The 57,671-nt window shown below is 34.2% G+C and carries 48 protein-coding genes and 2 pseudogenes (2 of these 50 running past the window's edge); 17 read left to right on the plus strand and 33 right to left on the minus strand.

Annotated features, from left to right (window positions below):
- Positions 1–236, plus strand: the 3' end of a protein-coding gene (gene pdxK / locus AC1Q8M_RS23385) for a pyridoxine/pyridoxal/pyridoxamine kinase (protein WP_000174252.1). The gene continues 589 nt to the left of window position 1, outside the view; the window shows 236 of its 825 coding nt (coding positions 590–825); its start codon lies off the left edge, out of view; the stop codon is at positions 234–236.
- 86 nt (positions 237–322) lie between these two features.
- Here pdxK and AC1Q8M_RS23390 read toward each other — a convergent pair whose 3' ends face one another.
- The 8 genes from AC1Q8M_RS23390 to AC1Q8M_RS23425 form a co-directional block, all read right to left on the minus strand.
- Positions 323–1,378 carry a GGDEF domain-containing protein gene (locus AC1Q8M_RS23390; protein WP_098365849.1) on the minus strand — a complete coding sequence of 352 codons (1,056 nt, stop codon included), beginning with the start codon at positions 1,376–1,378 and terminating at the stop codon, positions 323–325.
- 150 nt (positions 1,379–1,528) lie between these two features.
- Positions 1,529–1,732 carry a YbdD/YjiX family protein gene (locus AC1Q8M_RS23395; RefSeq protein ID WP_000914502.1) on the minus strand — a complete coding sequence of 68 codons (204 nt, stop codon included), beginning with the start codon at positions 1,730–1,732 and terminating at the stop codon, positions 1,529–1,531.
- Positions 1,725–3,800 carry a carbon starvation protein CstA gene (gene cstA / locus AC1Q8M_RS23400; RefSeq protein WP_492334198.1) on the minus strand — a complete coding sequence of 692 codons (2,076 nt, stop codon included), beginning with the start codon at positions 3,798–3,800 and terminating at the stop codon, positions 1,725–1,727. Before cstA ends, AC1Q8M_RS23395 begins: the two co-directional genes overlap by 8 nt.
- 122 nt (positions 3,801–3,922) lie before the next feature.
- Entirely contained in the window at positions 3,923–4,639 is a 717-nt protein-coding gene (locus AC1Q8M_RS23405; RefSeq protein WP_000698259.1) for a LytR/AlgR family response regulator transcription factor, read from the minus strand.
- Positions 4,640–4,857: 218 nt separating this feature from the next.
- Positions 4,858–6,057, minus strand: a complete 1,200-nt coding sequence (locus AC1Q8M_RS23410) for an MFS transporter (protein WP_000521106.1) — start codon at positions 6,055–6,057, stop codon at positions 4,858–4,860.
- A 215-nt stretch (positions 6,058–6,272) separates the two neighbouring features.
- The gene (locus AC1Q8M_RS23415; RefSeq protein ID WP_000290751.1) at positions 6,273–7,013 is read right to left on the minus strand and encodes a WecB/TagA/CpsF family glycosyltransferase; all 741 of its coding nucleotides are present in this window, start codon (positions 7,011–7,013) and stop codon (positions 6,273–6,275) included.
- A gap of 21 nt (positions 7,014–7,034) precedes the next feature.
- Positions 7,035–8,144, minus strand: a complete 1,110-nt coding sequence (locus AC1Q8M_RS23420; protein ID WP_053563282.1) for a glycosyltransferase family 4 protein — start codon at positions 8,142–8,144, stop codon at positions 7,035–7,037.
- Between the two features lie 95 nt (positions 8,145–8,239).
- A complete protein-coding gene (locus AC1Q8M_RS23425; RefSeq protein ID WP_000880753.1) occupies positions 8,240–9,712 on the minus strand; it encodes an O-antigen ligase family protein in 1,473 nt (490 codons plus the stop codon).
- 464 nt (positions 9,713–10,176) lie between these two features.
- Between AC1Q8M_RS23425 and AC1Q8M_RS23430 the strand changes: the two genes are divergently transcribed.
- The 3 genes and pseudogenes from AC1Q8M_RS23430 (at position 10,177) to AC1Q8M_RS23440 (ending at position 12,245) form a co-directional block, all read left to right on the plus strand.
- Positions 10,177–10,809 (plus strand): trimeric intracellular cation channel family protein, encoded by a 633-nt coding sequence (locus tag AC1Q8M_RS23430; protein ID WP_000924377.1) that lies wholly within the window; start codon positions 10,177–10,179, stop codon positions 10,807–10,809.
- A gap of 134 nt (positions 10,810–10,943) precedes the next feature.
- Positions 10,944–11,489 (plus strand): annotated as a pseudogene (locus tag AC1Q8M_RS23435) (protoglobin family protein); the annotation flags it as partial.
- Between the two features lie 54 nt (positions 11,490–11,543).
- Positions 11,544–12,245 (plus strand): methyl-accepting chemotaxis protein, encoded by a 702-nt coding sequence (locus AC1Q8M_RS23440; protein WP_372430521.1) that lies wholly within the window; start codon positions 11,544–11,546, stop codon positions 12,243–12,245.
- Positions 12,246–12,455: 210 nt separating this feature from the next.
- Here AC1Q8M_RS23440 and AC1Q8M_RS23445 read toward each other — a convergent pair whose 3' ends face one another.
- Positions 12,456–13,769, minus strand: a complete 1,314-nt coding sequence (locus tag AC1Q8M_RS23445) for an ArnT family glycosyltransferase (RefSeq protein WP_001015628.1) — start codon at positions 13,767–13,769, stop codon at positions 12,456–12,458.
- Between the two features lie 298 nt (positions 13,770–14,067).
- On the opposite strand from AC1Q8M_RS23445, the gene AC1Q8M_RS23450 reads away from it, so the two are divergent.
- A complete protein-coding gene (locus AC1Q8M_RS23450; RefSeq protein WP_000412126.1) occupies positions 14,068–14,580 on the plus strand; it encodes an acyl-CoA thioesterase in 513 nt (170 codons plus the stop codon).
- A gap of 61 nt (positions 14,581–14,641) precedes the next feature.
- Here the strand turns inward: AC1Q8M_RS23450 and AC1Q8M_RS23455 are convergent.
- Positions 14,642–15,245 (minus strand): annotated as a pseudogene (locus AC1Q8M_RS23455) (4-amino-4-deoxy-L-arabinose transferase); the annotation flags it as partial.
- Positions 15,246–15,445: 200 nt separating this feature from the next.
- Here AC1Q8M_RS23455 and AC1Q8M_RS23460 point away from each other — a divergent pair.
- From AC1Q8M_RS23460 to AC1Q8M_RS23485, 6 genes are all read left to right on the plus strand, one after another.
- A complete protein-coding gene (locus AC1Q8M_RS23460) occupies positions 15,446–16,426 on the plus strand; it encodes a glycosyltransferase family 2 protein (protein ID WP_000970511.1) in 981 nt (326 codons plus the stop codon).
- Between the two features lie 97 nt (positions 16,427–16,523).
- Positions 16,524–17,936, plus strand: coding sequence for an oligosaccharide flippase family protein (locus AC1Q8M_RS23465; RefSeq protein ID WP_000856145.1), 1,413 nt, complete (start codon positions 16,524–16,526; stop codon positions 17,934–17,936).
- A gap of 144 nt (positions 17,937–18,080) precedes the next feature.
- Entirely contained in the window at positions 18,081–19,634 is a 1,554-nt protein-coding gene (locus AC1Q8M_RS23470; RefSeq protein WP_000055383.1) for an ABC-F family ATP-binding cassette domain-containing protein, read from the plus strand.
- 220 nt (positions 19,635–19,854) lie between these two features.
- Positions 19,855–21,309: a glycosyltransferase family 39 protein gene (locus tag AC1Q8M_RS23475; protein ID WP_001122909.1), complete on the plus strand. Its 1,455-nt coding sequence runs from the start codon at positions 19,855–19,857 to the stop codon at positions 21,307–21,309.
- A gap of 144 nt (positions 21,310–21,453) precedes the next feature.
- Positions 21,454–21,837 (plus strand): GtrA family protein, encoded by a 384-nt coding sequence (locus tag AC1Q8M_RS23480; RefSeq protein WP_000413280.1) that lies wholly within the window; start codon positions 21,454–21,456, stop codon positions 21,835–21,837.
- A gap of 36 nt (positions 21,838–21,873) precedes the next feature.
- A complete protein-coding gene (locus AC1Q8M_RS23485; RefSeq protein WP_001170716.1) occupies positions 21,874–22,845 on the plus strand; it encodes a glycosyltransferase family 2 protein in 972 nt (323 codons plus the stop codon).
- Positions 22,846–22,874: 29 nt separating this feature from the next.
- On the opposite strand, the gene AC1Q8M_RS23490 is transcribed toward AC1Q8M_RS23485, so the two are convergent.
- Positions 22,875–23,744: a TetR/AcrR family transcriptional regulator gene (locus AC1Q8M_RS23490; protein WP_000659599.1), complete on the minus strand. Its 870-nt coding sequence runs from the start codon at positions 23,742–23,744 to the stop codon at positions 22,875–22,877.
- A 140-nt stretch (positions 23,745–23,884) separates the two neighbouring features.
- Here AC1Q8M_RS23490 and AC1Q8M_RS23495 point away from each other — a divergent pair, with 140 nt between their 5' ends.
- The gene (locus AC1Q8M_RS23495) at positions 23,885–27,001 is read left to right on the plus strand and encodes an efflux RND transporter permease subunit (protein WP_492334199.1); all 3,117 of its coding nucleotides are present in this window, start codon (positions 23,885–23,887) and stop codon (positions 26,999–27,001) included.
- Between the two features lie 28 nt (positions 27,002–27,029).
- Here the strand turns inward: AC1Q8M_RS23495 and msrB are convergent, their stop codons facing one another.
- The 6 genes from msrB to lytS form a co-directional block, all read right to left on the minus strand.
- A complete protein-coding gene (gene msrB / locus AC1Q8M_RS23500) occupies positions 27,030–27,995 on the minus strand; it encodes a peptide-methionine (R)-S-oxide reductase MsrB (protein WP_000290179.1) in 966 nt (321 codons plus the stop codon).
- Positions 27,996–28,096: 101 nt separating this feature from the next.
- On the minus strand, positions 28,097–29,131 hold the full coding sequence (locus AC1Q8M_RS23505; RefSeq protein WP_001166009.1) for an AI-2E family transporter: 1,035 nt from the start codon (positions 29,129–29,131) through the stop codon (positions 28,097–28,099).
- Between the two features lie 324 nt (positions 29,132–29,455).
- The gene (lrgB, locus tag AC1Q8M_RS23510; RefSeq protein WP_000168869.1) at positions 29,456–30,148 is read right to left on the minus strand and encodes an antiholin-like protein LrgB; all 693 of its coding nucleotides are present in this window, start codon (positions 30,146–30,148) and stop codon (positions 29,456–29,458) included.
- A gap of 35 nt (positions 30,149–30,183) precedes the next feature.
- Complete coding sequence (lrgA, locus tag AC1Q8M_RS23515; RefSeq protein ID WP_000104913.1) at positions 30,184–30,615, minus strand: antiholin-like murein hydrolase modulator LrgA; 432 nt, start codon at positions 30,613–30,615, stop codon at positions 30,184–30,186.
- Positions 30,616–30,747: 132 nt separating this feature from the next.
- Complete coding sequence (locus AC1Q8M_RS23520) at positions 30,748–31,488, minus strand: LytR/AlgR family response regulator transcription factor (protein WP_000921848.1); 741 nt, start codon at positions 31,486–31,488, stop codon at positions 30,748–30,750.
- Positions 31,466–33,235 (minus strand): two-component system sensor histidine kinase LytS, encoded by a 1,770-nt coding sequence (gene lytS, locus AC1Q8M_RS23525; RefSeq protein WP_000933592.1) that lies wholly within the window; start codon positions 33,233–33,235, stop codon positions 31,466–31,468. The genes AC1Q8M_RS23520 and lytS overlap by 23 nt, the downstream gene beginning before the upstream one ends.
- A gap of 324 nt (positions 33,236–33,559) precedes the next feature.
- Between lytS and AC1Q8M_RS23530 the strand changes: the two genes are divergently transcribed.
- Positions 33,560–34,858, plus strand: a complete 1,299-nt coding sequence (locus AC1Q8M_RS23530; protein ID WP_016513283.1) for an MFS transporter — start codon at positions 33,560–33,562, stop codon at positions 34,856–34,858.
- Positions 34,859–34,910: 52 nt separating this feature from the next.
- Here AC1Q8M_RS23530 and AC1Q8M_RS23535 read toward each other — a convergent pair whose 3' ends face one another.
- Positions 34,911–36,479, minus strand: coding sequence for a BCCT family transporter (locus AC1Q8M_RS23535; protein ID WP_001242449.1), 1,569 nt, complete (start codon positions 36,477–36,479; stop codon positions 34,911–34,913).
- Between the two features lie 360 nt (positions 36,480–36,839).
- The gene (locus AC1Q8M_RS23540) at positions 36,840–37,910 is read right to left on the minus strand and encodes a nitric oxide synthase oxygenase (protein ID WP_000047620.1); all 1,071 of its coding nucleotides are present in this window, start codon (positions 37,908–37,910) and stop codon (positions 36,840–36,842) included.
- A 218-nt stretch (positions 37,911–38,128) separates the two neighbouring features.
- On the opposite strand from AC1Q8M_RS23540, the gene sodA reads away from it, so the two are divergent.
- A complete protein-coding gene (gene sodA / locus AC1Q8M_RS23545) occupies positions 38,129–38,755 on the plus strand; it encodes a superoxide dismutase [Mn] (RefSeq protein WP_000094037.1) in 627 nt (208 codons plus the stop codon).
- Positions 38,756–38,843: 88 nt separating this feature from the next.
- On the opposite strand, the gene AC1Q8M_RS23550 is transcribed toward sodA, so the two are convergent.
- The 4 genes from AC1Q8M_RS23550 to trhA all read right to left on the minus strand — a co-directional run bounded on the left by AC1Q8M_RS23550 (position 38,844) and on the right by trhA (position 42,716).
- On the minus strand, positions 38,844–39,737 hold the full coding sequence (locus AC1Q8M_RS23550) for an NAD-dependent epimerase/dehydratase family protein (protein ID WP_000781720.1): 894 nt from the start codon (positions 39,735–39,737) through the stop codon (positions 38,844–38,846).
- Positions 39,738–39,833: 96 nt separating this feature from the next.
- Positions 39,834–40,424, minus strand: coding sequence for an AmiS/UreI family transporter (locus tag AC1Q8M_RS23555; protein WP_000540540.1), 591 nt, complete (start codon positions 40,422–40,424; stop codon positions 39,834–39,836).
- Positions 40,425–40,867: 443 nt separating this feature from the next.
- Positions 40,868–41,884 carry a UDP-glucose 4-epimerase GalE gene (gene galE / locus AC1Q8M_RS23560; RefSeq protein WP_053563268.1) on the minus strand — a complete coding sequence of 339 codons (1,017 nt, stop codon included), beginning with the start codon at positions 41,882–41,884 and terminating at the stop codon, positions 40,868–40,870.
- A 184-nt stretch (positions 41,885–42,068) separates the two neighbouring features.
- Positions 42,069–42,716 (minus strand): PAQR family membrane homeostasis protein TrhA, encoded by a 648-nt coding sequence (trhA, locus tag AC1Q8M_RS23565; protein WP_090978341.1) that lies wholly within the window; start codon positions 42,714–42,716, stop codon positions 42,069–42,071.
- A gap of 164 nt (positions 42,717–42,880) precedes the next feature.
- Here trhA and AC1Q8M_RS23570 point away from each other — a divergent pair, with 164 nt between their 5' ends.
- Complete coding sequence (locus AC1Q8M_RS23570; protein WP_090978343.1) at positions 42,881–43,441, plus strand: DUF1836 domain-containing protein; 561 nt, start codon at positions 42,881–42,883, stop codon at positions 43,439–43,441.
- Between the two features lie 148 nt (positions 43,442–43,589).
- Here the strand turns inward: AC1Q8M_RS23570 and AC1Q8M_RS23575 are convergent, their stop codons facing one another.
- Together AC1Q8M_RS23575 and AC1Q8M_RS23580 are read right to left on the minus strand one after the other, a co-directional pair.
- Positions 43,590–44,828: a hypothetical protein gene (locus AC1Q8M_RS23575; protein ID WP_053563265.1), complete on the minus strand. Its 1,239-nt coding sequence runs from the start codon at positions 44,826–44,828 to the stop codon at positions 43,590–43,592.
- 243 nt (positions 44,829–45,071) lie between these two features.
- Positions 45,072–46,517: a DEAD/DEAH box helicase gene (locus AC1Q8M_RS23580; protein WP_098361510.1), complete on the minus strand. Its 1,446-nt coding sequence runs from the start codon at positions 46,515–46,517 to the stop codon at positions 45,072–45,074.
- 455 nt (positions 46,518–46,972) lie between these two features.
- Here AC1Q8M_RS23580 and guaC point away from each other — a divergent pair, with 455 nt between their 5' ends.
- Both guaC and pepF read left to right on the plus strand, forming a co-directional pair.
- Positions 46,973–47,956, plus strand: a complete 984-nt coding sequence (gene guaC, locus AC1Q8M_RS23585; protein ID WP_000432447.1) for a GMP reductase — start codon at positions 46,973–46,975, stop codon at positions 47,954–47,956.
- A gap of 137 nt (positions 47,957–48,093) precedes the next feature.
- On the plus strand, positions 48,094–49,911 hold the full coding sequence (gene pepF, locus AC1Q8M_RS23590; RefSeq protein WP_098361509.1) for an oligoendopeptidase F: 1,818 nt from the start codon (positions 48,094–48,096) through the stop codon (positions 49,909–49,911).
- A gap of 37 nt (positions 49,912–49,948) precedes the next feature.
- On the opposite strand, the gene AC1Q8M_RS23595 is transcribed toward pepF, so the two are convergent.
- From AC1Q8M_RS23595 to AC1Q8M_RS23630, 8 genes are all read right to left on the minus strand, one after another.
- Positions 49,949–50,827, minus strand: a complete 879-nt coding sequence (locus AC1Q8M_RS23595; protein ID WP_000713633.1) for a radical SAM/SPASM domain-containing protein — start codon at positions 50,825–50,827, stop codon at positions 49,949–49,951.
- Between the two features lie 220 nt (positions 50,828–51,047).
- The gene (locus AC1Q8M_RS23600; RefSeq protein ID WP_000253125.1) at positions 51,048–53,066 is read right to left on the minus strand and encodes a GAF domain-containing sensor histidine kinase; all 2,019 of its coding nucleotides are present in this window, start codon (positions 53,064–53,066) and stop codon (positions 51,048–51,050) included.
- A gap of 79 nt (positions 53,067–53,145) precedes the next feature.
- Entirely contained in the window at positions 53,146–53,625 is a 480-nt protein-coding gene (gene rlmH / locus AC1Q8M_RS23605) for a 23S rRNA (pseudouridine(1915)-N(3))-methyltransferase RlmH (RefSeq protein ID WP_001027003.1), read from the minus strand.
- A gap of 59 nt (positions 53,626–53,684) precedes the next feature.
- Positions 53,685–53,870 (minus strand): CxxH/CxxC protein, encoded by a 186-nt coding sequence (locus AC1Q8M_RS23610; RefSeq protein ID WP_001052833.1) that lies wholly within the window; start codon positions 53,868–53,870, stop codon positions 53,685–53,687.
- Between the two features lie 53 nt (positions 53,871–53,923).
- The gene (locus tag AC1Q8M_RS23615) at positions 53,924–55,099 is read right to left on the minus strand and encodes a S1C family serine protease (RefSeq protein WP_000008031.1); all 1,176 of its coding nucleotides are present in this window, start codon (positions 55,097–55,099) and stop codon (positions 53,924–53,926) included.
- 63 nt (positions 55,100–55,162) lie between these two features.
- On the minus strand, positions 55,163–55,957 hold the full coding sequence (locus AC1Q8M_RS23620; protein WP_000522837.1) for an MBL fold metallo-hydrolase: 795 nt from the start codon (positions 55,955–55,957) through the stop codon (positions 55,163–55,165).
- Positions 55,941–56,783, minus strand: a complete 843-nt coding sequence (locus tag AC1Q8M_RS23625) for a two-component system regulatory protein YycI (RefSeq protein ID WP_000383720.1) — start codon at positions 56,781–56,783, stop codon at positions 55,941–55,943. The genes AC1Q8M_RS23620 and AC1Q8M_RS23625 overlap by 17 nt, the downstream gene beginning before the upstream one ends.
- Positions 56,764–57,671: the 3' portion of a YycH family regulatory protein gene (locus AC1Q8M_RS23630; RefSeq protein ID WP_000061568.1), read on the minus strand. Its footprint extends 409 nt past the window's final position; only the last 908 of its 1,317 coding nucleotides appear in the window; the start codon falls outside the window, past its right edge; the stop codon is at positions 56,764–56,766. Before AC1Q8M_RS23630 ends, AC1Q8M_RS23625 begins: the two co-directional genes overlap by 20 nt.

Below are 57,671 nucleotides of genomic sequence, written 5' to 3' on the forward strand. Positions count from 1 at the left end.
TCGACCTTCTAGAATCAGAAAAAATTGATACGACAAATACACACGGCGCAGGTTGCACATATTCTGCTGCAATTACAGCAGAACTTGCAAAAGGAAAACCTGTGAAAGAAGCAGTAAAAACTGCTAAAGAATTCATCACAGCTGCTATTCGTTACTCATTCAAAATTAACGAATACGTAGGTCCAACTCACCATGGTGCATATCGTAAATTTGTTGTATCAAAAGAACTTGTCTAATATATAAATAAAAAACACTCACAAAGTTCATACATTGCCTCTGTGAGTGTTTTTTATAAGCTTTATGTCTTCTGGTCATCTTATCTTTAAGATACAGAGCTGACCTTATTTCTACCATTTCGTTTCGAGTAGTATAACGCATCATCTGCCGCTTGAATAAATTGCTCCGGTGATTCTTCATATTCTGAAACCCCCACCGAAACTGTAATTTTTATTTTCGTTTCATCTAACAATTGAAATGAGTGACTTTCAACAGCTGTACGAATTTGCTCGCCCGTAAGAATTCCGTAAGCTAATCCCTTATTCGGTATCAAAAGTGCAAACTCCTCTCCACCCTTTCGAAAAGCCAAATCTGGAAATTGTGAAGTTTCTCGTAAAATACATCCTACTTGTTTTAGCACTTCGTCCCCTGCAGGATGCCCGTACGTATCATTTACATACTTAAAGTGGTCAATATCTATAAGTAGTAAACAAAACGAATCATTTTTCATGTTCTTATTACTAATATGACGATTCATCTCTAAATCAAACTGTCTTACGTTCCCTAAACCTGTCAATGCATCTATCGTTGCGTATTGTTTCATCTTTTGAAATAACTCATTGGATTGTAAAACATAGTTTGTACTTACGAATGTTATGTAACCTGTAGTAATACTTGAAATTAAATATAGTACAACTACAGATATATCATTAAATAATATATACATCGGTACTATCAAAATAGAAAGGCAGTATACGTGTAACCATACTAACTTTAACGTAATCGAAGTTTGTATTCTTGCAATAAAGATAACACCAATTCCACTTAGTAAAATTGTATAGCAAGCCAATTCGGAAGCTAAAGAGTACTCAGTAAAAATTAGCCGAGTAATTAAAATTATAGTAACTGTTATACTACTAGCTACCGGACCTCCAACTATAATTGCCAAAATAACGGCTAAATAACGTAAATCCAACATAATATCTTCAATGTGTACACCAAAATGCATTAACAGTACACCTAATATTCCAGTAAAAATACCGATTACACACTTCTGCAAAAAAGAGAATCCTTCTTTTAACGGCTTATCTCTTAAAAGCTGACCTCCAACAAAAATAAAGGAAATAATAATTGTTGTATTTACAAATAAGTCCCTTAACATAAAATAATCTCCCTACTTTTCCATCTATCCCCTTCCTCACTTTATTGTATACGAAATCCCTATAATTCCCAAAGTTTTTTGTTTATTTTTTTTGCTGTTCCACGTGAAACAGCAAAAAAAATAAAAAGGGCGAAAACTCGCCCTTTTTCATTAACAACAGCGTGATATTTTTCCACCCTTTGCGTTAAATCTTGCTTCTTGTGCCTCAGCAAAAAACTGCTTTTGACATACAATCTCTTCTTCTGGATGATGCTTTTTCATATGCTCTACGTATATTTCATAACTTGGTACCCCAACGAGCAAACTAATAAAGCGCTTCCTTTCCCCCCATACTTGCCACAGCTTTTTAAGCATAGTTCCTCGACTCACTTTCATCTCTAGGAATATATGGTGCCTCTTTTAACGGCATTGGCTTATTTCTTAATACTTGTATCCAAATTCGAAGTGCTGAAATTAACACAGCGATTACAACTATCATAAAAATCCCACAAAGCGCTGCATCGATATAATCATTAAAAATAATTTGCTTCATTTGAGTAACATTTTTAGCCGGTGCTAACACTTTCCCTTCATCTAACGCTCCCTGAAACACCTTCGCGTGAGATAGAAATCCGATTTTAGGATTTTCATGAAATAGCTTTTGATAACCAGCTGTCATTGTTACAATAAGCAATCCCACAGTTGGAATAAGTGTTACCCAAACGTACGCCTTTTTCCCCATTTTGAACAAAATTGTCGTTCCAAGTAATAATGCAATACCTGCTAGCATTTGATTTGCAATACCGAAAAGTGGCCATAATGTATTAATTCCACCGAGCGGATCTATTACCCCTTGGTATAAGAAATATCCCCACCCTAATACACATAACGTTGTAGCTATTACATTAGCTAATGTAGAATCTGTTTTCGCAAACGGCTTATATACATGCCCTAAAATATCTTGAATCATAAATCGTCCTACACGAGTTCCTGCGTCAATCGTTGTTAAAATAAATAGGGCTTCAAAAAGAATGGCAAAATGATACCAGAATGCCATCATCGCCGTTCCACCTATTACTTGTGAGAAAATATATGCCATACCTATTGCTAACGTTGGTGCTCCACCTGTACGTGATAAAATTGTTTGCTCTCCAACATTTACAGCAAGTTCTTTTAATTCATTTGGTGTAATAGCAAATCCCCATGAAGAAATAACTTGAGCTGCCTGCGATACATCCGTACCAATAAGTGCCGCCGGACTATTAATCGCAAAATAAGTTCCTGGCGTTAATACACAAGCTGCAATCATTGCCATCGCTGCTACAAATGACTCCATTAACATTGCTCCGTAACCAATTGGCTGTGCATGTCCCTCTTGCTCAATCATTTTTGGAGTTGTACCAGATGAAACGAGAGCATGGAATCCAGAGACCGCACCACAGGCAATCGTAATAAATAAGAACGGGAATAAATTGCCGGAGAAAACAGGACCAGTTCCATCAATAAATTGCGAAACTGCTGGCATTTGTAAATTGGGTGCTACAATTAAAATACCTATCGCCAATCCAACGATTGTTCCAACTTTTAAAAATGTACTTAAATAATCACGTGGTGCTAATAGCATCCAAACTGGTAATGCAGATGCAATAAATCCATATACAATAAGCATAATAGCAATTGTTTCACCACTAAATTTGAACATACTTGCAAGTGTTGGGTTTTCTGCTACATACTGTCCTCCAACAAGAGATAAAATAAGTAGGATAATACCAATTACTGACCCTTCTCCAACACGACCAGGCCTAATATAGCGCATATAAACTCCCATTAAAATAGCGATAGGAATCGTTGCTGCTATCGTAAACATTCCCCAAGGACTTCCGATCAGTGCCTTTACTACGACTAACGCTAATACTGCTAATAAAATAATCATAATTCCTAAAATACCTATCATTGCAATTAGTCCTGTAACAGGTCCAATCTCATCCTTAATCATTTCTCCTAACGATTTACCATTACGTCTCATCGAAGCAAATAAAATGACAAAATCTTGAACAGCCCCCGCAACAACTACCCCAACAATAATCCAAATGGTCCCTGGTAAATATCCCATTTGTGCTGCTAAAATCGGTCCTACTAAAGGTCCCGCCCCAGCAATTGCTGCAAAGTGATGTCCAAATAATACCCACTTATTTGTCGGAACATAGTCTTTCCCATCGTTTAATGTATGGGCTGGTGTTTGCCGATTATCATCTAAATTAAAAACCTTTCTCGCTATAAATCTACTATAAAAACGATAAGCAACTGCATATACACATACGGCAGCTACTAAGAGCCATACAGCATTAATGGTTTCACCTTGTGATAAAGCTATTACCCCAAAAGCACCTGCTCCTACTGCTGTAATAACGCCCCAAAGTAAGATCGATTTCAATGTCTTCACATACAATTCCCCCAATACTATTTCTTAGTGGAGATTGTACTAAATTTTCTGAATATTTAACTTGAATCCTCCTTATCATGAAGGATTTTCAGTTTATCATGTTAAAATACTCTCATTACCTACTATAATTCAATGTTATTTCGAAGGCGTTTTACATAATTACGACTGACTGGAATCGGTTGCTCATCATACCTATCTAAATACAAATTATACGTGCCATTATAATAAGGTTTCAGTTCTTTTACATATGACATATTAATTAAATAGCTTTTATGCACACGTAAAAAATCATATGCATTTAGCTTATTTTCTAATTCCTGAAGTGTATATGTTGAAATATACTGATTATTCGTTGTGTAAATTGAAACAGTTTTATTTTCTTTATTTTTACTTACATATACAATATCTTCTGGAAGCATATATCGTATACCTTCTTGACTTTCTATCGGTAGTTTCCGCAAATAACTCTTTGCTTTCTCACCTTGTTCTTTACCTATTTTATATAAAAGAAATTGTAAATCTTCTTCACGAAATGGTCGTAATAAATAATAAAATGCTTGGAAACGAAAAGCTGTAATAGATTCCTCTATGTTTTCACCTACAAAAATAAATTTTGTATAGCAATTTATTTCTCGTAATAAACTTGCATATTCAAAACCAGTACCATCTAGTAATTTGGAACTTAAAAAAACAAAGTCTGGTATATGTTTTTTCATCATAAATAAAGATTCTGTTCCTGTCTTTGCTTCAAAACATTCTACATTTCTCATATTTTCAGTGAAATTTTCAGCTAACTCTCTTCTCTCTTCTGCCTCTTCCATGATCAGTAAAATTTTCATTTCTTCAACCACCTAATTCTTTGTCCATATGTCCTGCTGTATACATTCGCTTTTATAAGAAATAATCCCTTTTTCTTACTATACCATTATTTATCTAAAAAAACAGAAAAAAGGAAACCCCTTCGGTTTCCTCTCCCCCTTTATCCTACATTAACTGCCTAGAAAGAGCCAAGTAGTGTAGGGTAATAAACGATCAGGCATACATTTAAAATTTCACTTTATACTAATTCTCGTTGCTTCGTTTCTTGTCCAAGTATTACTACAGCAAATACACCAATTAAAATTGATCCGCAGAAAATCGTAAATATTAATGATAGTGAAGCTTCTGAGGCAACTAAATACCCCACTAATAGTGGTCCAAGAATACCACCAATACGCCCAAACGCTGCTGCCATTCCTGCACCTGTACCACGAATAACGGTTGGATACTGCTCAGGTGTATAGGCGTATAATGCTCCCCAAGCACCTAAGTTAAAGAAGGATAGTAACATACCTGCCACGATTAATACTGTTAATGAATCCGCAACCCCAAACAAATAGGCACTGCAAGCTGTCCCGATTAAATACGTAACCAAAACAAATTTACGACCGAGACGTTCAATAAACCAAGCAGCGGTGAAATACCCTGGAAGTTGAGCTAACGTCATAATAAGTACGTATTGGAAACTTTTTATTAAACTAAACCCTTTTAGCACCATTACACTCGGTAACCAAAGGAACATTCCATAATAGGAAAAGACAACACAAAACCATAGAATCCATAGCATAATTGTTGCTTTACGATATTCCCCAGACCAAACTGATTTTATATTTTCAATAACAGATGGTCTTTTTTCAACTTTTTGGAACCTTGGGGAATCCGGTAAATTCCATCTTAAATATAAAGCATATAGTGCTGGAACTGCACTCAATACCATCGCAACTTCCCAACCATATTTCGGAATAACAAAATACGAGATAAGAGCTGCAATTAACCATCCACCTGCCCAAAAACTTTCTAATAACACAACAATTTTCCCACGCTCATGTGCTTCAACACTCTCTGATACTAGTGTAGAGGCAACCGGAAGCTCTCCGCCAAGCCCCATACCAATTACAAAGCGTAAAACGAGAAACATCGCGAGTGTCGTCGTTAACGCAGTTAAACCACTACCGATAGAAAATAATAATAATGTAATAATAAAGACTGATTTTCGCCCTATTTTATCTGATAGTATCCCAAAAATAAGCGCTCCTACTGCCATACCGATTGAGTTAATACTACCTATCCAGCCCATTTCCTGGCTCGTTAATCCCCAATCCTTTTGCAAGGCTACCATTACAAATGAAAGCATTCCAACATCCATTGCATCAAATAGCCATCCAAGCCCAGCTATACCAAGTAGTTTGCGCTTCGAAATTTCTTTTACCTTGCCCACTAGAAGTCCTCCTCACACAGGTGTCTTTACACATCATTTTACATGTGTGAATTGTATAAGTAAAATACTTTTGTGTAAAAAATTTCTCCTTCATCATTCCCAAAAAGTAAAACGTCTATCCCGATTGGTGAGGGCTAATAATCAGTAGGGATGCCTCACTCATTAAAGTTTCAATTTATTAAAAATGAACAAATAAAAAAAGCAGCGATATTTCGCTACTTTTTCGAACGCATTACTTCTTTTAAAAATTCCGCTAATACTAACTGACGACGCCAGCGTGTTGGATTACTGCATAATCTATAAAACCACTCTAAATGAATCGCTTGAATCCATTTTGGTGCACGTTTTACTTCTCCAGCCCATACGTCTAAACTTCCACCCACTCCAACAGCCATTTTCGTTTCTAAACGATGCTTATTGTTTTGGATAAAGTTCTCTTGTCTCGGGAAACCGAGTGCAACAAGTAATAAATCTGGTTTTGCTTCTTGAATGCGAGAAATAATATTCTCTTCGTCTTCTTGTTTAAAATAACCATCTTGTGTACCGGCGATGGATACAGCTGAATATGTCTTTGTTAAATGATCTGCTGCAGCTTGTACAACATGCGGCTTTGCACCTAATAAGAAAACAGATACTGGTTTACTATCTTCTGATAACTTCGCAAGTAAATTACACATTAAATCAAAACCTGCTACACGCTCTTTTAAAGGTGTACCAAGCATACCACTTGCCTTTACAACCCCAATACCATCAGGTGTAATTAAATCTGTATTCAATAATGTTTGATAGAACTTTTCATCCTTTTTTGCGCACATAACAATTTCAGGATTTGCTGTTACTACCTGAAACGTATGAGTTCGTTCCGCCTCTAGTTGTTCTTTTAAATATTGGACCGTTTCATCCATTGTCATTGTAGAAAAAGGAACGCCTAGAATATCAACTGTTTGTACTGCCATAGTTAACTATCCTCTCTATCATTACAAGTTTTTCGCTATTAATTGCTTATATGTTTCTTTTGTATCTTCATATAGTTTTTGAAGTGAGAAGTTCATAGTAGCATGCTCATAAATATGTTTACCCATTGCTGCTAATTCTCCCGTTTTCCACTTATCATACGCTTCTTCTAAAGCTAATGCTAATGCCTTTCCATCACCTGTTGGCACAATCCATCCGTAAGTTTCATCTACGATTAATGGCTCAATTTCTCCAGCCCTAGTCACAATTGATGGTACACGTTGGTTTGCCGCTTCTAATAAAACTAGTGGGAACCCTTCACTATGGGAAGTTAATAAATTTACATGTGACGACGCAAATAATTGTTTTACATCTTGACGATGTCCTAAAAACTCTACTTTATCGTTAATCCCTTTTTCAGTAGCTAATGACTTTAGATTTTCTTCTAATGGGCCATCGCCAACTAATAATACTTTAATTTTCTCTAATTTTGTTTGTTGTAACGCATCGAATAAAACTTCATGTCCTTTGACGGGATGTAATCGTGCTACTTGGATTGCCGTAAATACATCTTCATCAATATTGAACATTTCTTTTTTATTATAGCCTTCTGCTTTTTCCTGATCGTATTCAATTCCATTATAAATAACATGCATCTTGTCATTTGAAATGCCTAATGCTGCCAAGCTTTTTTTCAATCTATTTGTTACAACGAAAAATAAGTCTATATTTTTTAAGGCTTTCAAATTTAATTTCGTAAAAATCCAACCTTTTAAGCCCTGTTTAGTAAAGTCTTGAAATGGATCACTATGAATAGTCGTTACCCATTTTGCCTTTATTCTCTTTTTCATTAAAGAAACATAGAAATTAGCCCTAGGACCATGTGTATGAACTACATCAAATTTTTCTTTATTAATAAATTCACTTATATTCTTTAAAATGGATAAATCATAGCGCGATTTTTGTGAAAACACATGGACTTTTATCCCTAACTCCCTTGCTTCCTTCGCAACAATTCCATCTTCAAATACTGCTAATTCTACTTCACCAGTTGGAAACTGATCGAGAAGTGAAATAATATGTGTTTTCCCTCCCCCATCTTCTGCTCCTGCATTCATATGCAATATTCTCATATTTTTTCCTCCTTTAAATCCTCGCTACGTTTCCATCTATTTTTATTTTACTGTACTAAAAAATAAAAGCTAACAAAAGTTAGCTTTTATTTTTATCATTCAATTTCTAGGTCTACTATTAGATAAGCTAACACCACTACAAAGTAAATTCCAACTCCTGGTGCTGTTAAAATATGTCCTGCAATATAAGCAATACCTAACGCTAACAATAAGCTTGCTGAAATCATTCCATATTTTATATTAAATATGTCCTTAAATCTCGTAGCAAATGCTAGTAGAATTCTTAGCCCGTAATAAATAAATGGAATCATTAGTAATACAAAGCCAATAATCCCGAAATCGTAAAACCAATCATGGAAGTCCATTTCAATTAGTTTTGGATCTGGCTGCTTTTGTTCATTGTATTTAAAGTTACCTGCATAACCCATTCCTAATAACTTTTGTGACATTGGCGCTTCTTTAAAGAACTGCTTATGTCTTTCTTCATATACTTGACGTCCACTGAAAATAAGGTTTTCTTGATTTTCTTTCTTTTGCTCTTTCTCAAGTTCTTTCTTAACTTCCTCTTCTATCTTCGCCTTTTCTTCTGGCTTTTCAACTTTATGATGATTTTCTTCTTTTGCTTTAAGTTCTTGTTCTTTTTTCAACTTATCTTTAATTTCTTGTTCTTTTTGGCCTTGCTGAGCCACATTTTGCTCTGATAAATAATTATTATGAATGCCCATATTTTGTGCTAATGGTGTTTGTTTAAACGTCCCAACTACACCAGCTAATAGGACAATAGCAATTACTGCGTTAAGTGCAAGAGATTTTTTGTTCGGATTTTTTCTATTAAATAATAATTGTAGTACAATGATCCCGATTGCTGCTGCCAACGTAGCACCAATTGAGCCCATTCCTACTTTTGTACCAACTTGAATTAATGAGTAAATCATTAAAAGTGATGGAATCCAATATAAAATATGTTTCCAGCTCTTTGTTTTTTGAATAGAATATAGTACCACAATAGGGAAAATAATAGCTAAGATTGAACCTAGTTCATTCCCTGCATAGAACCAACCTCGAGAACCAACCTTCATCCATTCATAACTACCAAAGTCAGTAGATGTTGAAATAGAAATAACCATAATTGCGTTAATGATTAATGTAGAATATACAATACTATTTCGAACCTTATCACTAATATTAACTTTCGTTTTCAATGATTTTAAAGCTAAAATGTATGATCCCAGCATAATATATATATATAATGCTTTCGCAACGAATTTAACTTCTTCACTAAGTACAATAGGATCCTTAACTAGTTTGTTATTAATAAATCCTATCCCTAAAACGCCGGCTAATAATATAAGATAAATTAAAAACTTTCTATTTTCCTTCTCTTTTGCCTGAATTAAAATGTAAATACCACCAACAGCCATAATAAGGAATCTTACTAAAATTCCAACGGTAGCATTTGACTTTAATAAAGTGATGCTAAGAGACGTTAATAAATCTAAAACAGGCTGTAAAATAATAAAAAAGAGCAAAAAATGCTCAAATCTAACCCTAGCTTGATTTGCTAACATTCCAAGACCTCCATACAAAATCTTAACATTATCTTTTAATCATAATTTATTATCGTTAAAACACACCTAGCAATTATAACATAACTCATATTTAAATTGAGAACTTATTTTTATGCCGAAACTAACCAAATTCAGCTTAAGTAGTGCTAGAAAACATTATCCTTTAGCTATTCTTCCCTATCTCTATAAAAACTATCTAACACTCTTCCACTTATTATCAGCATTATAGTAACATTTTTTAATTTATTTATAAGTATATAAAATTTAATAATTACATACAAACACCCACTCGGCTATCCTACAACTAAAGATTAACCTTGCTTCGTTTTCTCCTAAGCATTTTCAAACGCTTTCTTTATGTATTTTATCCGTTTTTATACATGTAACGAAAAGTAATTGTTATTTCCAATACTTTAGTGTATATTTTTTCTCTGGAACATCTTTAAGAGAAAGGGATTAAGGCCATGTTATTAATCGATATATTTACGTTTCTTGGCATTATCGCCGCTGCCATTTCTGGTACATTAGTTGGTTTAAAAAAAGATTTAGATTTATTTGGTGTCCTTTGTTTAGCTGTAGCTACTGCGCTCGGCGGCGGTATTATTCGTGATATCATGATTGGTAACCTGCCCCCTGTCGCATTTGTAAAACCCATTTACTTTTTCGTAAGTGTATTATCAGCATTATTTACTTGTATGTTTTTTGAGCGTATCAATAAACTTCAAGTCGTTATTATGCTTTCTGATGCTGTTGGATTAGGCGTTTTTACAGCTATTGGTGCAAATGCGGCAATGTCACATCATGTTGACGCCTCATTTCTAGTTGTTTCAATGGGAGTTATTACAGGTATTGGAGGCGGTATTTTGCGTGACATTTGTGCTCAAGATATCCCTTACGTATTCCGAAAAGAGATTTACGCAATCGCTTCTATCTTAGGAGCAATTAGCTTCCTAATCACATACGCTATGGGGGCGCACGTATTAGCTTTCTATGTTTGTTTATTAGTAACATTCGTTATTCGTGTCGTCACTGTAATATATAATGTGCATTTCCCTGTTTTCTTTAAAACACATGCTAAAATTAATAAAGGCCATTAAGAGAATTCTATCTAGAATTCTCTTAATTTATATACTATTCAACGAACTAATATAGAGTAATTATATATAAGCATATATAATTACTCTATATTAGTTTTAAAATTGAAAACGTTTTATATACAGGGGGAAGAATGATGCTTGGGGTTTTCAGAAAAAATATTAATAAAACAAATGCCAGTATAATCGAATTAAGTAAGGACCAACAAATAACTTTTAATGTACCTACTAATTCTGAATTGAAAATTCAAATGGATATGCTACATATTTCAAAAGAAGATTTACAAGTTGTAAAAGTACTACAGCCTTTTATTTATGCAGAAATTGATTGGATTACTGAAAAATTCTATGCCAACATTACAAAACAACCTAATTTAATTACTATTATTGAACGTTACAGCTCTATTCCAAAACTAAAACAAACTTTAAAAACACATATTAAAGAATTATTCAGCGGCAATATGCATGAAGATTTCATTGAACAGCGTGTTAGAATTGCCAAAAGACATGTGCAAATTGGTTTACATCGAAAATGGTATACTGCTGCTTATCAAGAATTATTCCGCTCTATCATGAAGATTTTGCAAACAAAAATAACAACAATCGATGATTTTTCCTATTCTATAAATGTCATAAATAAATTATTCACTCTTGAACAAGAACTTGTTCTTGCAGCTTATGAATCTGAATATGAAAGAATGCAAAAAGAGCATGAGAAAGAAAAAGAACTAACTGCTATGACAATTACGCATATCGCAACAGAACTAGCTGCTGTATCTGAAAAGACAAGCTCTTCTATTCAAAAACTAACCGCTAAGTCTGAAACTATTGTAGAGATTGCTAAAACAGGTACATCATTAGCTACAACATCTGAAGAAAAAGCGAATAAAGGGAAAGAACAATTAAACCAGCAAAACAAACGAATGGGATCTATTCAAATGAATATGGAAACGATTATTACAGATACTCATGAACTTCTTGATATTTCTAACAAAATTAACGAAATCATAGATATCGTTAAATCAATCGCGGAGCAAACAAATTTACTCGCACTAAATGCTGCTATCGAGTCTGCACGTGCTGGAGAATTTGGGAAGGGGTTTTCTGTTGTTGCTGGTGAAATCCGAAAATTATCAGAGCAAACGAAAGAATCTATCTTTAACGTTACAAAGCTCGTCGAAAAAACAAATGAACAAATTATCCGTGTCTCGTCTTCCGTGAAACAAATTAGCTCTCTCGTATCAGAAGGAACCGATAGTATGTCGGCAACAGATCGATACTTCCAAGAAATTGTAAAAGATATGTCTAACTCAAAAGAACAGAATAAGAAAATTGAACATGAGTTACAAGCTATTTCACAAGTAATGAAAGGAATTCAAGATGATTCCTCACAAATGGCTCTAACAGCCGATAATTTACAACTAGAACTAAATCGATAAGATAAAGTGAAACTTTAATCAGCCCTCAACAATCGGGCTTTTACAGGCAGTCCGCCCCCACCTAACTTCTTTGCTTTCGCTGATTTTGAGGTGGGGTCTGACTGTCCGGAAAATAGCGGAATAAAATTCAGGTCCGGCATACTTTCCATTTTGCACTGACTACTAAATTTCATCTTCCATCAAAAAAAAAGAATCCAGAATGGATTCTTTTTATTTTCTGAAAAATATTTTTTGACAATACACATAACTCATATAAACACCAAAGCTCTGCAAAATAAACAATGCCGGCATAATTACATTGTAATATGCCATATCTACTTGGAAAAGCCTTAACAATACGTAGCCACTAATTAAAAATAAGAACAACATATACCCTTCATTTTGTTGTTTCTTAATAAGGAAGTGCAATAGAGCTATAGTCATAAACAATGTTACGGCTATATATATCAGTTTTTCACATTTGAAAAGAATAGAATTTATCCCCTCATCTGAAAACTGATTTATCATCGGTTCTAAAAGTTTAAATCTTTCTCCCTCAATCTCTTTTAACTTTTGATCAATATGCTCTGTTACACTTTGATTTTTCGATATTTTTTCCTCATGTTTCTTTTTTCCAATTAAGACAGATTGAACATACGTCTCATTCGAAATCGTATATTGTGACAATCCCATTGCCTTAATTCCATAATTCACACCAAAATGAGTACTATAAAATAGAATAAGTATCCCTACCATCTTTAGTAACACTTTTTGTTTCGTTGCTGATTGAGACACTTCAATTAATAATACATATACAGTGATAAAAATAGGAAGAAATAATCCTATCGGGAAAATCATATTACTAAATGCAAATAAAACCGCTGAAAACACCCACATATAAGGATGATCTAACCCTTTATATAAAAGTATGTAACAAGCAAAATAAAATAAAAATATTGCAAGTGACTCAGGAGTTAATACGGAACTCAGCAATATATTTGGAATATACAGAGCATAAAATATAGAAGCAATACGACCGCATTCTTCTCCAAAAACCATTGCCGCAATACGATAAATAAAAAATGCGGTTCCTGCGCAAAATAACACATTAAATAGTTGTAAAGCGAATAATGTATCACCGAATATACGAATGATTACTGACTCATATATAATAAAAGGCAAATGAGTTACAGTCCCTATATTATTACCAATTGCAATCTGCTTTGCAGACTCATACATCACTTTCATATCACCAATTATTGGAGCATCTACAAATAACAGCATACTAAGCCTCACAACTATAGATATACTTATAAGAAAAATAAGAAATTGTTTATCTGTAAAACGATATTGTAGAATTGATGCCACTAACAAAATAAGTATGACGAAAATTGCCAATATGATTGTTACACTTGTTGTACTTCCTCCAAAGAATTGCTTACTTGTCTCAAATGCTACCCAACAACTATAAGCGAAAAATGCGAGCATCGCACCGATCGTAATTTTATTGAAGAAAGATGAAAAATTTGTTTGTATATGATTCATATGTCCATTGCACCTCTATTTCCATTCATAACAAAATGATTCTATCATGAATGGGTGCACGGCTGATAGGGAATTTCTATGACGAATACATAGTCATTACTTTTTACTTGCAATGTAAGCGAATCCTCTTTTACACTACATTTTAGATCAAATAAATTTTCTTTCAGTTACATGAATACAAATACAGAAGTTTAAATAATCCTCTTTTGGAATACACTTTACTTCATTAAATATCTAATATGAGTACTCCACTTACACATATTATTCTGATTGAAAACAGACTATAGGGGCTGAATATATGGAAAAGAAATTCATGCGAGAATCTAAAGCAATTAAGACAACACGTGTTTTTCCTAACGATTTAAATAATCACCAAACACTTTTTGGAGGGAAATTATTAGCAGAAATTGATAGTATTGCTTCAATTGCGGCTGCAAGACATAGTCGTAAACATTGCGTAACAGCATCTATTGATTCAGTTGATTTTTTAACTCCAATTCACCAAGCTGATTCTGTTTGTTATGAAGCATTTGTGTGTTATACAGGGAAATCTTCAATGGAAGTTTTCGTAAAAGTAATCGCAGAAAATTTATTAGCAGGCGAGCGTAGAATTGCTGCTACTTGCTTCATTACATTTGTGGCTATAAAAGATGGAAAACCTTCGTCCGTACCACAAGTACTACCTGAAACTCAGGAAGAACATTGGTTACACACAACCGGTTTAGAACGCGCGGAAAACCGAAAAAAGGGACGTTTAAAAAGTAAAGAGATGGCTGAAGTTTTAACTTTAAGTAAGCCTTGGAATATTTAACATAATCTTCTCATCATACATGCACAGGTCCTTCCTTGCATGTATTTTTTATTATAAAAAATACTATCGCTTGCTTCATCATAATGCGGAATGGATAGCGCTTCATTAAAAGATATATAAATAATAGTATTGGATATAAAGCAACTTGTAGGCGTAAGTACAATGCTAAAAAGTAGAAAATGTTTCGTTTTATGAGTATCAGCTAATTTTAAGCTCCAATATAATAATCCCAATGAAAAGAATAGAAACTGTCCTTCTGTTAAAGTTAAATTTTCCACAACAATCTCTGGAGGATACACCGCTAATAAGAAAGCACCTATTAATCCTGCAGCGGGATTCAATAAATAAGTACCAATCTTATAAGTTAGTAAAATAATAAGTACTCCTAATAGGATAATAATTAATTTAGCTACAAAAAGGCCTTTATTACCATTTCCAAAAAAGTAAAATACAGTAACTAAAAACACTGGAAAACCTGGCATAATATGAATAGGTGGTTTATCAAGCTCATGATATATTAACATTCCTGTTTCCAATAAAATAGTTTCCATTTTTTGATAACCTATATCATCGCTAGCTAGAGTCAAATCTGCACCATGTGTTTGTAAAGTTGCAAAACGAAGAGCAAATCGCCTTAACATTTCATATCCCCCCTTAAAATACATAATTTTCAAATTTTATTTATATATTTTCACAAGAAAATATATTCTATTATTGTACTTTGTATACAAAGTACAATAATAGAAAGTTGATTTACAAAGTTTATATGCGTTAAACTGATACAGATGTTCTTGTAATCCTCTTCCTTTCAAAAGGCTTGTATATATGGTGCAAGACATAAAAAATTTGAGGAGATAAAAATTCTATGATGGAACAAAAACAACTTGTTTCTGTTGTCATACCTCTGTATAACACAGAAAAATATATTGAAGACACAATGCAGTCAATACTGGATCAAACATATAAAAACATTGAAATTGTAATTGTAGATGATGGAAGTAAAGATCAATCACCTTCTATCGTAAAAAATCTTGCAGAAAAATATCCGGGGCAAGTAAAATACGTTCACCAAAAAAACCAAGGCGTTTCAGTAGCTCGTAATACAGGGATTGAAAATGCTAGCGGGGAATACGTCGCTTTCCTTGATAGTGATGACTTATGGCATCCAACTAAAATTGAGAAACAAATCGAGAGTATGCATAAAAACAACATGGATGCGTGCTATTGTGGTTATATGAATTTTTACGAAGAAACAGGCGAAAAGATTGAGCATACAACAAACTTTATTAAAGGTGATATGGCAAAAGCATTCTTAACACACCAAGTTGTTGCTCAAACAAGTACTTGGATTTTCAAACGCTCTATCGCAATGAATCATAATATCCGTTTTACACCAGGATGTAGCTGGGGAGAAGACTTGGAGTTTTTATTTAAACTAATGAGTGTGACAAATGTATGCTATGTGGATGAATATTTAACATATTATAGAATCTTATCCGAAGGAAATCTTTCTTCTAAATATAAAGATTACGAATTAAAAACAACTAAAGAACTGGAAGTATTCAATCGTATGAAAGACTGGGTACATAATAAATCTCAAGACTTCATTACGAAAGACCCTCAGTCACTTATTGAGATTCTTGAGACTTATTTATTCCCTTATACGGTTATCAATAATGCTTGTATATACATTAAAGAAAACTCTCAATTAAATAATGCCCAAGTTCAATTAATCAAAAAAGATATAAAGAAATATTGCCGTAAAATCTATTCAAAAAATGGAAAGCGTAGTAAAAAACTATATGCAATGCTTTGGTTTGTACGAATTAAATTTCTGTTTTCTTAAACTGAAAATATAGTACTCATCTCTGTTTCCGTAAACAAATCAAATTTACAAATAGGACAAACGAAAAAGGTCCTAAAGAATAGAAAGGTTTTTTCTCATGAAAACAAATAAGATTCTTAAAAATGCCTCCTACCTATTTGTAGGAAATATTACTGTTCGATTTGTACTTGCTATCGCGACGATTCTCTTCGCAAGATACGTTTCTCCTGGTGAGTATGGGATGTTTACAACTGCATTAGCAGTTTCCGCTGTTATTTGTTATTTCACAGATGCAGGTTTGACACATACGTTTATGCGTGAAGGAACGAGAAAGGATGCAAATATTAGCGTACTAATCAGTAGTTATTTACGCATTCGTTTCGTATTAGCTGTCGTAATTTCTGTACTCTTCGCTATTTTTGCTCAGTTCTTCTATACAGATGCCTACTTACGCGCCATGGTATATTGGGTTGTACTACCAACAATGTTTGGAGCAACTTTACAAGGTGTCGGGATGGCTTACTTCCAAGTAACAGAACGTATGCAATTTACAGCCATTATTTCTGTAATACAAGGTGTAACAGCCGCAGCTGCTCTTCTACTAGGAATGTCATTTAAATGGTCACTTATGATGGTCGCTGCCATGTACGGAATATCCAGTCTTGTAACAGGTGTCATCGCCTTTATAATGGTAATTCGCCATACGACAGTTCATAAGGGCTGGGACAAAGGGATTTTAGATCAACTGCTGATTTTCACAATCAATGGCATTATCATTATGCTCTTGCCACAGTTAGGGCCTATTATATTAGAAAAAGTCTCAACGTACGAGCAAGTTGGATTCTTTGGAGCTGCTTCTAAAATACCCGCTGTACTTTATCAAATACCCGGTGTAATTGCAGCAGCCTTTTATCCAAAGTTATTTGCTTTTGGAAATGAAAAAAATATTGATGAACATAGAAAACTATCTCTGTTTGAATTAAAGCTTATGTCTTTCTTAGGAATGGGGATTTCTATCCCATTCATCGCTAATCCAAGATTTTGGATTGTTACTTTATTAGGTGAAGAGTATGCCCCAGCTGGTGACGCTCTTGCAATTTTAGCCTTTATGGTCATTTTACAATCTATCAACTACCCACTTGCTGATAATTTAACGACAATTGGTCAACAGTGGAAGCGTGCGACAACGATGGGGATTGGATTAGCTGTTGCTGTCATAAGTTACATCGTATTAGGTAGCCAATTTGGAATGATGGGAGCAGCTGTAGCTGCTATCCTTACCGAGATTACATTATTAATCGGCTTTACTTTATTCGCTCGTAAAGGCTTTACATTACTATTCAAAGGAACAATATTCAATGCACTAGCATTTATAATCAGTTACGCTCTATATCGTACTGTGTTAATTAACTTACCACCACTAGTAGCTTTAACACTTACTGGTATATTGTACGGCATTATCGGTCTTGCAATTGACCCACAAATACGCAGGTTACTTTTAGGGTTTGCGAATAAAAAGCTAGGCAGATAAACAACAACGAAGCAAGTTTCTCTTCCAAATTATGAGGAGAAACTTGCTTTGTTTACTTATATACATTTTTTGAAATGATAGCATTATATCGAAGAATTTAGTATCATGATTCAAGACACTATTTAGAATTGAACGGAGGACATTATGAGCTTATTAACTGTTGAAAAATTAGGCCATACATTTGGTGATCGTACATTATTTAAAGATGTATCCATGCGCTTACTCGCAGGAGAACATGTTGGATTAGTTGGAGCAAACGGTGTTGGTAAATCAACATTTATGAATATAATTACTGGTGAACTTATCCATGATGAAGGGCGTGTCGAATGGACACCTGGCACAAATTATGGTTACTTAGACCAACATACAATTTTAACACCTGGCCGTACAATTCGTGACGTATTAGCAGATGCATTTTTACCTTTATTTAAAAAAGAAAAAGCTTTAAATGAAGTTACAGAAAAAATGGGAACTGCTACACCTGAAGAATTAGAAGAACTCCTTGAGCAAATGGCGGAAATACAAGATGCTCTTGAAGCAGGCGGTTTCTATTTATTAGATATGAAAATTGAGGAAGCAGCGCGCGGTCTTGGAATTGACGCAATTGGTTTAGATCGTGATGTTGCTGCATTAAGTGGTGGACAACGTACAAAAGTATTACTTGCAAAGTTACTACTTGAGCAACCAGAAGTATTACTATTAGATGAGCCTACCAACTATTTAGACGTTGAACATATTCATTGGTTAACAAATTATTTAAAAGAATATCCACACGCATTCCTATTAATTTCCCATGATACGGAATTTATGAATAAATGTGTCGATGTTATTTTCCATCTAGAATTCACAAAGATGACGCGTTATACAGCGACATATGAAAAATTCCTAGAGCTAGCGGAAATTAATAAAAACCAACATATTAATGCTTATGAAAAACAAAAAGAATTTATAAAAAAACAAGAAGATTTTATTGCGAAGAATAAAGCGCGCTACTCAACGACAGGTCGTGCAAAAAGTCGTCAAAAACAACTCGATCGTATGGAACGTATCGATCGTCCTGAGACGGCGATTAAACCTGAATTCTCGTTTAAAGAAAGTCGCGCAAGTAGCCGATTCGTCTTTGAAGGAGAAAATGTAGAAATTGGATATACACACCCGTTATTACCAAAACTAACAATGACAATTGAACGCGGTGAAAAAATTGCAATCGTCGGATGTAATGGCGTAGGTAAGTCTACACTATTAAAAACGATTTTAGGTAAAATCAAACCATTAAGCGGAAAAACAAGCCTTGGTGATTTCTTAAACCCATCATACTTCGAACAAGAAGTGAAAGCTGATAATATAACACCGATTGATGATGTTTGGAACACGTTCCCTAGCCTAGACCAACATCAAATACGTGCAATGTTGGCAAAGTGCGGTTTAAAAAACGAACATATTTCTCGTCCTCTAAGCCAATTAAGTGGTGGCGAACAAGCGAAAGTCCGTTTATGTAAGCTAATGGGGGAAGAGAGCAACTGGTTACTATTTGACGAGCCAACAAATCACCTTGATGTTACAGCAAAAGAAGAATTGAAGAAAGCGATGAGAGCTTACAAAGGAACAATTCTTTTAGTGTGTCATGAACCAGACTTTTATGAAGATTGGATAACAAAAGTTTGGAATGTTGAAGAATGGTCGCAACACAATTCATAACTTTCCACTACATTTTTCTTACATATTAATTTCTATGTAAGAAAAATGTATTTTTATATTCCGTCCTAATAAAAATATAAAATACATCTCCTATATAGCCCCGGGCGTATTTTGATAAGTAAACTAATCATGGTATTCTTTTAGGTGATACTCTACATACCAAGAGTAGAATATTCTCAACTACTAAAATATAATTGATTTGAAGGAGTGTATAAATTTAATGCCGATTACAGCATTTAATAGAATCAATTCTTTTTTGACTAAATCTTTATTAATACTATGTCTCATTATCTTGTCATGGATTACGTGGGAATCATATCTCACAATTAGCGATAAACTAGACGTTCCAAATTCAGTAAGTCTTCCTATTATGATTGGAATTGGGCTCGTTTTTCTTATAGTAGCGTGCTTAATAAATAAATATATGTCATCGCTAACATTCGTGATTTCACTTACTTTATTAGCTTTTATCGTTCGCTTAATTTGGATTCTACAAATACCAAGCGTACCTTTATCAGATTTTGCAATAATGTATAATAGCGCTATTCAAGCTGCCCACGGTGATTTTAGTTTTACAAATACTATATATTTCACTTCGTGGGTGTATCAACTTGGATTTACGATGTATGAAGCGCTCATTATAAAGATTTTTGGAGAAGGAATATTCGCTTTACAATTTTTAAATGTCCTATTTTGTACGGGAACTACAATATTTGTTTATAAAATCACTGCGAAAACATTTAATGAATGGTCCGGACGTATCGCTGGATTGATGTATGCATTATATATTCCAAGTATTATGCTAAGTTCTGTGTTAACAAATCAACATCTAGCTACTTTCTTCTTTTACTTTGGATTTTATTTATTAGTAACTAAAGGATTGCAAAGTGAATATATGTGGATTTTTATTGGTATCTTATTATCTTTAGGGGACATTATGCGACCACTTGGTATGTTAATTTTAATTGCTGTTGCTATTTACATCTTCCTACATGGAATGCTGGGGAAACCTAAAAAAATCATTTTCAATTCTTTTAAGAAATTATGTGGGATTTTTATTGTTTTCTACTTAGTTCACTACATGATAAGCTTTGCATTTATCTCTTCTGGAATTACACAATATCCATTATCGAATCGCGATCCTCTTTGGAAATTTGTAGTCGGTCTTAACCATGAAACAAAGGGTGGGTATTCCCATGAAGACGCAGGCCATATTATGTCTCTAGAGATTGGCGAAGAACGCACTTTAGAAGAAAAGAAAATTATTAAAGAACGATTAGCTGACAAGGACAAGGTTATATCATTATTTGAAGAGAAGTTTGCACTTATGTGGGGTGATACCGATTCTTCACCATCATGGAGCTTATATACACCTAACTTTGAAATTCTGGATGGGATGCAAGATTTAAAAGAGAATGCTATTCTATATGAGCGCTATATGTATACAGCTGCGATGTTCTTCGGAATAATAGCGATTCTTTACCTTATAGTAACAAAACAAGACAATCTTCATTACACATTATTCTTACTACTAATTGTTGGATATGTATTAATTCATCTATTAATTGAATACCAAACTAGATACAGGTATTTCATAATACCAAGTTTCAGCATAATACAAAGTTATGGGATATACGTATGTTTTCAATACGTTCGAAAATTCAAAAGAAATTAAGTGCAAAGTACCTCCTTTTCAACCTTGGAGATACTTTCTTATAAATAAATAATATGAAGTTCAAAAATATGTTATACTATCTACTGGTATCTTTTTTCCTATACCACCTAAATTTATATATTTTATAAAAATGAGGATAATATTATGGAGAAACTCTTAAAGTTTGGTTTAGTAGGAATCTTTAATACGCTCATTACAATTATTAGCTTTTGGATATTATTAAAATTTGGGATGAACTACCTTATTGCGAATACCATTGCCTATTTAATTGGTGTTGCCAATAGCTACTATTGGAATAAAAATTGGGTGTTTAAACCTAATAATAAAAGCACGTCAATGTTCTTTAAATTTCTAACTGTAAATTTAATTGTATTGGCTTTTAATACATTATGTTTATTTATATTAGTAGATAAACTTGCCTTTAATGCGCTAATTGCACAGATTTTCGCAATTGGTGTCGGAATGGTTATCAATTTTGTCCTTAATAAAATTTGGACATTCAACCAAACTGAAAAGGCTACTAATTAAACTTAAACAACTTATTAAAACTACGGAGGATACAACATGCAAAAATTAATTTCGGTTGTAGTTCCTATGTACTTCGAGGAAGAAGTAGCGCAGGAATGTTATAACCGTTTAAAGTCCGTTATGCTTCAAAATGATATTAATTACGAGTTTGTCTTTGTAAACGACGGTAGCACAGACCGTACAATGGAAATCTTATCTGAGATTGCATCAAATGATTACCGTACAAAAATCGTTAATTTCGCGCGTAACTTTGGACATCAAGTAGCCGTTACAGCTGGTATTGCTGCTGCAAAAGGTGATGCTATTGTAATTATAGATGCAGACTTACAAGATCCACCTGAAGTTATTCCTGAACTTATTGCAAAATGGGAAGAAGGATATGAAGTTGTTTATGCAAAACGTAAACAACGTAAAGGTGAAACTTGGTTTAAACTTTTAACAGCTAAGTATTTCTATAAATTCTTAAATTACATGTCCGATATCGATATCCCAAAAGATACTGGTGATTTCCGAATCATCGATCGTAAAGTAGCTGATGTTTTCAATCAAATGACTGAGCGCAATCGTTTCATTCGTGGGATGATGTCTTGGGTTGGCTTCCGCCAAACGTATGTTGAATATGAACGTGACGAGCGCTTTGCTGGTGAAACAAAATACCCATTGAAGAAAATGATTAAATTTGCATCTGATGGCATTATTGCGTTTTCAACAAAACCGTTACGTATAGTTATGACTTTAGGCTTATTATCAGTTCTCATTTCAATAATTGTCTTAGTATATACAATTACTGTGAAAATTATTGGCTCTGGTACGCAAACAGGTTGGGCATCTATTATGGTCGCTATTACATTCTTTAGCGGTATTCAGTTACTTGGCCTTGGAATCGTCGGTCAATATATTGCTCGTATTTATGACGAAAGTAAAAACCGTCCAATTTATATCGTAAAAGAAACAATTAACCTTGAAAAAGAAGAGACTGTACAGAAAAAAGAAATAGTGAATATATAATAAAAAGGTAACAATGAAAGCCATCATTGTTACCTTTTTATATTGTAATACTCCATAATCCGCAAGCGAAATTCCTTTAAATTTGGATATACCTCTAAGTTAGATAACATCCCTTGAATGACTGGAATTCTAGGGTTTGACCTCATTTCTGACTCTAAAACATCTAATGTAACAAGCAATTCATCATCTTCTAATTGATCAGCTAATGTTCGCTTAAACACAATGATTTCTTTTAAAAAACGTTCTTTAACTTGCTCCTTAATAAGGTCTGATTTACAAACAAACTCCCCAAGCCCTTCTTCGTGTAGAACAGGTTCTTCCAAAGATTCTATGAGCCCATCTACTAAATGATCTATCCTTTTTAAAATAAATATCGATACATAGGACAAATCAATTTCTAGTGCTTGTAAAATAATTAATTCTAAATACCCACGGCATATACCTTCTACCATAATTACTAAATCCAATAAATATGGCATAACCTTTTCACCATAAATGGACAATAAACTATTCCGATAAAATGCATGAGACTCTAACTTCATCCGCATCATAAATTCTTCCACTTCTTTATTAAACGGAATGGCATTTTCTCTTGCATGCATAATAATAAACTCTTTATGTTTTTGCACATCAGTAAACTGAAAGTATAATTGCTTTTCAAATTTTTCACGTGGTAGTAAAGACTCTTTTTCAATATCCAGCATTTTCTTTTGGATTTTTTCATAATAATATCGAAGCGTCGCTAATAAAAGCTCATCTTTCGATTTAAAGTACAAATAAAAAGCTCCCTTTGAAATACCACAAGTGGTGACGATTTCTTGTACCGACGTTGCATTTACACCCTTAGTCGCAAATAACTTCATAGCCGCTTCTATAATTAAACGCTCTTTTTCTTTCATATCTTCTCTCCTAAATTTAATCTCGCATCTTATTATAAATGTATTATACCATCTCTTTTTATTGACGATTGACCAACTGGTCAGTTATATTATGTATTAGACTGACCAGTTGGTCAATACAATAAAAAGGGAGCGCAAACATGAACAAAATCATCAATTTCTCGTTAAAAAATAAGTTCGCAGTTTGGCTACTAACCATTATTGTTACTATTGCAGGGATCTACTCTGGACTCAATATGAAGCTGGAAACAATTCCTGATATTACAACACCGATTGTAACAGTAACTACGGTCTATCCTGGTGCTACACCAGAAGAAGTAGCTGATAAAGTTTCAAAGCCGATGGAAGAACAACTACAAAATTTAAGCGGTGTTAACGTTGTAAGCTCATCATCTTTTCAAAACGCATCTTCTATTCAAGTAGAATACGATTTTGATAAAAATATGGAAAAAGCAGAAACAGAAATTAAAGAAGCTCTCACAAATGTAAAACTCCCAGAAGGTGTTAAAGATCCTAAAGTTTCACGAGTAAACTTCAATGCTTTCCCAGTTATTTCGTTAAGCGTAGCAAGCAAGAATGAATCTTTAGCTACCTTAACTGAAAATGTAGAAAAAAATGTTGTACCAGGATTAAAAGGACTTGATGGTGTTGCATCTGTCCAAATTGCTGGCCAACAAGTAGATGAAGTACAGCTTGTCTTCAAGAAAGATAAAATGAAAGAACTAGGACTAAGTGAAGATACTGTAAAAAATGTGATTAAGGGATCGGATGTATCTTTACCACTTGGCTTATACACATTTAAAGACACGGAAAAATCAGTTGTTGTAGATGGCAATATTACAACGATTAAAGCATTAAAAGAACTTAAAATCCCAGCTATACCTTCCTCACCTAACGGTCAAGGTAGTCAAAATGCTGGCGCTGGTGCACAAACGCCGCAAATGAATCCAACTGCTATGAACGGGATTCCAACAGTTACATTAGACGAAATTGCTGACATTAAAGAAGTTGGGAAAGCAGAATCCATTTCTCGAACAAATGGAAAAGAAGCAATTGGAATTCAAATTGTGAAGGCCTCTGATGCAAATACAGTTGATGTTGTAAATGCAGTAAAAGATAAAGTAAAAGATCTTGAGAAAAAATATAAAGATTTAGAGATCATTTCAACATTCGACCAAGGTGCACCTATTGAAAAATCAGTTGAAACAATGCTAAGCAAAGCAATTTTCGGTGCTATCTTTGCGATTGTTATTATTATGCTGTTCCTACGAAATATTCGAACAACGTTAATCTCTGTCGTTTCAATACCACTTTCTTTATTAATTGCTGTTTTAGTCATAAAGCAAATGGATATTACGCTTAACATTATGACACTTGGAGCAATGACCGTTGCTATAGGCCGCGTTGTCGATGACTCAATTGTTGTTATTGAAAATATTTACCGACGTATGTCGTTATCAGAAGAGAAATTGCGCGGAAAAGATTTAATTCGTGAAGCTACGAAAGAAATGTTTATCCCAATTATGTCTTCTACCATTGTAACAATTGCTGTATTTTTACCACTTGGACTAGTAAAAGGTATGATTGGTGAAATGTTCTTACCATTTGCCTTAACTATCGTCTTCGCTTTATTAGCATCATTACTAGTAGCTGTTACAATCGTACCGATGCTAGCTCACTCTTTATTTAAAAAAGAGAGTATGAGGGAAAAAGAAGTACATCATGAAGAAAAGCCAAGTAAATTAGCAAATGGTTATAAACGCATACTTGCATGGGCTTTAAATCACAAAATTATTACATCAAGTATCGCTGTCCTTCTATTGGTTGGTAGTCTTGCACTTGTACCAGTTATCGGTGTAAGTTTCTTACCTTCTGAAGAAGAAAAAATGATTATTGCAACATATAATCCTGAACCAGGTCAAACGTTAGAAGACGTTGAAAAAATTGCAACAAAAGCTGAGAAGAACTTCCAAGATAATAAAGACGCCAAAACAATTCAGTTCTCATTAGGTGGAGAGAATCCAATGAGTCCTGGTCAATCAAACCAAGCAATGTTCTTCGTGCAATATGATAACGACACGAAAAACTTCGAAAAAGAGAAAGAACAAGTCGTTAAAGATTTACAGAAGATGTCTGGCAAAGGCGAATGGAAAAACCAAGACTTCGGAGCAAGTGGCGGTAGTAATGAAATTAAACTATACGTTTACGGAGATAGCTCAGAAGACATTAAGCCTGTCGTAAAAGATATTCAAAATATCATGAAGAAAAATAAAGACTTAAAAGATATAGATTCTAGTATTGCAAAAACATATGCAGAGTACACTTTAGTCGCAGATCAAGAAAAGCTAAGTAAAATGGGCTTAACGGCTGCTCAAATTGGAATGGGACTTTCTAATCAACATGATCGCCCTGTTCTGACAACAATTAAAAAAGACGGTAAAGATATCAATGTATATGTAGAAGCTGAAAAACAAAATTATGAAACAATCGATGACTTAACAAATCGCAAAATTACAACACCACTTGGTAATGAAGTAGCTGTGAAAGATGTTATGACTGTAAAAGAAGGTGAAACATCGAATACAGTAACACACCGAGATGGACGCGTTTATGCAGAGGTTAGTGCAAAACTAACATCTGATGACGTTTCAAAAGCATCTGCTGCAGTCCAAAAAGAAGTAGATAAAATGGATCTTCCTTCCGGTGTAGATGTTTCTATGGGCGGTGTTACTAAAGATATTGAAGAATCATTCAAACAACTGGGCTTAGCGATGTTAGCTGCGATTGCCATTGTATACTTCGTTCTTGTCGTTACATTTGGCGGTGCTCTTGCACCATTCGCAATTTTATTCTCGCTACCATTCACAATTATTGGGGCTCTTGTTGCCTTATTAATCTCTGGTGAAACATTAAGTGTATCTGCAATGATTGGTGCGCTTATGTTAATCGGTATCGTTGTAACAAACGCAATCGTGCTTATCGACCGCGTTATTCATAAAGAAAATGAAGGTCTATCAACACGTGAAGCTTTATTAGAAGCTGGTGCAACACGCCTTCGTCCAATTTTAATGACTGCAATTGCAACAATCGGTGCTCTTATCCCGCTTGCATTAGGATTTGAAGGTAGTGGCTTAATTTCTAAAGGACTTGGTGTAACAGTAATTGGTGGATTAACAAGTTCAACGTTATTAACACTTCTTATTGTTCCAATCGTTTATGAAGTATTAAGCAAGTTCAAAAAGAAAAAAGCAAAATAACAAAAAAATAACCTCGCTAACTGCGAGGTTATTTTTTATTTCCAAACAAGATTAGGAAATCGCCATAGCCTTCTTTCTCTAATTCCTCTTTTGGAATAAATCGAAGAGCTGCGGAATTAATACAGTAACGAAGGCCATTTGGTCCTGGACCGTCTGGAAATACGTGCCCAAGATGTGAGTCTCCTTCTTTACTTCTCACTTCTGTACGTGTCATATTATGACTCACATCCATCTTTTCTTTCACACTTGCTGACATAACTGGTTTTGTAAAACTAGGCCATCCACATCCACTATCAAATTTGTCTAGAGAAGTAAACAGCGGCTCACCTGAAACGATGTCTACATAAAGACCTTCCTCTTTATGGTTCCAATACTCATTTCGAAATGGTGGTTCTGTACCATTTTCCTGTGTTACATAAAACTGCATCTCATTGAGTTTTTCTTTTAAATGAGCATTATCCTTTGGCCAATGTTGCTTAATAAAAGCATCTCGTCCTGAGCCTTTACGATATAACTCATAGCGGAATGTGTTTTTCTTATGATATCCTTGGTGATATTCTTCAGCTGGATAAAATGTAGCTGCTGGTAGTATTTTTGTCGCAATTGGTTTTGAAAAGCGTCCACTCTGCTCAAGCTCTTCTTTTGAGGCCTCAGCTTTTTTATGTTGTTCTTCATTATGATAAAAAATCACCGTTTCATAAGACTGCCCGCGGTCGTGGAATTGTCCCCCAATATCAGTCGGATCAATTTGTCTCCAATATATATTTAACAATTCCTCATACGGCATTTTATTTGCATCAAATGTAATTTGTACTGCTTCATAATGTCCTGTTGTTTCTGAGCACACTTCTTTATACGTTGGGTCCTCTTTATGACCGCCTGTATAACCTGAAACAACCTGTATAATTCCCTCCATCTCTTCAAATGGAGAAACCATACACCAGAAACACCCTCCAGCAAATGTAGCCAATTCTACCTTTTCATTTACAGCCATTACTTCACCCCTATTCTATATTCTCCTTACAGTATGGCATAAGAAACATAATGTTATAAAAGAAAAAGCATCGAACATCGATGCTTTTTCTCTACTTCACTTTATTTTGTTCCAACATCCTTCTCAATTTCATCACTTGTCACGTCTAAAACATCTAGTAAGAAAATGAAGATTGGAATACCGATAATCAGTCCCCATACACCTAAGAAGTGCTCTGAGAAAATTAATACCATAAAAGTATAGAAAATCGGTAAATTTGTTTTTTGCGACATAAACTTCGGATTTAATACGTAACTTTCAAGCGCATGAATCACTGTTACGATAACTAAAATATAAACAACGTACATAATACCGCCAATATTGTAAGCAATCATACAAAGTGGGAATAACGAAATGATAACCCCCGCTACTGGAATTAATCCAAGCAAGAAAATCATTAATGCTAAACCTAATAATTGCGGGAATCCTAATATCCATAGTGCAATCACGGATAAAACACAGTTAACAACTGCAATTAAAAATTGTGCTTCGATTACTTTTCCGAATGAACGTGCAAATTTCTTACCGAAGTACTCAATTTCAGTATAGAAAATTGCAAGCCTGCTTTCTTTAAACTTTGCAGTAAAACCAACAATACGAGATTTTTCTAGTAAGAAAAACAAACTCAAAATTAAAGAAAGTAAAACTTGAAGACCAAATTTACCAACATTCGTAATTGATTTATACAAAATGTCTACGCCTTGTCCTACATATTTAGAAAGCTCCATATGATTGACAGCATTAACTGCATACTTAATTAGTTCACTATCTGGTGGGTTTCTTAAAAATACATTGAATTGGTAAATCAATTGTGAAATTTGTATCGTTAATACTGGTAAATATTTAAATAGCGTAATAGCAATTCCACCAATTAACATTACATATAGAAATGCTATAATAATTTTTCGATTAATAGGCATGAAATGATCTAATTTGCGGGAAATAAACTTTTGGAATCGATCCATTAAATACGTGAGAATAAACGTAATTAATATTAAATTCAACATACTTTGCAGCCCGTATAACACGAGAGCAAGTATTACTAATACGAGTAACCTCTGAAATCCTTTGCTTTGAAACAGGTTTTTTATTTGCATAATCGACGAATACTCTCTCCTGTCCTATAAACTAAAACGTTAATAAGTAGATTTCTCTCTCTTTTCTACTTTTAATTATTCATTCATATTAAGATTTTTATAAACTCATTATATGCCTACCTTAACAGGTATATAGTAGCTTACTTCTTATTTTACAATACAATGACCTAATTCAAAACGTATTCTACATAGTATTAATGAAGATTTAAGGAAACTTACATTTTTTTAAATAGGTCTTACCACTACTGTAACATAAAAAGCAAGCTATCAGTAGAAATCTGTCCTACAAATAGCTTGCTTTTCTTATTTTTTAAGTAAGTTTTACTATCCAATGAATGGCATGAACATCGGGATGACAACTACTGTTACAACCCCAACTACCGTTACAGCGATACTTGCCATCGCTGCCTCTACCTCACCCATTTCAATTCCTACTGCAACTCCTAGTGCATGGCCCGCTGTTCCAAGTGCTAAACCTTTTGCAATCGGATGTTTCACTCTAAATGTTTTTAAGAATAATGCTCCTAATGCGTATACGATAACTGCGTTGAAAATAACCGCAAACGATGTAATTGCAGGAATACCACCAATACTTTCTGAAATTGGTAACGCAATTGCTGTTGTTGCTGCTTGTGGTAGCATTGAATTCATTACTGCTGTATCTAAACCGATTGCTTTTGCAACAATGAACACGACAATTACTGAACAAATAGATCCAACCACGATAGCTGATAAAATTTGCCACCAATATTTTTTCAACTTATCAACTTGTTTATATAGCGGGATAGCGAATGCAATTGTTGCTGGCTCTAAGAAGAAACTAATCATTTTTCCACCAGTATTATATTCTTCAAAAGTAAAGTTACCTACCTTTAGAAAGACAATCCCTAATACCATCGCTACGAATAATGGTGTAAATAGGAAGAACCCTTTTGAATGCTTGAATAATAATGTTCCGATTCCGTATGCGATTAATGAAACGACGATTCCGAAATATGGAGTCATTGTGCTTGCCATGTTCATTACCTCCTAACAATATATAAATTCAATGGTTACGCAACCTTTCCGTGCTTGCGTCCTTTATTTACTATTTTCAATTCTTTTGTATCTTCTGTTTCTTTTTCATCTTTTCCTAAAATGAATTGTGCAAATAATCCTGTTACAGCGAGTAAAATAACTGTTGCTACAACAATTACAGTTAAAATTTGTACAAAGTATTGCCCCATTACACCAAGAGAATTAATAACTGAAATACCTGATGGGACGAAAAGGAATCCGATAATGCCGGTTAAAGCTGTTCCAAGTGATTCAACTTGCTCCAATTTAATTACTTTTAAACATAATAGACTAAATAAAATAACTAACCCGATTACCGATGAAGGCATTGGAATTGGTAAATGCGTTGCAATAATATTTGAAATTAACATAATAGCTGAGAATATAAATACTTGTGATAAGAAACTATATACTTTTTTCGTACTCATTTTGGCCACCTCTTTCGATTTGGTACCTTTATTGTATAGGACATAAACACTAAAGTAAGCGTTTACATAACAGAACGTCAAATATACAGAATCAGTTACAAATATAAAAGGATGAAATACAAAAGCTGCTTCTTAAATACGAAGCAGCTTCTTGAGTTCTTTTGCATATGTACGGCTAACAGGTACTTTCGATCCTTCTTTCATGATTAAATTATAAGTAGAATTGAACCATGGCTGAATTTCAGTAATATGATTAATATTCGCAATAAAGCTACGATGGATGCGCATGAAGCTTGCTTGTGGTAACTTCTTCTCTAAAATTACAAGTGTATCATGTGTTACATACGTTTCCCTCATTGTTTTTACTGTTACTTTCCCATCTACAAGCCCTACATATATAATGTCTTCAATATTCACAAGTACGATTGATTCTTCAATTGGTAATGCTAATTTATGCATCTCTGCTGCTACATCTGTCCCCTTTATTTCGTGCTTCGTTTCTATTTGCGCTTGTTTTTGTTTTTTATACTTCTTTAATGTTTGCACAATACGTTCTTCATCAAATGGTTTTAAAATGTAGTCTAACGCATCTACTTCAAATGCTTGCAGCGCATATTGATCATAGGCAGTAGCAAATACAATTGCAGGTGGATTTTTCATCTTCTTTAATATATTCGCGATTTCAAATCCGTTATCATCGGATAATTGAATATCTAAAAACACAATATCTGGTCTACTTTGCATTAGTTCTTCTAATGCGTCTTCCACACAATCAGCCTCACCAACTATCTCAACTTCTTTCGTTCTCTCTAATAAATACTTTAGTTCATCACGTGCTAACATTTCATCGTCAACTACTAATACTTTTAACACCCGGCTCTTCCTCCCCTACTTTTTTTGGAATAATAAAGGTAATCTCCGTCCCTTTATTTAATTCACTTTCGATATGAAGCATCGTTTCTTTCCCAAATAACCCAATAAGACGTTCATTAATATTATATAAAGCTGTTCCAGTCCCTTTCTTTGATGAAACTACCATCTTTCCTAATTGTTCTAAACGTTCTTCCTCAATTCCCTGTCCATTATCTTTTACTTCAAAGTGAACCATACCCTCTTTTTCAAAAACATGCACTTCCACTTCGCATATTGGTTGCTTCTTCGGAAAAGCATGTCGCAGTGCATTTTCAACCAATAGTTGAAGAACAAATGGTGGTACTAAAGTTGTCTTTAGCTCATCCTCAATATACATCTTTACCTCATACTTATTTGGGAACCTTGCTTGTTCTAATGATAAGTATGCCTGTACGTGGTTTAATTCTTGCTCTAGTGGAATCAATAACTGACGTGCCCCTTGCAAATTACAACGAAAATACACGCTCAGCTGTAATAATAACTTCCTTGCTTTTTCTACATCTGTTCGGCATAAAGCTGATACTGTATTAATCGCATTAAATAAAAAGTGCGGGTTAATTTGTGCTTGTAATGCTTTTATCTCCGCATCTTGAAGTAATTTACTTTGCAACTCAGCTTCTCCTAACTCTAACTGCGTGGAGAATATCTTTGCTAACCCCTCTGCTAATTCTTCTTCAACGCGACTTAACTGGTTAGAATTTTTGAAATACAGTTTTAATGTACCTATCGTATTTCCATGTGAAGTTAGTGGAATAACAATAGCGGCTTGTAAGGGACAGCTTTCATGTTGGCAATTAATAACCTCACGTGATTTCGCCTTCATTATTTGCCCTGTATGTAAAACTTCTTTTGATAAACCAGTTATTAAACTATGTGAAGGAATATGGTGATCTGACGCTAATCCAACGTGCGCTAATATTTTCTCTGTATCTGTTAAAGATACCGCATCCGTTCCTGTAAAGCGGTGAATAATTTGTGCCACATGCTTACACGATTCTTCTGTTAAACCTTGACGAAAATACGGTAACGTTTTATCAGCAATACGCAATACTTTATGAGTCTGAAGTGCTTTTGCATTCTCCTCCTGACGCAAAATAGCTTGTATCATAGAAAGTAAAATAAAACTTCCAAAACTATTTACAAGAATCATCGGTATCGCTATTGTTTTCACAACGCTAATTCCATCCTCTATAATTAATAAAATCATAACCATTTCTAAAGATACGATAAAAACACTTAAAACTGCTGAAAACTTAGGAGTAATTGTACGATTATATTTTTTGAAAATATATCCGATATAACCAGTTATAATCCCCGCTAAAATAGAAGAGATTGCGCAACTTAGCGCTGTCGTACCACCAAGCATATAACGATGAATACCAGCAATAAACCCTACTCCAACCCCTACGATAGGGCCACCAAGTAAGCCACTAATACCAACACCCATAATACGCGTATTCGCAATTGTACTTGACGAAGAAACACCTTGTAACCAATTTTCATTCATAATCGTATTTCCTGCTATTTCAATCCCAGTGTAATTGCTTACAATTGTAAATACCGAAAAAATACAAATAAGCTTAAGCTTATCTACATAGCCATCCTGTTTATGAAGGAGACGTCTGAAAGTTTTAATATGAGAGAGTAAAAATCCTAAAATAACTATAAGTCCGACTCGTTCAATCATCATGAGTACTAAATTTAGCATCTTTGATTCATTCCTTTTTATTTAGTTAGTTTTATTATGGGAAAATAATGAAGTCGGCGTCAAGAAGAACGAAGTATTTTTTGAAATATTTTACACATAATAACTTCCTCTTTATTTGACAATACAATAGAAGAGTGCTAAAAATAAAGTAATATAATACAGTCCTTTAACCCAACCCCGTGAGGTTGAGAAGGAAGTCGGAATACAATATACGTATGTTCTTTTTTTGGGATACGTATGCTTTTTTGGCCTTCTCATCATATCAGGTGAGAAGGCCTTTTGTTATTCTTCCATAGCGACTGTAGAAAATAAGGAGGAGTAATAATGAACGTCACTACTGATGTACAACAAATAACAGAGGAGACGAAAGCGAAAAGATATAAAACATTATTTGGTTCTGCGCTAGGATATGCAGCAGAAGGTTTAGATATGTTGCTATTATCTTTCGTACTTGTCTATATTTTAAAAGAGTTTCACTTAAGTCCTGTTGAAGGTGGAAACTTAACATTAGCTACCACAATAGGGATGTTAATTGGTTCTTATTTATTTGGATTTATTGCTGATTTATTTGGACGTATTCGTACAATGGCCTTCACAATCTTACTGTTTTCACTAGCAACCGCACTCATTTATTTCGCAACAGACTACTGGCAATTATTAATTCTTCGCTTTTTAGTTGGAATGGGAGTTGGTGGTGAATTCGGAATCGGAATGGCCATTGTAACAGAAACATGGTCTAAAGAAATGCGCGCTAAAGCGACATCTGTTGTTGCACTTGGATGGCAATTTGGTGTACTGGTTGCTTCACTCCTTCCAGCATTTATTGTCCCGCATTTTGGATGGAGAGCCGTTTTCTTATTTGGATTAATTCCAGCTTTACTAGCTGTCTATGTCCGTAAAAGTTTAAGTGAACCGAAAATATGGGAGCAAAAACAACGCTACAAAAAAGAACTATTACAAAAAGAAGCTGCAGGTAAATTAACACCTACTGAAGCAGAACAACTAAAACATATAAAAAAATTCCCACTTCGAAAGTTATTTGCCAGTAAAAAAGTAACAATCACAACAATCGGTCTTATTATTATGTCATTTATCCAGAACTTCGGATATTACGGAATCTTCACATGGATGCCAACTATTTTAGCAAATAAATATAACTATACATTAGCAAAAGCAAGTGGCTGGATGTTCATTTCTACCATCGGTATGCTAATTGGAATTGCAACCTTTGGTATTCTAGCTGATAAAATTGGTCGTCGTAAAACTTTTGCAATTTATTATATTGGCGGTACAGTATACTGTCTCATTTACTTCTTCTTATTCACAGATTCAACATTATTATTATGGGGAAGTGCATTGCTTGGATTCTTTGCAAATGGAATGATGGGAGGATTTGGGGCAATTTTAGCTGAAAACTATCCTGCTGAAGCTCGCTCTACCGCAGAAAACTTTATTTTCGGTACAGGACGTGGATTAGCTGGATTTGGGCCTGTTATCATCGGCTTACTCGCTACAGGTGGCAACCTACTTGGAGCATTATCCCTGATTTTTATCATCTACCCAATCGGGTTAATTACAATGCTACTATGTGTACCAGAAACAAAGGGAAAAGTATTAGATTAAACGTAAAAGAGGAAGCATCTCATTTAAGATGCTTCCTCTTTTACGTTTTTATTTATTTTGATTTACTAGCCTTCTGAAATAAGAATGCAGTTTTATCTTCTTCTTTTACAATACCTTGTTTTAATGCTAATTCTCCCGCAACTTTAGGCGCTAACCATAGCATCGGGAATAACAAAATTGATACCGGAACTGCCGTCACTACGATAAACGATTGTAGCGCATTAATACTTCCTTCACCCATATATAAAAGAATTGCTGCAACTGCTCCCATAATAAGCGACCAAAAAATTCGCAAACTAATTCTAGGATCTCCGTCTCCAGTCACTGCCATTGAAATGGAATACGCCATTGAATCTCCTGTTGTCACTACAAATAAAATTGTTAATAAAAGAAATGCTGGTCCAATAATATTAGAAAGTGGCAATTGTCCTGTAATTGCAATCATAGCTGCCGGCATACCAGATTCACTTAATGCATCCGAGATAGAACCAGGATTCATTAACTCATAAAACACACCTGATCCACCTAATATAGTAAACCAAAACGTTGTAATAATAGGTGCGATAATTCCAATTGCAATGATGATTTCTCGAATCGTTCTCCCTCTTGAAATTCGACTCACTAAAATTGCCATCATTGGTCCGTATCCAATAAACCATCCCCAGAAAAAGATTGTCCAAGATCCTAACCAACTTGTATCACCACGGTATGTGCTCATCGGTATAAACTCACTTACATAAAATCCAAACGAAGAAACAAACGAATCAATAATAAATCCACCTGGCCCAAATAGTAATATGAATGCCATTAACAAAATTGCTAATCTAACATTTAAATTACTTATAATTTGAATCCCTTTATCAATACCTGTTACTGCCGATATGGTAGACACGGCCACTACACAAACAATAATTGCTAATTGAGTAGTAAATACATCAGAAATTCCAAATAATTCTTGTAACCCATAACTTGCTTGTAAACCTAAAAATCCAATTGGGCCAATTGTACCTGCAGCTACTGCAATAATTGCAGCTGCATCAATTATCGTTCCAAGCAGGCTCTTTCTTAATTTTTCCCCAAAAATAGGATATAAAAGCGTTCGAGGTTTTAGCGGCATACCTTTATGATAATGTCCATACATCATAACTACCGCACTAATTGTACCTAAAATCGTCCATGCTAAAAATCCCCAATGCATATAACTTTGTGCTAAAGCAGGCATAACTGCTTCTTTCGTTCCAGCAGATATACCATCATGTATTGGTGGCACCGTCATCAAATGGTACATTGGCTCTGCTGCTGCCCAAAAAACGCCACCTCCGGCAAGTAATGTAGACATAATAATAGCAAGCCATTTTGCCGTACTAATCTCAGGTTTTTCTAATCCCCCAAGTTTAACTCTCCCATATTTGGAGAACGCCATACACATCGCAACAATAAATGTACCTAATAATAAAACTTGCCAGAAGGCACCAAAATATTTAATTGAAAAAGCGAAACTGTTATTAATCGCACTCTCTACATAATCCTTGTTCAAAAAAACTGCAATTACAAATAATAAAAGTGAACCACCGCTAATAATAAACACAGGCCAATCAGTTTTTCGACTCTTCATCCTCATTTACACTTCCTCCTTCCTCAGCAATCTAAAAAAACAACTTTATTATGTTTTATTGTTTAAACCCAAAACATAATAATTATATATGCATAACATTTTATCGACTTCCCACATACTTATGTTGTCCCTAAAAACATGCCAAATCCCTTATTAAAAAGAAAAAATCTCTTTCTCTTACATAAAAAAGCAAAACAAAAGACCTTATATTTCTATAAGGTCTTCGAAACAGAAATTTGATTATAACATAAGGAACTCCTTGGTTCAAAAATCCTCTTCCAAAAATAACCGAGAGTAAAGGCTTCCATTTGCTACATAACAGTAATTAAAAAAAATATATTTTGCAGAAAAAAACTGCACTAAATATTATTTATGAAAGAAATTTGGCTTCAAAATTTCATTCGGATACGGTTTATGATAAATATGAGTGGTAGCTGGAGATAATGGTGGAATAAGCCACACCCAATTACCTGTTACAACACGACCACAAGCAGCTTCTTGCTTCTCAAATTGCTGAAATTGTTGTGCAGCAGTATGATGATCAACAATACTAACTCCTTGTTTTTTAAAAGAGTGTAGTACGGCAATATTCAACTCAATTAGCGCCTTATCCTTCCATAACGTACCGTTTCTCGATGTATCTAAATCCATCATCTCCGCAACAGCCGGAAGTAAATTATAACGATCATGATCCGCTAAGTTGCGCGCCCCAATTTCTGTTCCCATATACCATCCATTGAACGGAGCGGCTGTATAAGAAATACCGCCAATTTCTAAGCGCATATCTGAAATCATTGGAACCCCATACCATTTTGCTCCAAGTGATGAAATAGGGTATTCTGGGTGTTCAATTGGCACTTCTTTTACTTCTTTCCTCGGAATTTCTTTATATGTAGGCGCCTTCCCGTTTATAGAAAATACAAGTGGCAATACATCGAAATTCGTACCTTCTCCTTGCCAGCCAAGCTCCTGACAAAAGTCCGTAAATGTAGCAGAATGCGAGTCACCGATCACTCCCATTTCTGTTTTATATCCTGCATATCGAATCAATTGGTGATTATAAATTCGTATATTATTTTCCTCACCTTGATATTGCTTAAAAATCGTAATGGTTGGTTTAACTTTTCCATCGTTCGTTGCATATTTAATATGATGAATTAATGCATTATATACACCCTCTTCATCATTTACTTCGCGCGCATCTAATATGTGCATCTTACTCCAAAATAGTCTTCCAATACATCTATTACTGTTACGCCATGCCATTCGTGAACCATGAACAAGTTCTTCAAATGTATGCTCATATGTCCCTGTCTTCTCTATCTCAATTTGAATTTCTTTTATACGTTCTTCTATCAATTGTTCTTTATGAAGCTCCTTATAACAAATCGTAATAAAATTACTTGCTTCCTCTATTAATTGTTTCGTTTTACTCATAAACAATCTCCTTCTATTTCAACAAAACCTTGCTACTTTACAGTATAAGCAAAAAGGATAGGAGTCACAAATGAAATTGAGAGTGTTACTTTTATTGTAATATTTTTCAGAAAATTAACAGACTTACTATTGACTTATATGGAAAATGGGTGTATTTTTGACTCAGGTAAAGTATTTTTACCTAGACCAACTTTTTTAAATAGAAAGGAGGTAATGTTATGTCTTCATTTCAATTGCCAAAGCTTTCATATGACTATGATGAACTAGAGCCACATATCGATAGCAATACACTTTCCATTCATCATGGAAAGCACCATGCGACATACGTAAACAATTTAAATGCTACTTTAGAAAATTATACTGAATTACATAATAAATCTTTAGAAGAATTGCTATGTAATTTAGATGCTTTACCGAAGGAAATTGTTACAGCTGTAAGAAATAACGGTGGTGGTCACTATTGTCATAGTCTTTTTTGGGAAGTGATGAGCCCACGAGGTGGCGGTGAGCCTAATGGAGACGTTGCAAAAGTAATTGATTATTATTTCAATACCTTTGACAACTTAAAAGATCAACTTTCCAAAGCAGCTATTAGTCGTTTTGGAAGTGGCTATGGATGGCTTGTTCTTGACGGTGAGGAACTCTCTGTTATGAGTACACCAAATCAAGATACGCCTTTGCAAGAAGGGAAAATCCCCTTACTCGTAATTGATGTATGGGAACATGCTTATTATTTAAAGTATCAAAATCGGCGCCCAGAGTTTGTTACCAATTGGTGGCATACAGTAAACTGGGACCAAGTAAACGAGAAGTATTTACAAGCAATTCAATCACAAAAACATTAGTCGTATGTATAAGGTAAATTTGGTAATGTAAAATCAGTATTGTCGAAATCCTCCAGAATCCCCCGGATTGCCACCGGGGGATTTATGATTACTTCATTGTATTTATATAATGTTTTAAAACATTTTTTATTTCTAGTTTCAGCTCTCGGAACAAAAATCCAAATTTACGAGCCTTTCCATTATGTAACGTACAGTTAGTTACCTCATTATAAGGAGCTATATTTTCTCCAGCTTCCTGGATGAGTGCTTTTATTCCCGTCTTCTCTTCTATGAAATGAATAATTTCTTCCGTAGAAACTACCCCGTTACTACAGGCGTTAATTGGTCCTTTCACATTTTCCATTCCGCACCAAGCTAGAAACTCTCCTGCCTCTTTTTCATGTATAAATGACAAAGTTCCATCTACATGATCCACAACGATAGGTTTTTGGTTCACAACACATTCAACGTAAAATTGTAACCTCTTCGTATAGTCATTTTCTCCAATAACAACTGGAAAACGCACTGCAACGACTGGGAATGTTGCATATTGAAATAAAACCGCTTCGGCTAATCGCTTTCCTTCACTATAATTAAAATCATTTCTATCTCCATATGTAATTGCATATTCGTATGGATTAAAGTCCTCTTCTAACAAACTTAATGCAGGTTCATAGACAGCCATTGAAGATGTCATAATATACTTCTTCGTTTTTCCTTTCAAAACTTCACATACCATTTTCGCTGCATTTGAACTATAGCATAAATTATCGTATACAATATCATAACTTTTTCCTTCTAGACGCTCTTCTAGTAGCTTTCTATCTTCTCTATCGACAATTATTCTTTTTACTGCGCTACCAAAAGAATCTTCAGTGACTCCCCTTGTGGCAATTGTTATATCGTGTCCAGCTTGCAAAAGGTACTCTACTAAATGTTTACCAAAAAACCTTGTTCCTCCTAGCACCAACACTTTCTTCAATTTCATCATCCCCATTTTCATGATTTATGAGATACCACCTCTTTTATTATAAAACGCTAATATATAAAAAAGCATGAAATCAGTTTAACGATTCCATGCTTTTATGCAGATCATATATTAACGTACTCGATATTTATAAATACAATAACAGAAGTACAAAATAGAAATTACTGATACATAAACCCATAGTTCATATACGAATCCCTCTCCCCATACTCCCATAAAATAAAATAGTGAAGGTAAAGTCAATGTTACCCATGATTGTACGAAGGCAATCCTTCCAAGATATTGATTGATGTTCTTCTTTTGTGTATTTAATACAAAGAATAAATACCAAAGTAATGCCCACATAAACCACGTTAATGCATTAACAACATCATGGAATTGAACAAATGAAACAACCATATAGAATAAAGCAATAATTGCTACCCAAATACAAAACCATCCTAGACCACTACTATCCATTCCTTTTATAAAAGTAACACCTACATATAAATAAGTTAATCCAAATAAGAAAGTAGCCGCATATGAATACACTGTCCAATTGCTTTGGTCAGAAATCATGATCAAATAAAACGGAATAATAATTTGTAGTGCACCCACAAATAAATTAAAAACACCCGCACTTTTCATCTCTGCTTTCCCTAATATAACAAGACTATTTAAAAATAAAGCTGCCCCTGAAAGTAATAATCCTATATAACCCATATATATTCGTGTGAAAATCTTTACCTTTCACACTTTTAACCTCCCCACACTATAAAGTGATACTGATATTATTTTTCTTCCCATTTAAAACTACATACATAATTTTTTATCTGAATAAGTCAGACCTCCTACCTCAAAAAAGAGGAAACTTAAAACGCTTTCAATAATAAATAATCCTATCAAAATATGAAATAGGATTCCTTGATTATAAACGGACTCTAGCAATGATACAAGTGTTGGAATACTTTTCAATAATACGCTTTCAATTTCTATAAAAAATTAATAAAATAATACATTCCTCTATCTCATTCTACTATCTTCTAGCATAAGATATTGTAAAATCATATCATTTAAAACAGCAAACGTTCTTTTCTAGGTTCGCTAATAAACTTAATAAAAAATGACCTCTTGCTTTTATGCAAAGGTCATTTTTTTATTCATCATTAAACTTCTAAATAGCCATTTTTATTATTTGATTGCCATTTCCAAGAATCTGCACACATCTCTTCTAATCCGCGTGTTGCCTCCCAGCCTAATTCACGCTTTGCTTTAGATGCATCAGCAAAACACACTGCCACGTCACCTGGGCGACGCTCTGTAATTTTATACGGAACTTTCTTGCCCGAAACTTTTTCAAACGCTTTAACCATCTCTAGTACACTATAGCCCATGCCTGTGCCTAGGTTATAAGCATCTACTCCTGTTGTATTCAGTACTTTCTCAAGCGCCTTTACGTGACCATTTGCTAAGTCCACAACATGAATGTAATCACGGACTCCCGTTCCATCTTTCGTTGGATAGTCATTTCCGAATACACTTAATTCTTTTAACTTACCTACTGCTACTTGCGTTACATATGGCATTAAGTTATTTGGAATTCCATTTGGATCTTCTCCAATACGCCCACTCTCGTGTGCACCAAATGGATTGAAATAACGAAGTAACGCGATACTCCATTCTGCATCTGCAAATGCTACATCACGCATAATTTGCTCAATCATTAATTTCGTTTGACCATATGGATTTGTTGCACTTAATGGAAACTCCTCCGTAATCGGTGACGTTTCCGGGATACCATATACAGTTGCAGATGAACTAAAGATCATCTTCTTAACATTATGTTTCTGCATTACTTCACATAGCACTAACGTGCTTGTAATGTTATTATGATAATATGTTAATGGAATCGCTACTGACTCCCCTACAGCTTTAAATCCTGCAAAGTGAATAACTGCGTCAATTGCATTTTCTTCAAAAATTGCGTCAAGCACTTCATGATTTAAAACATCTTCTTTATAAAACTTAAATTGTTTTCCTGTTATTTCTTTCACTCGATTTATAGATTCTACAGAGCTATTCGAAAGGTTATCCACTACTATAACTTCGTAACCGCTATTTAGTAATTCTACGCATGTATGACTACCAATATATCCTGCTCCACCTGTTACAAGTATTGCCATAATTATAGTCCTCCATATTTCATTCATTATAAACTTCTCAAAGTATATCACATATTTCTTATCCTATGTTTAACATGCGAACACAGAAACTTACATTTTATCCCATAATGATTTTATAACATATACGATTCTAATCAGGTAACAAAAAAACGCCACATATTTTTATTATGTGGCGTTTTTTTTATTAAATTACGTAACAATATACACTTAGAAAATGCGCAAGACTACCTAATAATACAAAAACATGAAAAATTTCATGATGCCCCATATGTTTAAACTCTAACCATTTTGGCTTTGTTCCATAAATAAATCCACCAATTGTATAAAGAATGCCTCCAAGTACTAGAAGCACGATACCTCCTGCACTTAAGTTAGCAGCTAACGGTGCAAAGAACAGAACAATTAACCAGCCCATTGTAATATAAATTGCTGTTGATAACCATCTCGGGCAACTAAACCAAAACATTTTAAAAACAATACCACAAATGGCCGTTGCATAAACTAAACAAAATAATAATAAACCGTTTGCGGAATGTAATGTAATTAAACAAAATGGTGCATATGTACCTGCAATTAATATAAAAATCATAGAGTGATCAAGCTTTCGAAAGAAATAAATAACTCGTTCACTGGCTACCACACTATGATATACAGCTGATGCTGTATACAGAACCATCATTCCGATGCCAAACAAAATAACAGCTGTAATTGCCGCAAAAGATGGCATCTTACTAGAAACTTTTACAAGCATAGCTAATAATGCAATAAATGATAATACAGCTCCCCCCAAGTGGGTAAAAGCATTAACCGGTTCCCTTATATAAGCATTCATATAAACACCCCTCATATAATTACATGTAGTTTTGATAACTACATGTAATTATATACGCATTATTATTAGAGGTCAACATTTACAATTCATTTGTTTCGTAATACCATATTTAGAGATAAATTTAACTTTATGCTCCACTAAGTTATAAAAGTGAGGGGTTCTACGTGAAAAATATAAATAAATTGCTTGAAACATTACATTTAGAAAAAAATATTACGCTTGAGGATATTCCAAATGTCGACTTGTATGTAGACCAGGTTGTCCAACTATTTGAAAATACTTATGCGGATACAACAAGAACCGATGATGAAAAAGTATTAACAAAAACAATGATTAACAATTATGCAAAAGGGAAACTGTTTATTCCAATCAAAAATAAAAAATACTCAAAAGAGCATATGATTTTAATTAGCCTAATTTATCAATTAAAAGGGGCCCTTTCCATTAATGACATAAAAAGCTCCTTAGAAAATATAAATGAATCCTTATTAGGCGATGATTCCTTCGAATTAAATACGCTATATAAAGATTATCTTACCCTTACCGAAAACAACGTTGAAAACTTTACACAAGACGTAAATAACCGTGTTTCAGAAGTAAGTGAGATTTCTTCCTTAGAAAATCCGAACCTAGAGAAATTTTTATTACTAACATCATTTGTGTCGATGAGTAATATGTACAGACGCTTAGCTGAGAAGTTGATTGATGATTTAAAAGAGTCCTAATAACTATCCGAATGATTGTAGTATTTTAGAAATTATATTTTCTAAGTATCCTCTCATGTTTATTTTTCTATTGGAATTTTACTCTTTCAAACTAAAAAAGTACATTTTGCATACTGGCAAAATGTACTTCTCTCTAAAATTATACTTTTTACTGTTTCTTTATTAGTAATTCAAAGCGATCACAATACTCTTTTACTAATAATTTACACATAGCATAGAAAATAAAAACATTAATAGTAACGATAAACATTCCCATATTCGTATTAGAGCCTGCATACAGAACCATTACTAGATTTAAAAAGATTGTTAACGTTAATCCTAAAGCTATTCCTGTCCACTTCATTTCATATAGCAATAAAAAGATGACAAATACTAATGCTGGGAAAGCATATCTCTCATGCATTTGCGTAGGTAACATAAAGAATGCAAAACTTATAAAAGTCGCTGCTTTTAATAGAACTGCCGTATTCATATGGCGATGGAAAAAGACATATAAACAAGTTAATGCCGCTGCAATAGACAAGAGTATTAATCCAACTGTTTTCAATGTAATATGTGGTAAAACTTGAATAGTATCTACCGTATTAGGATCCGTACCAATCGCGTAATACCAAATATTCATAGCAAATACAGTTACCGTTGGGAAAGTACCCACCGCATTTAAATATGCTTGTGTCAACATAGTAATAAATGTTCCATGGGCTGCGAAATAAAGGCCGAATATTAATAACGGGATACAGAACCCTATTATAAATTTAATTAATTGCTTACCTTCTCTTTTTTCAAAAATGATTTTTAGGAAATACATAGCAAATACAGGCGCAATTACGATCGATTGAAATTTAGCTAGTAACGCTATAGCGTAAATAGCACCAGACCAAGTTGGCTTATACATTAGCAATAAAATAGAACTAACCATCAATATACTATGTAACATGTCTACTTGACCCCAAATAGTCCCATCCACTATAACTGCTGGACTAAATGCAAAAAATGTCACTAATGCTGCTCTCACAATCGAATTTTCTATCCTTTTAGAAGCTATAGCAAAAATAATTATAGCCACTACTTCAAATGCAATTGATGGGACTCGAATTAAAACACCAGCAGCATCCACGGATATATTAAAAAATGACAATATCACTCCATAAATACCTAAAAGAGCTAAGAAAAACGGAGGATAGTTTACTAAATCCCCATGTGCATACACATCACCTAATCCATATTTACCTACCGTGTTCATCCAATCCACGAAAAATAGTTGATCTCTTTCATATCCTTCTAAATGAAATGCTAAATATATTCGTAATAAAAGAGATGCAACAACTACTACCATCAAATAAAAATGAAGCCATTTAAAACTCCACCTATCTTGAGTAAAATTCATTTCATAAACACCGTCCTTATTTTTTATAGCTTACAACAATTAAAATAAAATTTATTTACTTATATAAAAATATACTCCTAAATGAATTAACAATTTTCCCATTAAACGGTAGAAAAAACCAATTAAAAATACTAACATACAAAAAAACAATCGTCAATCACGTATTGGTTAAAGTCCATTCACATTATCCACTCTATAAGTAAGCCCCAAAAAAATATCCACCTTTAAAGTGGATATTTTCATTTATTTAATTGCCTCATGAACTTTTAATTGTTTACCTTTTATCGTTGTATTTCTCATAACCTTTAAAACCAGTGGCCCTTTTCCATTTAATATTTCAACATAAGAAACATTGTCTTGTATTGTAATAATACCTATATCATCAGCAGAAACACCTTGAATTTTAGCAATTGTTCCAACGAAATCTACCGCCCTAATTTTCTTTTTCTTTCCGCCATTAAAGTACAATTTCATAATTCCTTTGTTTAGGTCTGCATTTTTATCTTTCTTTATAATTGGTTTAGCATATATCTTTTCTTCAAATACTGCTTTCCCTTTTATAACTTCTTCTTTTGAAGGTGCCAGTTCCTTTGGAATTACAAATCCGATATATTCCTCAATCTCTTTTAAAAATCTATTTTCATAAGGCGTTATAAATGTAATAGCTTTTCCACTATTACCAGCTCGTCCCGTTCTTCCCGTACGATGTACATAGCTTTCTTTTTCTAATGGAATATCGTAATTAATAACATGTGTAATATTATCAATATCAATTCCTCTCGCAGCTACATCAGTTGCTACTAAATAACGGAACTTTCCTTTTCTAAAATCATCCATAACTTCAAAACGATCTTCCTGTACCATACCACCGTGTATTTTGTCACAAGGATAATTAACTCGTTTTAGCTGTCTATATACATGATCTACGTTTTCTTGTGTACGGCAGAAAATAATACAACTATCTGGATTCTCAATCGTTGTTACATCTTTAAGTAGTGAAAGCTTCTCGTCTTCTATTACCTCAAAAAGAGTATGTTCAATTTTATCCGTTGTAATCCCAGCTGCTTTAATTTCGATATGAGTTGGTGAATTCATATATGTACGAGACAATTTTTCAACATCTTCTGGAAGTGTTGCTGAAAATAGCATTGTCATTCTTTTTATAGGTAATTCATCAATAATTGCCTCTACTTGATCGATAAAGCCCATATTTAGCATCTCATCTGCTTCATCAATAACTAAATACTTCAAACACTCTAAAGAAAGGGTACCCTTTTCAATATGATCCAACACACGACCAGGAGTCCCCACTACAATATGTGTCTTTTGCTTTAATTCTAATTTTTGACGTGCAAATGGAGATTTCCCATAAACTGCCGCAGCCTTAATCCTTTTGAATCGACCTATATTTGTAATATCTTCTTTTACCTGTACCGCAAGCTCTCTCGTTGGTGTTAAAACTAATGCTTGTGGTTTATTCTCTTCCCACTCCACCATTTCACACAGCGGAATACCAAATGAAGCTGTTTTTCCACTTCCAGTCTGGGACTTCACAACAAGATCCTTCTTTTGTAATGCGACTGGAATAACCTCACCTTGTACTTCTGTTGCATGATCATATCCTAACCCAGTAAGTGCCCTTACAATTTCCTTACTTAATTTATAATCAGAAAAACTTTTTTTACTCATATATTAACCTCATTTTATTCTGTATTATTTTCTTTTTTATTTTTTGTATACGTTACTATCACCCTACTTATTATACTTGAAACCTCACATAAAAAGGTGGATCATGCCAGATTCATCTTTTTATATAGAAATAAACCTTATCATTTCATATATTGTTCAAATAATTGATAACATTGACCCTTTCATAGTATCCTCCATCCCACTCCAAAAAATAAAAAGAATACATACAACCTTGTATAATTATCTCAATTTTTCAACCTTTTCCATAAACGAACAATACAATTGAAAAAACGTTTTAAATTCGTTTTTAACGCTTTTTTTTAGATATAAAATCTACTTTTTCAAAAAATGTTAAGAAATCCTTTGACTTCTTAATAAAAATAATGTAAATTATCCTATGGACGAACATTTTTGATTAATAAAAATAAAATATTCGTATTTTAGGGGTGTAAATGATGGAAAACGTATTCGACTATGAAGATATTCAATTAATTCCTGCAAAATGTATTGTAAATAGCCGCTCTGAATGTGATACAACTGTCACTTTAGGAAAACATAAATTTAAATTACCTGTCGTGCCTGCAAATATGCAAACGATTATTGATGAAAGAATCGCAACTTATTTAGCTGAAAACAATTACTTCTATATCATGCATCGTTTCCAACCAGAGAAACGAATCTCATTCATTAGAGATATGCAATCACGTGGATTAATTGCTTCTATCAGCGTTGGTGTAAAAGAGGACGAATATGAATTCGTACAACAATTAGCTGCTGAGCAACTTACACCTGAATATATCACGATTGATATCGCACACGGTCATTCTAATGCTGTGATTAATATGATTCAACATATTAAAAAACATTTACCAGAGAGCTTCGTTATCGCTGGAAACGTTGGAACTCCCGAAGCGGTAAGAGAATTAGAAAATGCTGGTGCCGATGCAACAAAAGTTGGTATTGGACCTGGTAAAGTTTGTATTACTAAAATTAAAACAGGCTTTGGAACTGGTGGTTGGCAGCTAGCTGCACTTCGCTGGTGTGCAAAAGCTGCAAGTAAGCCAATTATCGCTGATGGTGGTATTCGTACACACGGCGACGTAGCTAAATCTATTCGATTTGGGGCAACTATGGTCATGATCGGTTCTCTATTCGCTGGTCACGAAGAGTCTCCAGGGGAAACAATTGAAAGAGATGGCAAACTTTATAAAGAATACTTCGGTTCTGCTTCTGAATTCCAAAAGGGTGAGAAGAAAAACGTTGAAGGTAAGAAAATGTTCGTTGAGCATAAAGGTTCTTTAGAAGATACGTTAATCGAAATGGAACAAGATCTTCAATCTTCTATCTCTTACGCTGGTGGAACAAAACTAGATGCTATTCGTACTGTAGATTATGTTGTCGTGAAAAACTCGATTTTTAATGGTGACAAAGTATATTAATTCTTAAATTTAAAAAGAAGGAGAAGCATAGAATTGCTTCTCCTTCTTTTTCATATATAAAAATGTTAAATATTTTTATTTTACTGAATTTTCTAGTATCATATTTTTAGATGCTTTTAATAAGGAGGATATAAGACATGAAAACTATAATTGAGAATCGTCTTGTTCGTGCGGAAGTACCTAACGAACTAAAATGGGATTTGTCTGATTTGTATAAGTCCAATGATGAGTGGCATACCGCATTAAACGTATTAGAAAATGATATACAGAAACTTGATGCATTTAAAGGACGTTTACATACTAACTCCACAACTTTATTAAATTGCCTACTTTTAGAAGAAGAGCTTTTAATGAAGTTAACAAAACTGTACTCATATGCAAATTTAAAAGAATCTACTGATCGTACAAATCCAGTTATTCAAGCGAACTCTTCCAAAATTTCTGCTTTATGGACGAAAGTACATACTGCACTATCCTTTATTCATAATGAAATCCTCTCATTCGACGAAGAAACAATTGAAAAATATTTAACTGAAGAAACAAAACTCGAACCTTTCCGTAAGTCGTTACTAGAAATACTCAAAAAAAGGCAGCACACACTCTCTCCTGAAACAGAAGAAGCACTTGCTGCACTTGGCGAAGTTCATAGTTCTCCATACAAAATTTACGGCATGACTAAATTGGCAGATATGGATTTCACTTCTATACAAGACGAACAAGGAAACGAACTCCCTGTTTCATTCTCATTATTTGAAAGCAAATATGAATTTTCTCCAAGCACATATATACGTCGAAAAGCATATTCATCATTTGTTTCCGCACTAAAACGATATAAAAATACAGTTGCGACAACATATGCTACCGAAGTAAAAAAACAAGTAACACTTTCTCGTTTACGTAAATATGAATCCGTTACCCATATGCTATTAGAACCACAAAAGGTTCCACTTGAAATGTATAACAACCAACTTGATATTATTTATAAAGAATTAGCACCTCATATGCGCCGTTTTGCAGATTTAAAAAAGAAAGTATTAGGACTCGATCAAATGCTTTTCTGCGACTTACATGCACCTTTAGATCCCGAATTTAATCCGACGATTACTTATGAAGAAGCAGCCACGCTCATTCAAGATTCTTTAAAAGTATTAGGCGATGAATATAGTTCCATAATCCAAAAAGGATTCAAAGAAAGATGGGTAGATCTTGCAGATAACGTAGGCAAATCCACAGGGGCGTTTTGCTCAAGTCCATACGGCTCTCATCCCTATATTTTAATTACATGGCAAAATACGATGCGTGGATGCTTCACATTAGCTCATGAATTTGGACATGCTGGTCATTTCTATTTAGCAAATAAAAACCAACGTATCATGAACGTACGCCCATCTATGTACTTTGTTGAAGCACCATCAACTATGAATGAATTACTATTAGCTCAGCATTTACTAGCGACTACTGACAATAAGAGGATGCGCAGATGGGTCATTCTACAACTACTCGGCACATATTATCACAACTTTGTTACTCATTTACTTGAGGGTGAATACCAACGTAGAGTATATGCTCTAGCAGAAGAAGGACAGGCCCTTACAGCTACAACTTTAACTGAAATTAAAACAAATGTCCTTTCGACATTCTGGGGAGATTCTGTAGAAATCGATGAAGGTGCGGGCTTAACTTGGATGCGTCAGCCTCATTATTATATGGGTCTATATTCCTACACATATTCCGCAGGCCTCACTGCATCAACTGCAGTAGCTCAAATGATTAAAGATGAAGGACAACCTGCTATTGATCGCTGGTTAGATGTGCTTCGCGCTGGTGGTACGATGAAACCACTTGAACTAATGAAACATGCCGGAGTAGATATGTCAAAACCAGATGCAATCCGTCAAGCTGTTTCTTACGTTGGTTCATTAATTGATGAATTAGAGCATTCTTATCAAGAATAAAAAATAAGCCCTCGCTTTATGAGGGCTTATTTCATATTTACTTCCCAAACCTTTTACGATATCCACATTTCCTACAAAGCTCTTCAACCGCAACTCTTTTGGAAAATCCATCGACAATGTTTGTTGCTCTTTCACCTTCTATAATGTTAGAAAATGAATCATTATTAATATTTCCAAGGTTAATAATCCCTTCACCATCTAAACAACAAGGAATAACCGTCCCATTCGCTAAAATCCCTGCTTGATTACGAAGTCCATGACAGAATCCTTTCCCATCATCCTCTTCTTCATGTAATGCTGGCCACTGGAATTCATAGTCTTGATTAATAAAGACACGTTCTGCAATTTTTATACCTTTTCCTGGTGTAAGCTTCTCTTCAATCTGATAAGATAGATCAAATTCATTTTCAATTATGGATAATAACTCCCTATTTTTCTGAATTTCAGCATTTGTTTTATTATCCTGAGTTAAATTCCATAACCTTAACGATACAATTAAATCTGATTGACTTGTCGCTTCCCTAATGAAGGAAAGTATACTCCTTACATAGCCCTCTTTATCTTGCGAACCTGGGTGTCCATCAAAACTATGCAGTGAAAAATTCATTTGTCTTAACGCGGGCTTATTTAACAGCCTATGCCTTCTCTTATTAATTAACGTTCCGTTCGTTGTAATATTAACTTTAAACCCTTTTTCATGACTTAAGTCTAATAGTTGATCTATTTTCGGATGGAGCAACGGCTCACCCTTCACGTGCAAATAAATGTAGTCTGTGTGAGGTTTAATTTGGTCTAATCTTTTAGCAAAATCCTCTACAGAAATGAATTGCTTCTGCCTTTCCGTCGGCGGACAAAAGCTACACGCAAGATTACACACACTCGTAATCTCCAAGTAAAACTTCTTAAACTTCTTCACCTTTAATTCCTCACTTCTCTAACTACTTATACTTTTTCCTCTTCATATTACAGCATATTTTTATGGAAATAGAAACATACTTATTTTAGGAAATGTACATACCATCTAATAATATTTAAAAGACCATCGGTAATTTTTGTCCAATGGTCTTTTTATCCTTTTTATATGCAAAGAATAAATTTATTTATGATACAGTTCATCATAACTATTCTAAATAAGCTTATTTTTTATTATTTTCATAATTAAATTTAACAAAAAAGGTAGTGCCTTCCGATCCTGTTTGAATTTCTATTTTTGCATTATGGCGGGCAGCAATGGCATAACATACACCTAACCCCAATCCAGTTCCATTATGTTTGGTCGTGTAAAATGGCGTACCCAGTTTCTCTAATACTTCAGGCCTGATACCTTTTCCTTGATCCTGCACTGCAAGCACCACACAATTTTGACCTTCCTTGTAGGTGCTAATGGTTAGAACTTTCCCTGTACTCATCGCTTCTAAGCCATTACGATATAGATTCATTAATAATTGCCGTATCTCATTACGATTTAAAAGTAATTTCGGAATGTCATTTGTATCGAATTGAATATATTTATTTTGATTATACGTATCAATCTTTATTAAAGGAATAATATCGCGGATAAGTGAATTTAAATCTAACATCTGCAAATCCAATTTCCTTGTATTACCCATTGAGAGAAATTCAGTAATAATAGAATTGGCACGGTTAAGTTCTTCAATCATTAAATGAAAGTACTTATTATGTTTCTCATAGGTATTCTCTTCTTTTAATAACTGCAAAAATCCTAGTACCGTTGTCATTGGATTTCTAATTTCATGGCTGATACCTGCTGCCATTTGCCCTATTAAATCAATGTTAGATAATCTTTTCAATTCCTGTTCATATTTCTTTTTTTCCGTTATGTTTTTAAAAATACAACAAATACCATCATCATACGGGTATGCAATAACTTCGTGCCAATATTCATCTGCAGTAGAAAGAAATTCGAAATGAACTGTAGTTCGTTCTGACATCGCACGATGAAATTCCTTATACATAACTGTGTCGATATCACTCGGGAAAACATCCCATATATTCTTTCCTAATACATCTTTTGCTGTTTTTCTTTGCGGAAAATATTGGTGCTTATTTACGTACGTAAATTCCCATTTATTATTTAAAGTAAAGAATCCATCCGTAATACATTCAATCACACTTGTAACTTTTTCATTAGCAGCAGCTAGCTCTCCCGTTCGCTCTTCCACTATGCTTTCTAGTTGATCCATATATAACAAATTTGAAAACGTAGGGGCTGTGGCATCAACGATAGATTTTGCTAGTTGAATTTGAGAATTATCGTAATTGTGAGCTTTTCCTTCTTTCCCAACGACGATTACCCCCAATACTTCTCCCATTGAAATCAATGGAATCATCAATAAATCCTTACTATCTATATTTTTTGTTTGAATAACTTCTTGGATCTTGGCTTCATAGCTTTTCTCTGTCCAATCAGCTTCTGTCCAATCACAGCCCTTACTTAATTTCGTTGTTTTAATCGTTGTTTTGTCTAGCGGATCTAGAAGATGGGCAGTCATATTTTTACTCTCTAAAATCTGTTCTAAGTAAAAAAAGCATTTATCAAAACTCTCCTGTATCGAGGAACACATTGATAAATCACGGGTAACATTTAGTAACAGCTGCTTCTCAACAATAAGGTTTTCCTTTTGTGTTAAATTATTTGCGTTTTGAATTGCGACCGCGGCCATATTTACATAAGCTTCAACACTTTGAATTTCTGAATCTGTTAAGTTCATCGGAATCCCATAATCAAATAAAAAAACCAGACCAAATAACTCTTGCCTAAATGAGATAGGCAGAGCTAATAAGGACTTAATTTTAAACGCATCAACTGGTCTCGGATCTGGTCGATGATCCTTTGAGGTATCAGGAATATAGATGGTTTTTTTCGTTTCAATAACTTCTTTTGCCAGTAAATCTACTTCAGGATCAATTACCTGAGTATCGAGCGTTACGCCATTTATGGTCTCTGGTTTTCCTGCAAATCCTCTAAATGTTCCATCTTCCTGGGGTAAATAAATTCCAACAGCATCGCACCTAACAATCTCCTCTGATATCGCCATTGTCACACGCTGTAATACTTCACGTAGTTCTAATTTTGTATTTATTATTTTTGTTATATTCGCGAGCCTAGAATATCTCGTCTGATCACTTACCATTCACATAGCCTCCAGTTATAGGCATAATAAAATAAATATGATAATATCAGCGTCTTACCTTTGTTTTACATAGAATACCTTACTTATGGTAAGGTTCACCGCGATTAATCCGAAACGCTCTATACACTTGCTCAAGCAACACTAATCGCATTAATTGGTGTGGTAACGTCATCTTTGAAAAAGAAAGTGATTCGTTTGAACGCTTCATCACTTCTGAACTTAGTCCGAGTGATCCACCAATTACAAATGCGACTTTACTCTTTCCGTATGTAGCAAGGCGATCTAGACTTACCGCAAATTCTTCTGATGACTTTTGCTTTCCTTCTATAGCTAATGCAATCACATGCGTGTCATCAGAAATTTTATCCAGTATACGTATACCTTCTTTTTCCTTTACAATTAACATTTCTGCTTCACTTAAATTTTCTGGCGCCTTTTCATCTGGCAATTCAATTACTTCTACTTTTGCGTATGCTGATAATCGTTTTAAGTATTCTGCTATACCTTGTTTCAAATATTTTTCTTTTAATTTCCCAATTGAAATAATCGAGATATTCACACGTATCCTCCACCTTACAAACATGTTATCCACAAAACTTATCCACATATCCACAAACACTACCCACATATTGTGTGAGAATCTGTGTTCGATACAACATATGTCGCCTCATTTTGACAAAATTCACATGTTTTTTTCTCTTTTTCTGAGTTATCCACACTGTTGATAACCGGCGCAACTTCACACTCATCCACAATAATATCTAACGCTAATTCAACATGTTCTAAACAACAAGGTAAATTCATTTTCTTCACCTCACTTTTCTACAATAGAAAACAGGAGGTAGGCCCTCCTGTTTTTAATACTTTTGAATGCCTAATTTCACTGTTGTTGTTACTCTTTTTGTACCACGATAAAACGTAAGAGTCATTTTATCATTAATTTCCTTATCATATAAGGCTGTGCGGAATCCAATAATATCGCGAATCGGTTTTCCATCTACTGCCACAATAACATCATGTTCTCTTAAACCAGCATCCGCGCCTGGCGAAGGACTTTTCACATCCAAAATACAAACTCCTTCTGTTACAGTACCTGGTAAATGTAATGTTTTTGACCAATAATAGTTTGGAATTTCATTTAATGACCTAAGTTCAATCCCAACATACGGTCTTCTTACTTTTCCATACTTCTCAAGTTCATTCATAATCGGAACAGCCCTAGTCACCGGAATAGCAAGTCCGATTCCTTCTACTTCTTTTGCAGCAATTTTCATTGAATTAATACCAATTAATTGTCCTGCTGCATTTACAAGCGCACCGCCACTATTCCCTGGGTTAATCGCCGCATCTGTTTGTAACACTTCTACTTGCCAATCATAATGTCCATCTTGATCTAAATCTACAGGGACAATACGTTCATTAGCTGAAATAATACCTTGCGTAACAGTTCCAGAGAATTGCAGTCCAAGTGGATTTCCAATCGCAATAACTGGCTCTCCTCTACGAACAGTATTAGAATCGCCAATTTCAATTATTTTTTTCACATGCTTTGCATCTATTTCTAATACAGCTAAATCTGTGACTACATCGGTTCCTAATACTTTTCCAGGAACCTTCTTACCGTCACTTAGACTTACTTCAATACGATTCGCTCCAGCTACAACATGATTATTCGTTACAATATAAGCTTGACCATCTGTCTTTTTATAAATTACTCCTGATCCTGTACCAGCCTCTGAATCTGCCTCTGAAAAGTTATCTCGTTGAATGTTAATAACACCCACAACAGCTTCAGATGCACGATCAACAGCATCTACAAAGCTAATCTGTTTAATTCCTTGAGCTTCGGCCATATTACTTCCGCTTGCTTCAGCTTGCGGAAGCGTATCAGCAGAATTTGAAAATAAAGGAGCTCCAAACGCAAATAAAGAAGCTCCTACAATTGTTCCCGCTATACTAGAAAGAACTATACCTTTATGCTTCTTTTTTCCTGCACGTTTCATACGATAATTTTCTTCATCAATAAAGGACATATTTGTTCACCCATCTTCCTGAAAACAACTATATTCACCTTTATTGTTTACTAAAATGAAGAATTATACGTATTGAATTTTTGTAGGCATTTTTGGATCTGTATCGTGAATTTCAAAGGATTCACCCACTCCAAATCCTTTTTCCTCTAGTACTTGTGATACTGACATACGCGCTAGTTCTTTCATGTTATTATCTAAGCTTAAATGGGCTAAATAAATATGCTTTGTCTCATCTGTAATTACATCTGCCATCGCTAATGCAGCATCCTCATTACAAACATGCCCAACGTCGCTTAAAATACGTCGTTTAATGCTCCATGGGTAACGTCCCATACGAAGCATTTCCACATCATGATTACTTTCAAACACGAAAGCATTAGCTCCCTTAATAACGCCCTTCATACGGTCGCTTACGTATCCCGTATCTGTAATAAGCGCTAATTTCCTATTATTGTTATGGAAAGCATAAAACATCGGTTCTGCCGCATCATGAGAAACTCCAAATGATTCGACTTCAATATCACCAAATGTTTTCACATCCCCAACTGAGAAAATGAATTTTTGCTCAGTTGGGATATTTCCTATTAAATGTTCCATTGCATTCCATGTTTTCTCATTCGCATAAACGGGTAAATCATATTTTCGCGCCAATACACCTAACCCTTTAATATGATCACTATGCTCATGTGTTACAAGAATACCTGATACATCATTTATATTCAGTTCTGCTTGTTTAAATAAAGCCTCTGTCGCTTTACCACTTAAACCTGCATCGACTAGTAATTTTTTTTCATCGGTTCCTACGTATAGCATATTTCCTGTACTTCCACTTGCAAGTACGCTAAAATGCAACCCCATTATTTCTCACTCCAGTATGTTCATCAACCACTTGATTTTCCTTTTCCCCTAATTCCATAACTTGTCCTTCAATTGCATTCACAAAGAAGTCCTGCTTTTGCTCCGTTTTTAAATTCCATGTTGGAGCAAGTACTTGGTTATTAGAAGTAGATGCGGTAAGAGTGGCATAACCAATTTGCGCTTCTTTAACATGTGTATTTCCATGAATTTTATTTTTTAAATACAAATTTTCTAAAGCTGTTTGAGCCGTAATAATTTCTTGCTCTTTCGTTTTTTCACCTTCGCCCATTTCTTTTAAATCAGTTAGCATTGTCTGCGTATATGAAACAAGTTCATTTTTTTCATTTAATTCCACAACAATCATCGCCTGATTATTATAGAAAATAGGCTTATCTTTATATTTTTGGAAGAAATAAATTTTAGAGTCTTTCACCGCTCCAAATTCATACTTTTGTCCATCCAATACATAGTTCTTCAAAAATTCATTATACTTATCTTTTGATAATGATTTCGTATTTAAAAAAGGCTCTTTTAGCTTACTTTCTATCGTGTACATATTTTGTATATGCGCCGTTTGATTTTTCAAAGACTGTATATCATCTTCTTTAAAGGCTTTATTTTCCGCTCTAATAAATGACTCTTTCTTCGGTTCCTTAGGGATATTCCCTATAGTAATTTTATTTGCTTTTAATTCTTGATCTATCTTTGTTTCTGCAATAAGCTCCAATTGATTACTATCTTGCTTTTGAATGAATTGAAAAATGAGAAAGAGGTCCAAAACAAAAAAGGTCACAATAAATATGGTTTTAATTCGATCCCAATCCATTTAGTCCTCCCTCACTCCACTCATAGATTTGCTGTTTACCCGTTTCACCTTCAACAAGCTTTACATACCAAATTGGTTGTAGTCGAACTACTTGCCCATCTAGTGATAACTTGTATCCAATACCAATATCCTTAATTACTTGTTTCTTTATCTCTGGATTATTTTCTAGGGATGCTATTACAACATGCCCTGACGGAAGAGTAACTTTCTGTTCTATGCCTTTAGTATTTAAAGACAGCAACGGTCTTTCATATTCCATTACTTCTTCTGATCCCCATTTTTGTCTCAATTCAGCTAATCCATCTGTATTGAATACGGAATATCCATCTTCATGTAAGCGAAATACTGTCTCTCCTTTATTCATATAGTCCAAACGATATGAATCCAAACTTCCACTGTGACCACTTACAAATTCAAAGCTTTTTTGTAACAGCATTAAATTATCTATCGTTTTCTCAGTTAAGACAGAAGAGTTTTTATACTTTAGCATGTGACGATCGTTTTCAATTTCCATGGATCTAATACCATCTGTAAATGTTTCTTTCGATATCTCAGTAATCGGACTTAAATAACGAGGATCACTAAACAGAGCATTCTTAAACGTATCAACTGCTAAATTAGATGAAATATATGTTATATTGTTTAACTCTGTCGTGCCATCTGGTAAAAATAACTTTTTCATATCATTGATTTGATAATCAAAATAGGGCTTTGCTGATACTATAAATTGATTTTGAGCATTTACAATATCTTTTAAATACACACCACTTAATTTTGCCTCATATATTTTAAAGTTATCACCATCAGAAACAAAGTTAATTTTAATTTCTTGATCCTTACTCCTAGAAGGATCAAGGAGAATACGATTAAAATGTTTAGGCTTATCTG

It is taken from the genome of Bacillus sp. GW823-FHT06A10 (assembly GCF_058795375.1).

Coding starts and splice junctions, on each gene's coding strand:
- trhA (WP_090978341.1), bottom strand. CDS start 42,716: ATGAATGCTTATATAAGGGAACCGGTTAATGCTTTTACCCACTTGGGG.
- AC1Q8M_RS23625 (WP_000383720.1), bottom strand. CDS start 56,783: ATGGATTGGGATCGAATTAAAACCATATTTATTGTGACCTTTTTTGTT.
- AC1Q8M_RS23555 (WP_000540540.1), bottom strand. CDS start 40,424: ATGGGTTATATAGGATTATTACTTTCAGGGGCAGCTTTATTTTTAAAT.
- AC1Q8M_RS23485 (WP_001170716.1), top strand. CDS start 21,874: ATGCAAAAATTAATTTCGGTTGTAGTTCCTATGTACTTCGAGGAAGAA.
- AC1Q8M_RS23445 (WP_001015628.1), bottom strand. CDS start 13,769: ATGAATCATATACAAACAAATTTTTCATCTTTCTTCAATAAAATTACG.
- AC1Q8M_RS23575 (WP_053563265.1), bottom strand. CDS start 44,828: ATGAATTTTACTCAAGATAGGTGGAGTTTTAAATGGCTTCATTTTTAT.
- AC1Q8M_RS23495 (WP_492334199.1), top strand. CDS start 23,885: ATGAACAAAATCATCAATTTCTCGTTAAAAAATAAGTTCGCAGTTTGG.
- AC1Q8M_RS23420 (WP_053563282.1), bottom strand. CDS start 8,144: ATGAGAATATTGCATATGAATGCAGGAGCAGAAGATGGGGGAGGGAAA.
- AC1Q8M_RS23535 (WP_001242449.1), bottom strand. CDS start 36,479: ATGAGGATGAAGAGTCGAAAAACTGATTGGCCTGTGTTTATTATTAGC.
- msrB (WP_000290179.1), bottom strand. CDS start 27,995: ATGGCTGTAAATGAAAAGGTAGAATTGGCTACATTTGCTGGAGGGTGT.
- guaC (WP_000432447.1), top strand. CDS start 46,973: ATGGAAAACGTATTCGACTATGAAGATATTCAATTAATTCCTGCAAAA.
- AC1Q8M_RS23550 (WP_000781720.1), bottom strand. CDS start 39,737: ATGAAAATGGGGATGATGAAATTGAAGAAAGTGTTGGTGCTAGGAGGA.
- AC1Q8M_RS23530 (WP_016513283.1), top strand. CDS start 33,560: ATGAACGTCACTACTGATGTACAACAAATAACAGAGGAGACGAAAGCG.
- AC1Q8M_RS23480 (WP_000413280.1), top strand. CDS start 21,454: ATGGAGAAACTCTTAAAGTTTGGTTTAGTAGGAATCTTTAATACGCTC.
- AC1Q8M_RS23620 (WP_000522837.1), bottom strand. CDS start 55,957: ATGGGGTTGCATTTTAGCGTACTTGCAAGTGGAAGTACAGGAAATATG.
- pepF (WP_098361509.1), top strand. CDS start 48,094: ATGAAAACTATAATTGAGAATCGTCTTGTTCGTGCGGAAGTACCTAAC.
- lrgA (WP_000104913.1), bottom strand. CDS start 30,615: ATGAGTACGAAAAAAGTATATAGTTTCTTATCACAAGTATTTATATTC.
- AC1Q8M_RS23615 (WP_000008031.1), bottom strand. CDS start 55,099: ATGTCCTTTATTGATGAAGAAAATTATCGTATGAAACGTGCAGGAAAA.
- AC1Q8M_RS23465 (WP_000856145.1), top strand. CDS start 16,524: ATGAAAACAAATAAGATTCTTAAAAATGCCTCCTACCTATTTGTAGGA.
- AC1Q8M_RS23395 (WP_000914502.1), bottom strand. CDS start 1,732: ATGCTTAAAAAGCTGTGGCAAGTATGGGGGGAAAGGAAGCGCTTTATT.
- AC1Q8M_RS23430 (WP_000924377.1), top strand. CDS start 10,177: ATGTTATTAATCGATATATTTACGTTTCTTGGCATTATCGCCGCTGCC.
- AC1Q8M_RS23390 (WP_098365849.1), bottom strand. CDS start 1,378: ATGTTAAGGGACTTATTTGTAAATACAACAATTATTATTTCCTTTATT.
- AC1Q8M_RS23415 (WP_000290751.1), bottom strand. CDS start 7,013: ATGGCAGTACAAACAGTTGATATTCTAGGCGTTCCTTTTTCTACAATG.
- AC1Q8M_RS23475 (WP_001122909.1), top strand. CDS start 19,855: ATGCCGATTACAGCATTTAATAGAATCAATTCTTTTTTGACTAAATCT.
- AC1Q8M_RS23490 (WP_000659599.1), bottom strand. CDS start 23,744: ATGAAAGAAAAAGAGCGTTTAATTATAGAAGCGGCTATGAAGTTATTT.
- AC1Q8M_RS23470 (WP_000055383.1), top strand. CDS start 18,081: ATGAGCTTATTAACTGTTGAAAAATTAGGCCATACATTTGGTGATCGT.
- lytS (WP_000933592.1), bottom strand. CDS start 33,235: ATGCTAAATTTAGTACTCATGATGATTGAACGAGTCGGACTTATAGTT.
- AC1Q8M_RS23610 (WP_001052833.1), bottom strand. CDS start 53,870: ATGAATTTACCTTGTTGTTTAGAACATGTTGAATTAGCGTTAGATATT.
- AC1Q8M_RS23405 (WP_000698259.1), bottom strand. CDS start 4,639: ATGAAAATTTTACTGATCATGGAAGAGGCAGAAGAGAGAAGAGAGTTA.
- AC1Q8M_RS23460 (WP_000970511.1), top strand. CDS start 15,446: ATGATGGAACAAAAACAACTTGTTTCTGTTGTCATACCTCTGTATAAC.
- AC1Q8M_RS23540 (WP_000047620.1), bottom strand. CDS start 37,910: ATGAGTAAAACGAAACAATTAATAGAGGAAGCAAGTAATTTTATTACG.
- AC1Q8M_RS23580 (WP_098361510.1), bottom strand. CDS start 46,517: ATGAGTAAAAAAAGTTTTTCTGATTATAAATTAAGTAAGGAAATTGTA.
- AC1Q8M_RS23450 (WP_000412126.1), top strand. CDS start 14,068: ATGGAAAAGAAATTCATGCGAGAATCTAAAGCAATTAAGACAACACGT.
- AC1Q8M_RS23600 (WP_000253125.1), bottom strand. CDS start 53,066: ATGGTAAGTGATCAGACGAGATATTCTAGGCTCGCGAATATAACAAAA.
- sodA (WP_000094037.1), top strand. CDS start 38,129: ATGTCTTCATTTCAATTGCCAAAGCTTTCATATGACTATGATGAACTA.
- AC1Q8M_RS23440 (WP_372430521.1), top strand. CDS start 11,544: ATGACAATTACGCATATCGCAACAGAACTAGCTGCTGTATCTGAAAAG.
- AC1Q8M_RS23425 (WP_000880753.1), bottom strand. CDS start 9,712: ATGTTAGCAAATCAAGCTAGGGTTAGATTTGAGCATTTTTTGCTCTTT.
- lrgB (WP_000168869.1), bottom strand. CDS start 30,148: ATGGCAAGCACAATGACTCCATATTTCGGAATCGTCGTTTCATTAATC.
- AC1Q8M_RS23505 (WP_001166009.1), bottom strand. CDS start 29,131: ATGCAAATAAAAAACCTGTTTCAAAGCAAAGGATTTCAGAGGTTACTC.
- galE (WP_053563268.1), bottom strand. CDS start 41,884: ATGGCAATACTTGTAACAGGTGGAGCAGGATATATTGGTAGTCATACA.